The following is a 55491-nucleotide window of genomic DNA, read 5'->3' on the forward strand; positions in this document are numbered from 1 at the left end:
CGGGCCGGCGCCCTCCTCCCCACCGCGCTCGCGGTCGCCCTCGCCACCGCCGGGTGCGGCGGCGGCTCCGGCGGCACGCCGGACGGCGCGGACGGCAAGCGCGGCGGCGCGTCCGTCGGCACCCAGTCGGCACCACGCTGGGCGGCGTGCGCCGCGCCCACCGACGCGCAGGGCGGTGACGGCAAGGCGCCCGGCAAGGAGTGGGAGTGCGCCAAGCTGGCCGTCCCCCTGGACTACGCCGAGCCGGACGGCGAGAAGATCGACCTCGCCCTCATCCGCACGAAGGCCCGCGACCAGAACCACCGCATCGGCTCCCTGGTGTTCAACTTCGGCGGGCCCGGCGGCTCCGGTGTGGCGACGCTGCCGGGGCTGGCCGCCAGCTACGAGAAGCTGCGCGACCGCTACGACCTGGTGAGCTTCGACCCGCGCGGCGTGGGCGAGAGCGCGGGCGTGCGGTGCCAGAGCGACCCGGAGCTGGACGCCGCCGCGCAGATCGACGCCACCCCGGACGACGACGCGGAGCTCCGCACGACCCTGGCGGCCAACAAGGCGTACGTGGACGCCTGCGCGAAGAACTCCGCCAAGCTGCTCCCCCACGTGGGCACGGTGAACGCCGCCCGCGACATGGACCGGCTGCGCGCCGCCCTGGGCGACGACAAGCTCTCCTACTTCGGCATCTCCTACGGCACCGAACTGGGCGGCGTCTACGCCCACTTGTTCCCCAAGAACGTGGGCCGCGCGGTACTCGACGCCGTCGTGGACCCGACGCAGGACCCCGTGCAGGGCAGCCTGGGGCAGACCAAGGGCTTCCAGCTCGCCCTCGACGACTACCTCAAGGACTGCACCACCCGCACCCCGGAGGCGGGCTGCGTCACCCAGGACGGCATCACCGCCCTGCTGAAGCAGCTCGACGCGAACCCGCTGCCGACCTCCCAGGGGCGCAAGCTCACACAGGACGAGGCGGTGAACGGCATCGCCTCCGCGCTCTACTCCAAGGACACCTGGCGCTTCCTGACCGCCGGGCTCCGGGAGGCCACGGCCAAGGGCACCGGCAACACCCTGCTGGCGCTCTTCGACGCCATCAACGGCCGCAACCCGAACGGCCACTACAGCAATCTCCAGGCGGCCAACCGGGCGATCTCCTGCGTGGACGCGGAGCAGCGCTACTCGGTGGACGACGTGCGCAAGTACCTGCCGCAGTTCCAGGAGGCGTCGCCGGTCTTCGGGGAGGACGCCGCCTGGTCCCTGCTCGGCTGCACGGGCTGGCCCGTCAAGGGCGGCTGGAAGACGCCGGACGTGAGCGCCGAGGGCTCCGCGCCGATCGTCGTCGTCGGTAACACGGGGGACCCCGCGACGCCGTACGCCGGTGCGCAGCAGATGGTCCGGCAGCTCGGGCGGGGCGTGGGCGTCGAGGTGACGTACAAGGGCGAGGGGCACGGGGCGTACAACAGCGGCAACCCGTGCATGGTGAACACGGTCAACAGCTATCTGCTGGACGGCAAGGTCCCGTCCGAAGGAACGACGTGTTCGTGACGGGGAACCGCGAGACGCCGGACGGGCGGCAATCAAGCCCGTCCGGCGTTTGAGGACTCCGCCGCGAAGCGGTGGTGCAGGAACGACGGCCCGCAGACGGCCACCCGCACCAGCCGAAGACCCCCGCCTAATACACCGGTTTCTCCGGCTCGATCTGGTTTACCCAGCCGATCACGCCGCCGCCCACGTGCACCGCGTCCGAGAAGCCCGCGGACTTCAGGACGGCCAGGACCTCCGCGGAGCGGACACCCGTCTTGCAGTGCAGGACGATCTTCTTGTCCTGGGGCAGGTCCTGGAGGGCGTTGCCCATCAGGAACTCGTTCTTCGGGATCAGCCGGGCGCCCGGGATGGAGACGATCTCGTACTCGTTGGGCTCGCGGACGTCGATGATGTCGATGGTCTCGCCGCCGTCGATCCACTCCTTGAGCTGCTTGGGAGTGATCGTGGAGCCCATGGCCGCTTCCTGGGCCTCCTCGGAGACGACGCCGCAGAAGGCCTCGTAGTCGATGAGCTCGGTGACCGTCGGGTTCTCCCCGCAGACCGCGCAGCCGGGGTCCTTGCGGACCTTGACCTGGCGGTAGGTCATCTCCAGGGCGTCATAGATCATCAGCCGGCCCACCAGCGGCTCGCCTATGCCGGCCAGCAGCTTGATGGCCTCGTTGACCTGGATCGAACCGATCGAGGCGCACAGCACGCCCAGCACGCCGCCCTCGGCGCAGGAGGGCACCATGCCCGGCGGCGGGGGCTCGGGGTAGAGGCAGCGGTAGCAGGGGCCGTGCTCGGACCAGAAGACCGAGGCCTGGCCGTCGAAGCGGTAGATCGAGCCCCAGACGTACGGCTTGTTCAGCAGGACGCAGGCGTCGTTGACGAGATAGCGGGTGGCGAAGTTGTCCGTGCCGTCCACGATCAGGTCGTACTGGGAGAAGATCTCCTTGACGTTCTCCGCCTCCAGGCGCTCCTGGTGGAGGACGACGTTCACATACGGGTTGATCCCTTGCACCGAGTCCCGGGCGGACTCCGCCTTGGAGCGGCCGATGTCGGCCTGGCTGTGGATGATCTGCCGTTGGAGGTTGGACTCGTCGACCTCGTCGAACTCCACGATGCCGAGCGTGCCCACGCCCGCCGCCGCCAGATACATCAGCGCCGGCGACCCCAGACCGCCCGCACCCACGCAGAGCACCTTGGCGTTCTTCAGCCGCTTCTGCCCGTCCATCCCCACATCCGGGATGATCAGGTGGCGGGAGTACCTGCGAACCTCGTCAACGGTGAGCTCGGCAGCCGGTTCGACTAGGGGTGGCAGCGACACGGGGTCTCCGTAGGTCGGACGGAAGGGTCGTCCCCGCAGGCGCGGGGGGCTCTTCGGCGTAACACTGCCACGCCCCGCCTCATTCCGAGACACCAGGTCCGATGCGCGAGACGAGTTCGTCCCAGTAGCCGGGCATCACCTCCCAGGGGTCCGTTTCGTCCTGATCCGAGCGGTCGGTGACATAGACCGTGCCCGCGCCCTGCCCGCGGGCGATGCGCAGGGCCTCGTCCAGGTGCTGCGGGGGCACGCCGTGCACGAGGTGGCAGAAGCGCTCGGGCGGGTGGGCGGCCGTCCAGTCGGGCGCCTGCGACCGGCAGTATGCGGACCACGGCCCCCGGAAGGTCACCAACTGGTCGGCGAGACCGGCGTAGGCGGGGCAGGGGTGCGTGCCGTGCTGGAGCACGACGTAGGCGCGCTCCAGCAGCGTGCGCAGGCTCGCGACGGTGCGGCGGGTGCCGGGGAGCGCGGCCGGGTCCGTGGGGGTGGCGTCCAGCGAGAAGCCGTCCACCTTGTACCAGTTGAGATAGCGCTGCGCCTCCGACAGCAGCTCCGCGAAGGGCCGTTCGCCGAAGCCCACGTCCAGGTGGCCGAGGACCCGGACGCCCGCCTCGTGCAGCCGGGTGACGGCGGCGAGGCAGTGCGGGTCCGGCCGGGTGCCGGGGCCGCCCGACGCCTTGCCGCACTCCCCCAGCGCCCCGGCCCCGAACACCACCCAGTCCACGGGCACCTCGGGGCGCACCAGCTCGCCCCACTCGGCCGGTGCGAGCAGCGGGTGGGCGAAGCCGGGGACGCCGAAGCGCAGCGGCCGCCCGGCGGCCCGCGCGGCCCGGCGGTGGCCCGAGGGGCTCAGATGCGACACGCGGCCTCCATCCAGATGTCGGCCAGCGACTCCTCCAGGCCGATTCTGGGGCGCCAGCCGAGCCGGTCGCGGGCGGTGCGGACGTCGGCCTGCTGCCAGCTGCCGCAGCCGTCCGGGTAGGGGTACGCGGGCGGGCTGCCCAGGTGCGGGTCGTCCAGCTCGTGCAGGGCGCCGCCGAAGCCCGCGACCCTGGCCAGCAGGGACGCCGCGTCGCGCAGCCGCACGGCGCGGCCGGTGCCGATGTTGACGGCGCCCTGGGCGGCGGACAGGGAGGCGGCGTGGACGGCGCGGGCGACGTCCCGTACGTCGACGAAGTCCCGCTGCACGCCGAGTCCGCTGAGCTTCAGCTCGCTGTCGCCGCTCTGCATGGCGCGCCGCATGGCGTCGGCGAGCCGGCCGAGGGGGGACCCGGCGGGCGTGCCGGGTCCGACGGGCGAGAAGACACGCAGCACGATGGCGTCGAGGCCGGAGCCCAGCACCAGTTCGGTGGCGGCGAGCTTGCTGACGCCGTACGGGCCGCCGGGGCGCGGCACCGCGTCCTCGGCGGTGGAGGAGCCGGGCTGCGAGGGCCCGTACTCGGAGGAGCAGCCCAGCTGGACCAGGCGGGCGCCGCAGCCGCTGCGGCGCAGCGACTCGCAGACGGTGGCGACGGCGACGGTGTTGTGCCGGGTGAGGTCGCGGGCGCCGCCGCGGGTGGCGCCCGCGCAGTTGATCACGACCCCGGGGTGCACGGCGTTGAGGAACCGGGTGAGCGCGCCGGGGCTGCCGCTGGCGAGGTCGAAGCGGACGTCCGCGTCGTCGCCGCGGCCGAGGGCGGTGAGCTGGACGGCGGGGTCGGCGAGCAGCCGGTCGGCCACATAGCGGCCGAGGTAGCCGTTGGCACCGAGCAACAGGACCCTCATCGGTCGCGCCCTCGCTCTCGCCCGGCGGTGCGGGTGGGGTGAACGGTCATCTTCCTTGCTCCTCTGACGGGGTGTGCGGCTCGGGGTGCGGTGGCCGGGCCGGGGTCCCCGGTGCCTGTGGCATGGGGGGTGTGCCCGGGTCGGCGGGGTCGGTGAGGCCGTCGGGTGCGGTGGCGGGCGCCCCGCGCCGGTGGGCGGAGGCCCGGGACAGCGCGGTGAGCGCGTGGCCCAGCAGGGCGAGCGCGGGGACGGCACAGGCCACGAGGGGGATGGCGGCGGGGCCGTGGGCGGCCGCCGCGGAGGCGAGCGCGCCGAGCGGACCGCCGCCCGGCAGCCACGCGCCGAGCAGGGGCACGGCCTCTGCCGCGCAGGCGGCCAGGACGGCGAGGGCGCCCGCTCTGGCGCAGCCGCGCACGGCCGTCAGCCGGGCGAGGAAGAGCAGCCCGCCGAGTGCCGTGGTGGCGGCGAGCGGGGCCGCGGGGTACGGGAGGGGGTGCCGGTCCAGCGCCGCGTGCAGGGCCCACAGGAGCGCGAGGAACGCGCCGAGGAACAGCCCGGTCGCGGTCACCAGGGCGGGCCAGGCGCGCGTGCGGAAGGCGCCGAGGGTCCGGCTGACGGCCAGGGCGTGGCCCACGCGCAGGGCGTACCAGCGCGCGCACCAGGCGGCGAGCGCGACGGCACAGGCCAGGGCGAGGGCCGTGGGGGCGGCGGCCGACAGGGCACGGACAAGGTCCGGCCGGCCCGCCCGGCGGCCGTCGAGCAGCGCGCTGAGCAGCGCGTCGCCGAGGAGGCCGTAGGCGATCAGCCAGAGGGCCGCGAACCGCCCGGCGGTCCACCAGCCATCCGCGCCCGCGGGGTGCGCCATGGGCGCCTCCCGGGGTGCCACGTGCCGGCCCGGGACCCACGCGGTCGGCGCCGGGTCGCGGCGCACGCGCGCGTAGAGCTCCTCTGCGAGGGAGAAGACGTCGCGGTGCCGGCAGTCGGCGGCCACGTGCTCGGCGATGCCCCGGGCCTCCAGGACCGCCGCGATCTCCAGCGGGTCGACCGCACGCACGCACAGTTCGCGGTGGCGGTGCAGCAGCGCCTTCACCGGGTCGCCGGGCGCCGGGGTCCCCGGCGTGGCGGGGTCGGCGGAGGGTATGCCGGCGGACGTCGGGGCGTTGCCGTCGCACAGGGGTGCGCTCATCGGCGGCCCGCCCAGGTGGGGGCCTGGCGCGCCGACCAGGAGAGCGGGGGGCGCGCCTCGGTGGCGTGGGCGAAGGGGACCGACGGGTCGGCGGGGGCGTCCTGCCGCACCGGCGCGTGGGAGATGAGTTCGAGGTAGATGCCGCCGAAGGCCGTCACATGCCGCTCGACGGTGAAGAGTTCGAGGGCGCGGGCGCGCGCGGCCGCGCCGAGGCGGGCGCGCCGCTCGGGGTCGCGCAGGAGGGCGAGGCAGGCGTCGGCGAGCTCGCGGGGGGCGCGCGGCGGGACGACCAGGCCCGTGCCGCCGATGACCTCCCGCACGGTGCCCGCGTCCGGTGAGACCGTGGCGCGGCCGCAGAACATCGCCTCCACCAGCGGCAGCGGGAAGCCGTCCGCGGCCCCGGCGAGTACGACGCTGCCCGCCGCGTACGTCTCCGGGCTCGCGGACTCCTCGAAGCAGACCCCGTCGGGCGGCCGGTTGCCTGGCAGGGGGATGCCGACGACCCGCAGCCGGACGCCGGGCTCGGCCTCGCGCACTATGTCGAGGGCCTCCCACAGATAGGGCTCGGTGCGCCCGCCCGCCCACACGAGCGTGCGCCCGTCGTCGACGGCCGTGCCCTCGGCGCCCTCGCCGACGTCCTCATAAGGCCGCTCGTCGACGCCGGGGGGCACGGTGCGCAGCCGCTCGCGGTCGGCTCCGCAGCGCTCCTGCCAGCGCCGCACCTGGGCGTCGCCGGGGGTGATGAGGTCGGCCCGGCGGTAGACCTCGGCGGTCAGCAGCCGGTGGAAGGCGGCGAGCAGGGTCCGTACGGGCAGGGACAGGCCCGCGGCGCTGGCGGCGCTGTTGAGGTAGTACGCGCGGAGCCGGACCTCGTACTCGGTGACGAGGAGCGGGGTACCGAAGAAGCGCTTGGCCAGCAGGCCCGGGAGCGCGGCGGGTCCCGCGGAGGTGGCGTGGCAGAGGTCGACGGCGGCGAGCCCCCGGTCGCCGTCGCTTGCGCCGTACCAGTCGAGGGAGAGCGGCCGCAGCGCGCGTTCGAGCAGCGCGGAGGCGGCGAGCAGGTCGGCGACGCGGGTGCCGTAGACCGCCGGGTGTGCGCCGGGCGCGCGGCAGGCCGACTCCAGGGTGCGCAGGGCCTGTTCTGAGCGGAGGGCCGGGCCGAGTCCGCCGGCGTCGTGCGCCAGGTCGGCGAGGCCGTGGAGAGCGTCGGCGAAACGGTACGCCTGATCACTGGAGGAGCCGGTGGGACCCGGGTCGTCGGCCGGTTCCGAGGGGGGCGCACCGACCGAGCCGATGGCCGCCGCGAGCTCCGCGAAGTGCTCGCCGAACCGGCGCCGTTCGCGCTTGCCGTACGCGCCGCCCGCCGTTCCCTCCAGGGCCTCCGGCGGGTCGCCCCACAGGGGGGCGGTGCGCACCCGCCGGACCTGCTCCGGCAGGCCGTACCACCCGCAGCGCTCCTGGCGGGCGCCCCGGCTCAGGGCATAGATCTCGAACTCGTGCCCGCCGAGCCCGCGCACCAGTTGGTCGCACCACTGACCGCCCTCACCCGCGGCATACGGATACCCACCCTCCGTGAGGAGTCCCACGCGCACGCACGCACCCCCGTCTGTCCACTGTGGCCACGCCGACCGCCGCCGAACGGCAGCGGGAGCACGCTATGCGCGCCGCCACGGGGCGCGACGGACGGTTGTCCGTCGCGCCACCGGAAGGGGTGAACAGAGGTGACTTTCCCGGAGATGGGACGTTGCTCCGCGCTATGCGGCGGCTTCCTCCCGTTCGAGCTGCGGGACGGCCGCCAGCAGGCCCTGCGTATAGGGGTGCCGGGGGTTCTCGTAGACGGAGTCCGCCGGTCCCTCCTCCACGATCCGCCCGCCGCGCATCACGACCAGCCGGTCGCTGACCTGGCGCACGACGGCCAGGTCGTGCGCGATGAAGACGAGCGCGAGACCCAGGTCGCGCTGCAGCTCCCCGAGCAGCTTGACGACCTGCGCCTGGGTGGTGACGTCGAGGGCGGACACCGGCTCGTCGCAGACGATCAGCCTGGGCTCGGGCGCGAGCGCCCGCGCGATGCCGACCCGCTGCCGCTGGCCGCCGCTGAACTCGTGCGGATAGCGGTGGTACGCGCCGGGGTCGAGCCCCACCCGCTCCAGCAGTTCGCGCACCCGGGCGGTGATCTCGGCATCCGTGAGCTTCCCGGCCACGCGCAGCGGGTCGGCGATGGACTCGCCGATGCTGCGGCGGGGGTTGAGCGAGGAGACGGGGTCCTGGAAGACCATCTGGAGCTCGGTGCGGAAGGGCCGCAGCCCGCTCTCCTTCAGGCCGCCGATGTCCCGTCCCTGGTAGCGCAGTTCACCGCCGGTGGGCTCCAGGAGCCGTACGAGCATCCGTCCGAGCGTCGTCTTGCCGCTGCCGGACTCCCCCACGACGCCGACGGTCTCCCCGGCCCGCACGGTCAGCGAGACCTCGTCGACGGCGGTGACGGCCTGCTTGCCGCGGCCGAACTCCCGGGTCAGGCCGGTGGCTTCGAGCAGGACCGCGTCGTCGGCCTTCGCGGGGCGTACACCCGGACGGCGGACGTTTATCCGCGGAACGGCCGCCAATAGGGCGCGCGTGTAGTCCTCGCCCGGCGCGTCGAGCACCGTACGGACCGCTCCGCGCTCGACGGCGCGGCCGTTCTTCATCACCAGCAGCTCGTCGACGCTGTCGGCGGCCACGCCCAGGTCGTGGGTGACCAGGATCAGGCCCATGCCGGTCTCGGCGCGCAGTTCGCGCAGGAGGCCGAGGATCTGGTCCTGCACGGTGACATCGAGTGCGGTGGTGGGTTCGTCGGCGACCAGGAGGCGCGGTTCGCAGGCGAGCGCCATGGCGATGAGGGCGCGCTGGCGCATGCCGCCGCTGAACTCGTGCGGGCGGGAGCGGGCGCGCCGGGCCGCGTCCGGGATGCCCACCCGGTCGAGCACCTCGACGGCGCGGGCGCGGGCCGCGCGCCGGGCCGTACCGCGCCGGTGGACGCGGTGGACCTCGGCGATCTGGTCGCCAATGGCCTGGTAGGGATCGAGCGAGGAGAGCGGGTCCTGGAAGACCATGGCCGCCACCCCGCCGCGCACCCGGCGCAGTTCGGCCTCGTCGGCGGCGAGCACGTCGTGGCCCGCGACCCGTACCTCGCCCGTGACCTCGGCACCGGTGGAGCGGTGCAGGCCCAGGAGCCCGTACGCCACCGTGCTCTTGCCCGAGCCGGACTCGCCGACCAGGGCGAGCGCGCCGCCGGGCGCGAGCTCGAAGGAGAGCCCGTCCACGGCGCGCACGGGGCCGTCACCGGTCGGGAAGGAGACGGACAGGTCGCTGACCTGCACCAGGGGTTCGGTCATCGCAGGGCCACCCTCCGGTCGGCGGCGGCGTGGAGCACGTCGCCGATGATGTTGGCGACCACCACGGCGGCGCCGATGACCATGACGATCGCGACGACGACCGGCAGGTCGACGGTCTGCACGGAGCGCACCAGCAGCTGTCCGACGCCGGGCAGGCCGAACATCGTCTCGGTGAGCGTCGTGCCGCCCACCATCGCCCCGAAGTCGACGGCCGCCATGGCGATGACCGGCGCGACCGCGCCGCGCAGCGCGTGCTTGCCGACGATCGCGCGTTCGGAGACGCCGTAGGCGCGGAAGGTGCGGACGTGGTCCTCGGCGAGGGTCTCCAGCATGGAACTTCGCGTCATCCGGGCGTACTTGGAGGATTCGAGCAGGGCGAGCGCGACCCAGGGCAGCAGCATGTTCCAGGCCCACTGCTCGGGGTCGTCGGTCAGCGCCACGTAGGACGGGAAGGGCAGCCACTCCAGATACGCGCAGAAGATCATCAGCAGCGCGAGCCCGCTGATGAAGACCGGGGTCGCGATGCCGGCGAGGGTGAGCCAGGTGAGCGCGCGCTCGATCACGCCGCCGCGCCGGACGACGGACAGCAGGCCGGTGCCGATGCCCAGCAGCAGCGTGAGCACCATCGCGCCGGCCGCGAGGGAGACGGTGGCGGGCAGCCGCTGCGCGATCAGCTCGGTGACCTGCTGGTCGTTCTGGTACGACAGGCCGAAGCAGGGCGCGTCGCAGTGCATCACGCCGGTGCCGGTGGAGTAGTCGTGCCCGGCGAAGATGCCCTGCAGGAAGTGCCAGTACTGCAGGTACACCGGGTCGTCGAGGCTCAGCTGCTCCCGTACCTGCCGGAGCTGTTCGGGGTTGCAGCGCGGTCCGCACGCGAGCTTCGCAGGGTCGCCGGGGGCGACGTAGAAGGTCGCGTAGATGACCACGGAGATCACCAGGAGCACGAGGACGGCGCCGAGCGCGCGGCGCAGGAGGTAGAGGCTCATGCCGTCTCTCCCCCCGCGGGCGCGGCGGCCTTGCGCACCTTGGCGCGGCCGACGCGCAGCCGGGAAGCGACGCGCGGGTCGAGCGCGACGCGCACGCCGTCGCCGAGCACGGTGAAGGCGAGCGTGGTGACGAACAGCAGCAGCGCCGGGAGCACCACGTATGCCGGGTCCGCGCGGAACCACGTGGTGGCCGAGGAGAGCATCTGGCCCCAGGAGGGGGTGGGAGGCTTCACGCCGACGCCGAGGAACGACATGGACGCCTCCAGGACGATGTTGGACGGCAGCAGGTAGACCGCGTACGTGATCACGGGTGCGGCGATGCCGGGCAGCAGTTCGCGCCGGGCGACGCGCCAGGTCGAGCCGCCGGCCAGCCGTGCGGCCGACACGTAGTCGAGCTTCTTCAGGCCGAGCGCCTGGGCGCGGACGACCCGGGCCAGGCCGCCCCAGGCGATCAGGCCGATCACGACGATGAGCAGCAGCGGCCGGGGGAAGTCGGTGGGGACGACGGCCGTCAGGGCGATCGCGAAGACCAGCAGGGGCAGCGCGATCATCACCTCGGTGATCCGGCTGAGGAGACTGTCCACGAAGCGGTTGCCGAGCGCGGCGGCGAGCCCCACGACGACGGCGACGAGCACCTGCACCAGCGTCGCCCCGACGGCGACCATGAGCGAGACGCGCGCGCCGTACAGGAGGCGGACGAACAGGTCGCGTCCGGTGCCCGGTTCGACGCCGAGCCAGTGGTCGGCGCTGATGCCGCCGAAGGAGCCGGACGGCACGCCGCCGCGCGCGGAGTCGACGAGCGTGTCGTGGTAGGCGTTGACGTCCTGGCCCTCCAGCGCGGCCAGCAGGGGCGCGCCGAGGGCGAGGAGGACGAGCAGGCCCAGCACGGCGGCGGCCACGAGCGCGGACTTGCGCGCGCGCAGCCGCCGCCACACCTGCCGGGCGCCGGAGGCGGCGGCTCCGTCCGGAGTCACCACCTCCGGTTCCTTGGTGCCGATGAGGTCCGTCACTTGACCGAGACCTGCGAGATGTCGAGAACGCCGGTCCAGTCGCTGATGACGACGTTCTTGACGTCCTTGCCGAAGAGGCGCTTGTAGACGGGGTGGAACAGCGGCACGGTCAGGGCCTGCTCGCCGATCGACCGGTCGAGGGCGCCCCAGCGCTTGGCGGCCGCGGCGAGGTCCGTCACCTTGTTGATGCCGTCGATCTCGTCGTTGACCTTGGAGTCGTCGAGCTGCGCGGAGTTGTAGTTCGAACCGTCCTTGACGATCTGCCGGCCGTCGAAGATCGGGGCGAGGAAGGGGCCGCCGGAGGGCCAGTCGGCGCCCCAGTGGGCGAGGAAGAGATCCGGCTGCGTCTTGACCTGGTGGACCTTCTCGTCGTAGTCGTTGAACTCCAGGCCCTGGAGCTTGACCGTGATGCCCGCCTGCTTGAGCGCCGCCTGGATCGCCGTTGCGATCTCCGGGCTGGTCTCGAAGTCCTGCGCGGTGGAGTGGGTCAGGGTGATCTCCAGGCCGTTCTCGTAACCGGCCTCCTTCAGCAGCTCCTTGGCCTTCTCCGGGTTGCCGGTCGCGCCCGCCGGGAAGTGGTCGTAGGGCGTGTAGCCGAACGACTTCTGGTTGGGCAGGAAGGTCGTCGCCGGCTCGGCGAGCGAGGAGCCGCCCGCGGCGTTCACCACGCTGGTGCGGTTGATGGCGTACGCGATGGCCTGGCGGACCTTGGGGTTGTCGAACGGCTTCGCCTTGGGGTTGAAGGCCAGGTAATTGGTGTAGCCGAAGTGGCCGGTGCCGACCCGGTCGGCGAGCTTCTTGTCGCCGGTGACCTGGGCGAGTTCGGCCGGGCCGAGGTTGTTGTCGGTGGTGATCGCGGCCGCGTCGGCGCCCTGGCCGGACGAGAGCCGCTGGTTGATGACCGCGGAGTTCAGGCCCGCCTGCACATCGATGCTGTCGGGGTAGGCGTGGCGCTCCTTGTCGGTCTCCTCCGACCAGTTGGTGTTGCGCTCCAGCACCAGGTGCTCGCCGTCGTTGGTGTTCTTGACGACCTTGTACGGGCCGGACGAGACCGGGTGCTCGGCGTACTTCGCGCCGGTGTCCTTGGCCTTGGGCACCGGCGCGAACTGGGTCTGGGTGGCGACGAAGGGGAAGTCGCCCTCGGACTTGCGCAGGTGGAAGACGATCGTCTTCGCGTCCGGGGTCTCGATCGAGGCGAGGCCCTTGGCGTCCTTGTAGATGCCCTGGTAGTTCTCGCCGCCGACCAGCCAGTCGCGCAGATAGGGGGCGCCGCCGGAGAGTTCGGGGGCGAAGGAGCGCTCGATGCCGTACTTGATGTCGGCGGTGGTGATGGGCGAGCCGTCCTCGTACTTCAGCCCGTCCTTGAGCTTGAACGTCCACACCTTGGCGTCGTCGCTGGGCGTGCCGGTGTCGGTGGCGAGGTCGGGCACGACCTTGGTGCCCTCGGCGCCATTGGCACGGTGGCGGGTGGTGAGCGTGCGGAAGACGAGCGAGGGGACGTTGCCGCCGCCGGAGGTGTAGAGCCGGGCGGGGTCGAACTGCTTCTGCGGCTGTCTGTTGAGGACGGTCAGGGTGCCGCCCTTCTTCGGCGCGCCGTCGGCGCCGCCGCCCTTGGCATCGCCGCTCTTCTCCGGACCGCACGCCGCCGCGCCTCCGAGCAGGGCCACACTGACGGCTGCCGCGGCGACGCGGCGGGATATGGCGGGAAGTTGACGCATGACAAAGAGAGCCTTTCGCGGGACACGACAGGACGAATGCGAACGAAATGCACCCACGGAAGGCGGTTGGGAAGCGCGCGGACGAACGCGGGACCGCCCCCGGCGGACGCGACGCTAATGCGCGAGGGCGCAACGCGGAAGTACGCGGGGGAAAGTGCGGTCTCAGCGACAGAGAATGTCGGCGACTGCGTGCGCGGCCACGCCGATCAGCGCCAGCTCGAAGCCGGCGTTCTCGGAGGCGTGGTGGTGCGACATGCGCAGAACACTGGACGAATTTTCGCCCAGTGGCAAAGGTGTCTCAGGCATAGAGACGAGGCGTCCCGCGGAGCGAGACATTGGATCACGAAATGCCGGACATACCGGAGGTGGGGCCGGAATACCGGTTCATGGAACCGGCCCCTCCGGTCACTCCTTGGGGAAGGGCCAGGCGTTCGGCCGGCAGGTGACGCCCTCCGGCGACTTCAGGAACTTCGTCTGCTGCATCATCACCGGCGCCAGAGCGCCCTCCTTGGAGCAGCTCTCGTGGTCGTGCCCGAGCCGGTGACCGACCTCGTGATTGATCAGCATCTGCCGGTACATGTGCATCTGGTCGCCGTAGGTCTGCGCGCCCTGCGCCCACCGATAGGCGTTGATCATGACCCGGTCGGTGGCGGCGGAGTCGCAGGAGACGTTGTCCTCGGTGGTGTCCAGGCCCGACTTGGCGCACCAGGCCGCCGTCGTGCCGGGGGTGGCGAGGGTGACCACGAAGTCGGCGTGGCCGGAGGAGACGCGTTCGAAGGTACGGGTGCCGCCGTGGCCCCAGCTGCGGTCGTCGTTCAGCGTCCGCTGGACGGCCGTCGCGAAGAGCTCGCCGTCGAGCGGAAGCCCCTTTTCCACGTCAACGCGGTACCGCAGCACTTCACCCTTACCGGGGGCCTTGTCGTGGCCTCCCACGGTCTCGAAGTCACCCGATCCGTGGGCCTTCTCGTCCAGCGGGTACTTCTTGGCCATCTTCTCGTCGTAGGTGGCCGCGACCGCCGCACCGCCGTTGGGCGTCGGCCTGCTGTCGGAGCGGGAGGCCGCGTCAGGGCTGCCGCGCTCGACGTCCGCGGACCGGGCCTGGGCCTTGCTGTCCGTGCTGTCATCGACCTGACCTGCGACGATGACGGCGAGAACCGCGGTCACCAGGGCGGCCGCGACGCCCGTCGCGGTCCGCGCCACGCCCTGGCCGGACTTCGCGGGAGCGGCCCGGCGCCGCGAGGCCGCGGCGCTCGCCTCGGGCCGCGGCGCGGGCACGCGCGCGGGTGCGGCGGCGACAGGGGCCGCCGGGACGGTGGCGGCCGGTGCGGCGGGCGCGCCGCCCTGCCAGTAGGCCGCGGGCGCATATCCGGAGGAGTGCTGGGCAGACTCGGTTACGGGCTCGAATTCAGCGGCGTATCCCGGGCTGTAGGAAGCCCCGTAGCCGGCCGCCCGGCCCGCGCCCTGACCGCGCTGCACACCGATGACACCCCAGCCGACACCCTGCGCCCGCGGCTCGGGGTGCCCCTCGCCGACGAACTCACCCATGAACTCGCCCGCGGACGGCTCCTCGGGCGCCTGCGAGGCGCCCCCGCCCGTACTGACGCCCTCCGGGGAAGGCTCCTCGGCGGCCTCGGACCCCTCGGCGGACGGGGCCGATCGGCGTCCCGTGCCCCCCTCGGCCCCGTCGGCCGGGGGCCGGCGAGTGGCATGGGAGGCGCGTGCGCTGTGTTTACCCACGAGGCGTAGCGCTCCGTTCAGCAGTGGCGGCGGTGTCCGTGAGGAGGTCGCGGAAGGCTCGAGCCACCGCGTCCGGGTCCTCCATCATGGCGACATGTCCTGATTCCAGGAGCGTCAGCAACCGCGAGTCGCGGAAAGTCTTGCTCGCGCGGTGTGCCATGCGGAAGGAGACGAGCTGGTCGCGCTTTCCGTAGACGAGCAGCGTAGGGGCAAGCACCCGCTCCGCCTGACGCCACAGCGAATGCTGGCCACCGAGGGTGTAGGAGTCGACTATGCCGCGCGCGGCCCGCGCCATGACGTCCCAGAAGTAGGGCAGCTCCAGCCGCCGCTCGAATTCCGCGACCGCCCGTTCGAATTCCTCCGGTGTCACCCGTCCGGGGTCCCCGTAACAGAGCGCGAGCACCTCGCGCGTACGCCTCTCGGGTGTCCAGTCCTTGGTCGCGCGGGCGAAGAAGGAGGCGATCCCCGGCACGGCGAGCAGTCCGGTGGGCACCGCCGTGCGCTGCGGGCGCAGCTCGGGGAGCGCGGGCGAGATCAGAGTGAGCGTGCGGACCAAGTCGGGGCGGACGGCCGCGACGCGCGTGGCGACCGCCCCGCCCATCGAGTTGGCGAGCAGGTGCACGGGCCCGCGTCCACGGGCGTCCAGATAGCGGATGACCACGCGGGCGCAGCCGGTGATGGAGAAGTCTCTGTCGTCCGGTGGCGGTGAGTCACCGAAGCCCGGCAGGTCGAGGGCCTCGCCGTCGACGTGACCGGCGAGCCGGTCCATGAGCGCGGACCAGTTCTGCGAGGAGCCGCCGAGCCCGTGCAGATACAGCGCGGGCGGCAGCCCTTCCTGCGCGGGCTCCCGGGAGCGCACCGCCATGGTGGCGCCCGGCAGGGTCACCGTGCGGACCTCCTCGCCCCGGCTGACCCACGACGGCCGCCCGGGCGGCACCACGGGGACGGCGCGGGCATCGGGCGACTCGGTCGAAGACATGCGGGCAATGTTACGAGACGATCACGCCGGGACTCCTGTGGCGGGCGTCACAGATCACCTGGCGTCGCGGGGCCGCCTCTCCTAGGCTCGTACCACGGAGTAAGAGGGCTTCCTCCCTGAGAAGGGGTACCGCATGACCGTTGACCCGTCCGACCCGGAAACCTTCGACGAAACGACCGACATCACGGAGTTCGACGTCGAGGCCCCGGAGGCGGACGCCGCCGAGCAGCACGCCGACATCTCGCCGCGCCGGGACGATCCGCTGTCCGCCATCGACCCGGACAGCGCCAACGAGGCCGACGTCGCCGAGCAGGCCAGGGTGGTGGAGCTGGACGAGGACGACTACCGCTGAGAGCGGCCCCGGACGGCCGACACCGGGGAGCCGGGAGTGAGCTGCGCGTCAATTGTCAGGATTTTGTTGACTTCCCACAGCGTCCGGTACAGGAAATTCTCCGCTCCGACCACGCACGGCCCGGTTACCCAAAAGTACGATGGCGGGCGCGGTGCACACCGTGCAGGGAACGATCATGGGAGGCGGCGTGACAGCCATCGAGCAGACCGAGGCGCGGCCGCGAGGCACGCGTCTGCCGCGCCGAGCCCGACGCAATCAGCTGCTGGGCGCGGCCCAGGAAGTCTTTGTCGCACAGGGTTACCACGCGGCGGCGATGGACGACATCGCCGAGCGCGCCGGCGTCAGCAAGCCGGTCCTCTACCAGCACTTCCCCGGCAAGCTGGACCTCTATCTGGCCCTGCTTGACCAGCACTGCGAGGCCCTGCTGACCGCGGTCCGCACCGCGCTCGCCTCGACCAGCGACAACAAGCTGCGCGTGGCGGCCACCATGGACGCCTATTTCGCGTACGTGGAGGACGAGGGCGGCGCCTTCCGGCTGGTCTTCGAGTCGGACCTCACCAATGAGCCGGCCGTCCGCGAGCGCGTCGACAAGGTGTCGCTGGAGTGCGCGCAGGAGATCAGCGACGTGATCGCCGAGGACACCGGCCTGTCGAAGGACGAGGCGATGCTGCTGGCCGTCGGGCTCGGCGGGGTCTCCCAGGTCGTCGCCCGCTACTGGCTCTCCAGCGAGAGCACCGTGCCGCGCGACACGGCGGTGCAGTTGCTGACGTCGCTGGCCTGGCGGGGCATCGCGGGCTTCCCGAAGAACCCGGCCGACCACTAGGGCCCGACCTCCGTCCGTCCCGGGCGGGCGCTGTTCGCTGCCAGCGTGGACGCACCCGCTCGGCTCGTGCCCGTACCGGGCTAGTGTGTGGCAGGTACGGGACCCCAAACCTTCGGAGGGACATAAGCCGTGGAGGTCAAGATCGGCGTGCAGCACGCGCCCCGCGAGATCGTTCTCGAGAGCGGGCAGTCTGCCGAAGAGGTCGAGCGTGCGGTTGCCGACGCGCTCGGCGGCAAGGCGCAGCTGCTGAGCCTGGTGGACGACCACGGCCGCAAGGTCCTGGTTCCGGCCGACCGGCTGGCCTATGTGGAGATCGGCGAGCCGACCACCCGTAAGGTCGGTTTCAGCGCTCTCTGAGCGAGCGCGGACGCAGCAGCGAACGGCGGGGCCCCGGTGAGGAATTCACCGGGGCCCCGCCGTTGTCATAAGCGTCGTGGGCATCTCGCGCGGAGGGTTGCCGGGCCGCCCGGAGGGGTAGTACGGCTTCGACCGATTTGCACCTGCTCCTCGATCTCGCACGATCTCAGCACGGGAGGAAGTGACCATGATCCTCTGGGAAGCGCTCGGCTCGGTCCTCATCGGCCTCGCCGTCTCCTACGGAGCCCTGCGCTGGCTGCCCGCGCGGTACGGGCAGTTCCGCCCCCGGAGCCTGGCGCTGGCCACGGGTCCGGTCGCCGCGCTCTTCGGCGCCCTGATCGGCCACTCCGTGCTGGGCCCCGGCCATGCGCCGGCCGTCCTGGCCGTCTCGCTGGGCGTGTCCGTGGCGCTGCTGTCCCTCTTGGTGCGGCAGGGCGACCGGCCCCGCCGATCAGCCACCGCCTGACCCGGGCCCGCCCGGCTCCGGGGGCGCGTCGTGCGCCGCACGCAGCCGGACGGGCGAGGTGACTCAGGCAGCCAGGCCCAGCGCGGCCATCCGCTTGGTGTGCGCCTCGGTGATCCGGGAGAACATCTTGCCGACCTCGGCGAGGTCGAAGCCGTCGGCCACGCCGCCGACCAGCATCGTCGACAGCGCGTCACGGTCGGCGACCACGCGCTGCGCCTGCGAGAGCGCCTCGCCCATCAGCCGCCGCGCCCACAGCGCGAGCCGGCCGCCCACCCGGGGCTCCGCCTCGATCGCGGCACGGACCTTTTCGACCGCGAAGCTCGCGTGGCCGGTGTCGTCCAGGACGGCCAGCACCAGCGCGCGGGTGTCGGAGTCCAGGCGGGCGGCGACCTCGCGGTAGAAGTCACTGGCGATCGAGTCGCCGACGTACGCCTTGACCAGGCCCTCCAGCCAGTCCGACGGCGCGGTCTGGCGGTGGAACTCGTCCAGCGCCGCCGCGAAGGGCTGCATCGCGCCGGTCGGCTCCACGTCGATGGCCGCGAGGCGGTCGCGCAGCCGCTGGAAGTGCTGGAACTCCGCCGAGGCCATCTTCGCCAGCTCGGCCTTGTCGTCCAGCGTCGGCGCCAGCTTGGCGTCCTCCGCGAGCCGCTCGAAGGCGGCCAGCTCGCCGTAGGCGAGGGCGCCGAGCAGGTCCACGACCGCCGCCCGGTACTGCGGGTCGGCGGACGCCTTCGCCCAGTCCTGGGCGGCGATTCCGGTGTGTGCGGCTACGGGCTCGGTGGCGTTCTCAGCGTTGTCGGGCGTCTCCATGGAGCGCACAATAGCCCGCCTGGGATCAAGGGGAAGGCCCTGGTCAGCCAGTTCCTCCTCATCTGTCCGAAGGATTGTCCGGACACACATGCGTGTTTCCGGGGTACAGTGGTAATGCGCCTGCCGAGTATTCGGCGGGCTGTCCCATGCTGTGTCTTCCGGTGGCGTCACTCGCCCGGCCCCCGGATCCCCAGCGGATGCCCGGTCGGTGGCCCGATCGGCTTCCAAAACCGACCGCCCTCCGCGTGGCGCATGCGAGACGTATGCGCTTGGAGGGATCCGCTCGCGGCACGTGTGCAAGAGCGAAGGCAGTGGTCCCGCGCGTCACCCGGCTTCCCCAAGGCCGGACAGTACCCCGGCGCGGTACGTACGACCCCCTTCGCCGCCTCGCGCCGCGTCTCACAGAAGAGGCAAGATCCTGTCTACTCTCTCCACCTTCCGAGAAATCGGGATTCTTCCCGAGACCGCCGAAGCCCTTGAAGCCGTCGGCATCATCCATCCCTTCCCCATCCAGGAGATGACGCTCCCCGTGGCCCTGTCGGGCTCGGACGTCATCGGCCAGGCCAAGACCGGCACCGGAAAGACGCTGGGCTTCGGCCTTCCCCTGCTGGAGCGCGTCGTCGTCCCCGCGGACGTCGAGGCCGGCCGGGCCAAGCCCGAGCAGCTCACCGACGCCCCGCAGGCGCTCGTCGTCGTCCCCACCCGCGAGCTGTGCCAGCAGGTCACCAACGACCTCCTCACCGCCGGCAAGGTCCGTAACGTACGCGTGCTGGCGATCTACGGCGGCCGCGCCTACGAGCCGCAGGTCGAGGCGCTCAAGAAGGGCGTCGACGTCATCGTCGGCACCCCGGGCCGACTGCTCGACCTCGCGGGCCAGAAGAAGCTGGACCTCTCGCACATCAAGGCGCTCGTCCTGGACGAGGCCGACGAGATGCTCGACCTGGGCTTCCTGCCCGACGTCGAGCGGATCATGATGATGCTGCCCGCCAAGCGCCAGACGATGCTGTTCTCGGCCACCATGCCGGGCGCCGTCATCAACCTCGCGCGGCGCTACATGTCGCAGCCCACGCACATCCGCGCCACCGCGCCGGACGACGAGGGCCAGACCGTCGCCAACATCAAGCAGCACGTCTTCCGCGCGCACAACATGGACAAGCCGGAGATGGTCTCCCGCATCCTCCAGGCCGAGGAGCGCGCCCTCGCGATGGTCTTCTGCCGTACGAAGCGCACGGCCGCCGACATCGCCGACCAGCTGGCCCGCCGCGGCTTCGCCTCCGGCGCGGTCCACGGCGACCTCGGCCAGGGCGCCCGCGAGCAGGCGCTGCGCGCCTTCCGCAACGGCAAGGTCGACGTGCTGGTCTGCACCGACGTCGCCGCCCGGGGCATCGACGTCGACAACGTCACGCACGTCATCAACTACCAGTCCCCCGAGGACGAGAAGACCTACCTGCACCGCATCGGCCGTACGGGCCGCGCCGGCAAGTCGGGTACGGCCGTCACCCTCGTCGACTGGGACGACATCCCGCGCTGGAAGCTGATCAACAAGGCGCTGGACCTGCCGTTCGACGAGCCGGAGGAGACGTACTCCACCTCCCCGCACCTCTACGAGCTGCTGAACATCCCCGCGGGCACCAAGGGCATACTGCCGCGCTCCGAGCGGACCCGTGCCGGGCTCGCGGCGGAGGAGATCGAGGACCTCGGCGAGACGGGTGGCCGCGGCGCCCGCGGCCGCGGCCCGAAGCAGGCTCCCGTGGCGGAGGAGGAGCGCCCCGCGCGCACCCGCACCCCGCGTCAGCGCCGCCGCACCCGTGGCGGTGCGACGGCCGGCGCCGAGGCGCCCGTCACCACTGTCGCGACGCCCGTGGCGGAGCCGGTGGCCGAGCCCGCCGCCCGGCCCATGGCGGAGGGCGCTCCCGAGACCCCCTCGAAGCCGCGCCGCCGTCGCCGTACGCGTCACAGCGCGTCGTCGGCCGCACCGGCGGCTGCCGCCGTGACCGCGACGCCCGAGGCCGCCCCGGCCGCGGCCCCGGCTCCGGTCGCCGCTGCCGAGCCCGAGCAGCCGCGCCGTCGTCGTGCGCGAGTGGCGAAGCCGCTGACCACCGACACGGCCGAGGCCGGTTTCCAGACCGTCGAGACCGCGGCCGCGGCCCTGGCGGCGGCGACGGCCACGATCCCGTCGCAGGCCACGGAGTCGACCCCGGTCCAGCCAGAGGAGAAGCCGAAGCGCACCCGCAAGGCGGCGGCCCCCAAGGCCGACGCGGCGGAGGCACCGGTGAAGCGCACGCGCAAGGTCGCGGCCCCGAAGGTCGAGGCGGACGCCGAGGTCACCGAGGAGAAGCCGAAGCGCACGCGCAAGGCGGCAGCTCCCAAGGCCGAGGCGGAGACGCCGGAGGCGGAAGCCAAGCCGAAGCGCACCCGCAAGGCAGCAGCCCCCAAGGCCGAGGCCGAGACGCCGGAGGCGGAGACCAAGCCCAAGCGCACCCGCAAGACGGCGGCCCCGAAGGTCGAGGCCGAAACGGCCGAGGCGGAAGCCAAGCCGAAGCGCACCCGCAAGGCAGCAGCCCCCAAGGCGGAGGCCGAGACGCCCGAGGCAGAGGCCAAGCCCAAGCGCACCCGCAAGGTGGCAGCCCCCAAGGCCGACGCGGAGACGCCGGAGGCGGAAGCCAAGCCGAAGCGCACCCGCAAGGCAGCAGCCCCGAAGACCGACGCGGAGACGCCCGAGGCCGAGGCCAAGCCGAAGCGCACCCGCAAGGCAGCGGCCCCCAAGGCCGAGGCCACGAGCTGACGCTCACCCTCTGACGACGGCCGGTCCCCCACGACGGGGTGACCGGCCGTCGTCGTCCCACCGTCGTCGGCTGCCCGCCGCTACCGCGGCGGGACACACCCACCCGCGACCACCCGGCACTTAGAAGGTGACGGGCACCCCTCCCCATGCCACCCGCCCGCCGTCGGCGACATACGGCCGTAGCCCGGAAGGCACCCCGAACAGCCCGTGAGCCGCTCTCCGGCGGGAGGGGGTGGGGCCGCAGGGGCAGGGGTCCTGGACGCTGACGTGTATTTGCGGCGCAGGCCCCGGGCACTCAACACCTCAGAGGGCAACGCGCCGTAAATATACGGTCCAGGACCCCTGCCCCGGAGGCCACGCCCCCGGCCACCCACAACCCAGCCCGGTGGGGGCACCTCCCAGCGGTAGCTGGGGGAGCTTGAGGCCGCGCCCGCAGGGCGCCCCGCCGCAGGCGCACACAAAGCCGCACCCGGCAAAACAACCGCACCCACAAGACAACCCGCCCCCACCCCACCGCTAGCCTCACCCCCATGAGCCGCCCTCCCTTCCTCACGCCGCCTCCCCAAGCGCAGGCCCGCCCCCTCCTCACCCGCCGCGGCGAGTTCGCGACCCACGACGCCCTCCCGGCCGCGGCCGGCGTCGCGACCCGCGGCACCGTTCTGCTCGTGCCGGGGTTCACCGGGAGCAAGGAGGACTTCATCGCGCTGCTGGAGCCGCTCGCGGCGGCCGGTTATCGGGCGGTGGCCGTGGACGGGCGGGGGCAGCACGAGAGCGCGGGGCCGCGGGAGGCGTCGGCGTACGCGCAGGACGAGCTGGCCCGGGACGTCATCGCGCAGGCGGAGGCCCTCGGTGGTGGAGTGCATCTGCTGGGGCACTCGTTCGGCGGTCTGGTCTGCCGCGCGGCGGTGCTGCTGGACGCCTCGCCCTTCCGCTCGCTCACGATCATGAGCTGCGGCCCGGCGGCGATCGCGGAGGAGCAGCAGGCGCGTACCCGGCTACTGCTCGCCGCCCTGGGGCAGTTGGACAAGGAAGCGGTCTGGCGGGAGATGCAGAATCAGGAACAGGAACCGCAGGATGGGGAGGCGGCGGCCACGGAGCCCCGGGACCCCGCTCTGGAAGAGTTCCTGCACCGCCGCTGGACGCTGACGACGACGGAGCAACTCCTCGCCGCCGGGCGGCAGTTGACCGTGGAGCCGGACCGTACGGCGGAGCTGGCGGCGGTCCCGCTGCCCAAGCACGTACTCTCCGGCCGCCTGGACTACGCCTGGCCGGTGCCGTCGATCGACGCGATGGCGAAGGAGCTGTCGGCGGTCCGTACGGTCGTCGAGGGCGCGGGCCACTCCCCCAACGCGGAGCGCCCGGCGGCGACGGCCGAAGCGCTCGTACGCTTCTGGGACCTGGTGGTCTGAGGGCGGTCTAAGAGGGGTCCGGGGCGATGTCCGCCCCGCTCGCGGTCACGGTGAAGAGCCCGCCCTGGGGGTCGCGGAGCGTCGCCTCGCGGCCCACCTGGGACTGGCCCGGTTTGGCGGCGACCGTGCCGCCGGCGGCGAGGGCGGTCTCGACGGCCTTCTCGACGTCGTCGACGCAGAAGTAGACGTGCCAGCGGGGCCGGATCCTCGGGTCGGGCGCCGCTTCCACCGCGCCGCCGCGCAGGCAGGCGACGGTGTGCCCGGCGGAGCGGACCATCACGGCGTCGTCCTCGTAGCGCACCTCGCAGCGGTCGGGGCGGCCGGTGGCCCACTCGAAGACCTCGCCGTAGAACATGGCGGCGGCGAAGGCGTCGCGGGTGCGCAGCTCCAGCCAGGCGGGCGCGGCCTCCCGGCCGACGCGCCACTCGCGGAGGGTCTCGCCCTCCCAGAAGCCGAAGACGGCGCCGGCGGAGTCGGCGGCGAGGGCGGCCCGGCCGTGGCCGACGGCGAGCGGCCCGACGGCGACGGTGCCGCCGCGCTCGCGGATGCGGGAGGCCACCACGTCGGCGTCCTCGACGGCGAAGTAGGAGGTCCAGGAGACGGCGACGCCCATGGTGCGGGCGACGTTGCCGATGCCGGCGACGGGTTTGCCGTCGGCGAGCGCCACGGTGAAGTTCTCGCCCAGCCTGCCGGACCGGAAGGTCCAGCCCATCACCGGGCCGTAGAAGTCCTGGGCGGCGGTGAGGTCGTGGGTCAGCAGGGACACCCAGCACGGCGCGCCCGGCACGGCACGGTCGGAGGACGACGCCATGGCCGATCGCCTCGATTCTGTTCGGGGTCTGTTCGGGGTCGGTCTGTTCCGGGTCGCTCCCGGGTCGCTTCCGGGGATCGCCGGATTCCGGACGGTGGCAGCGCTCGGGAGCGGCCGTGCCCCGGGGGCCACGACCACCCGAAGCAAGGGTTCCACTCACCGTCCCCGCGCGCATTCCGGCACGCGCACGCGTCACGCTGGTTCCGTACGTTCAGTACTGGGTGCCCAGGTGGTCCCAGAATCCGTCGCGCAGCGCCCGGCGCAGGTCCGCGTGGCCGCGCAGCGAGAGACCGAGCAGCGCCTCGGCCTCCACCAGGAGTTCCTGGTCGACGGCGCCGGGGAGGTAGGGGTGGCCGGGCAGCAGCTCGGCGAGGGTGTCGCGGCCGCGGGAGCCCAGCCACTGGGCGGCGACCTGGGCGCCGACGAAGCGCACGTCGTCGCGGCTGGGGGCGGGCGCCTGGTGGGCGGCCTCGCCGTAGGGCTCGGGGACGGCGCGGCGGGCGACGTAGGGCTTGCAGAAGTCGAGGTCGAAGGTGCGCTGGCTGTCGACCTCCCAGAGCAGGGGTTCCGCCTGGTTGCGGCCGCCGACGGCCTCGATGCCCCAGAGGTGGACGCGGGCGCCGTAGCCCTGCGCGGCCTCGACGGCCGAGACGAGGTCCTCGTCGCCGCCGATGAGCGCGGCGTCGCTGATGGCGCGGTGCCGGGCGAGGGATTCGAGGTCGCTGCGGATGAGGGAGTCGACGCCCTTCTGCTGGTTGTTGGCGTTGAGGTTGCCGAGGCGGACCTTGACGTCGGGGAGTTCGGCGATGCTCTGCTGCTCGGCGGTGTGGATGCGACGCCGGGCGCCGTCGTACCAGTAGACCCGCAGCAGCCTGCTGTCGGGGAAGATCATGCGGGCCTTGTCGATGAACGCCTCGATCAGCCCTTCGGAGTCGAGGTCGAAGGCCCGCCGGTCCTCGGTGCCGGCGACGAGCCGGCCCGCTGCGGCGTAGACATAGCCGGCGTCCACGAAGATCGCATGGGTGGAGGGGGTGGTGGCGACCTCGGCGAGGACGCGGTTGAGCAGCTCATTGGTGCGCTCGATGCCCGCGGTGATCGCGGCCAGGTCCGGGGTCTGCGGGGGGTGTGCGGCGGGGTGATCGGTCATGTGCGAGCTCTCAGTAATTAGTCACGTTAAAAATTTCCTTAGCGTAGGGAATGTTTGAAGTGATCACCTCGTTGGACACGTATGTGAGCAGGTCGCACTGTCGCGACTTAGTTCACCTACTCATGGAGTTCTCCTCAGGAGGATCAGACGAAGGGAGAAGCCTTGCGCTTCGAAATCATGCGCCTGGACGACATCGACGGCAGCGCCGTCGACAGCACCGTCGTGGACGCCGCCTCCGTCAACAGGATCGTGCAGCAGGCCGCGTTCACAGGCCAGCGCATCTACATCCGCCCGGCCCACACCGCGGCCCGGTAGTGCGCAAGCACTCCCACGTGCACGACACCCCCGTACGGGACCGTACGGGGGTGTCGTGCGTTTGCGGGTGAGCCGCGCCGGGTGCGGCGCCCGGGCGGTCAGCGGTTGGCGATGACCTGGGTGATGCCGTTGATGATCTGCTGGACGGCCAGCGCCGAGAGCATCATGCCCGCGAGCCGCGTCACCAGCACCACGCCGCCGTCCTTGATGACCCGGATGATCAGCAGCGAATAGCGCATCACCAGCCACAGCACGACGTGCATCGCGGCGATGGCGACCCACACCGAGATCTGGGCGCTGACCGAGTCCGCGTGCTGGACGGCCAGGATCACCGAGACGATCGCACCGGGCCCGGCCAGCAGCGGCATGCCGAGCGGGACGAGCGCGACATTGACGTCCTTGGTCTGCGTGGGCTCCTCGGACTTGCCCGTCAGCAGGTCCAGCGCGATCAGCAGCAGGAGCAGACCGCCCGCGATCATCAGCGCGGGCGTGGTGATGTGCAGGTAGTCCAGGATCTGCTGGCCGCAGATGCCGAAGACGGCGATGACGCCGAAGGCGACCGCGGCCGCCTGCCAGGCCATGCGCCGCTGGACCTTGGCCGGGCGGCCGGAGGTGAGCGCGAGGAAGATCGGGGTGATCCCCGGCGGGTCCATGATCACGAAGAGCGTGAGGAAGAGGGATCCGAAGACAGCGAAGTCGAACACAGTGAGGCCTTGCGAGAGTGGTGCGAGCAGGAGCTGGGGTGAGGGAGCGGACGCGGGCGCGGGGCAGCGCACGGCGGTGGGAGGAGGAGTGCGTACGAGCGGTACGCGCCGGTCGCACGGCAGAGGTGCTCAGGGGCGTACGGAGGCACGGTCACGCACGTGCGGACGGCACGCGCGCGGCCCGGAGGGGCCGGGAAGAGGGAGGGGTCAGCCGCCGGCGCCCGGGACGGGGAACGCGCCCGTGGCCCGGCGGGTGATCTCGCCGTAGATCTCCGGGTCGGTGGTGAACTCACCGAGCCGGCAGGTCTTGCGGCTTCCGTGGTAGTCGCTGGAGCCGGTGGCCAGCAGGGAGAGGTCGGCGGCCAGGCCGCGCAGCCGGGCGCGCGTGGGCGCGTCGTGGTCCATGTGGTCCACCTCGACGCCGTCGAGACCGGCCGAGGCCAGCTCGGCTATCCCGCGCTCGGAGACGCAGTTGCCCCGCTTGATCGCGAAGGGGTGCGCGAGGACGGCGACGCCGCCCGCCGCCTTGATCAGGCGGATCGCGTCGAAGGGGTCGAGCTCGTGCTTCTCGACGTGGGCGCGGCCGCCGTCGGCCAGCCAGTCGGAGGTGAAGGCGTCGGAGACGGTGTCGACCACGCCAAGCTCGACCATGGCGCTGGCCACGTGCGGCCTGCCCACGGCGCCGCCCGCGGCGAGCTCCGTGATGCGCTCCCAGGTGACGGGCACGCCCAGCTCGTTGAGCTTGCCGACCATGGCACGGGCGCGGGGCACCCGGTCGTCGCGCACGAGCTCCCGCTCGCGGGCGAGCTCCGGCTCCAGCGGGTCGAAGAGGTAGGCAAGCATGTGGACGCCAAAGCCGTCGGGTCCCGCGAAGCGGCAGGAGAGCTCGGCGCCGGTGACCAGGGTCAGCCCGGCGGGCAGTGCCGCGATGGCCTCCGCGTGGCCGCCGACTCCGTCGTGGTCGGTCAGCGCGACGACGTCCAGCCCGGCGGCGGCCGCGTTGCGGACCAGCTCGGCGGGGGTGTCCGTACCGTCCGATGCCGTGGAGTGGGTGTGCAGATCGATGCGCACGACTCGGACTCCTGGCAGTGGTACGGACGGGACCGGTTCAGGATAACCGGCGACCGGAAGTCTCCGGCCCCCGCGGGCTTATGAGATCGCTTACGTCCGCGGGGCCGTCTCAGGGCGCCAGCAGGCGCGGGGACAGCGCCCCGCAGGGCAGCAGTTCCACCTCCGCGCCCGCTTCGCGCAGATCCGTGAGCACCAGCTCGTCGTACATCAGCAGCCCCGAGCGCTCCGGCCAGACGACCGCCCACAGCCACAGCCCGCGCGCCTCGCCCGCGAAGACCGCCCGGTCCTCGGGCGCGCCGTCGACGTGCCAGAGGGGGGTGGGGCGGCCCGCGGCGTGCACCTTGGCGTGGGGGGATCGGTCGACGGAGATATAGGGGCCGGGGTCGGGGCCGTCGATGCCGGCATAGCGGGCGCCGAGGCCGACGCCGAGCTCCTCTGCGACGAGCAACAGCTCGCCGGGGCCGCCGAGCGGGCTCGGCCCCGAGCAGGCGACGGCGGTGGCCCGGCCGCCGCTGCGGTCGTCGCCCGCGCACACCACGCCCGTGAAGAGCCAGCCGACGGGCAGCGGCCAGGGCATCCACACCGGGACCCGGGCACGGCTCACGACGACGGCGAGCGCCTCGACGCTCGGCGGAACGACCGGCTGCAAGGGGTGCACCGGGCCGTGCACGGAGCACTGCCAGGAGTCGGCGAAGAGACCGGGCGCGCGCACCCGGCCTCCGCACTTCGGGCAACTGGGTTCGCCCCTCATAAGGCCCAACGGTCCTCCGAGGCCGCCGCCGCGTCAAGGACGATCACCCGTCCGGACGCCGACACCCCGGAGCGTCACCCCAGGGGCACCCCGGGCCGCAGTGGGTCACGCAGATCGGTGCCGTGCCGCAGCCACCGCTCCTCCAGCGCGGCCGCTCCCTGGACCCGTTTCCACGCCGCCTCGTTCGGTGTCATCGGCAGCAGCGGCAGGAAGCGGACGGGGTCCATCGGGTCGTCCAGTTCGAGGTCCTCGACCAGGCCGCCGGACTCCGCGACGAGCACGGAGGTGAAGGACGCCCCCGGCCACAGCGGCTCGCCCGTGTCCAGCGAGGCGCCGGGCGCCACGACGAGCCCCTCCACCTGTGGCGATGCGGCGAGCACGGCCAGCGGGCGGAGCACCTTGTCGGTGTCCGCGCGGCCGGCGCGTACGGAGAGGACCAGCTCGGCGCGGGGGCCGCGCAGGGGGTCGGCGATGACGGCGGTGGGGTCGGCCATGGGCTGGGCGGACATGCCGAGGGTCGCGTAGCGGACGACGTCTCCGTCGAGAAAGCGGAGAACCTCGATCCGGTCCGTGCCGAGGAAGGTGATCGCGGCACGCGCGTCCGGTTCGCCCAGGGCTGTCCGCAGCCGGGCCTCGACCAGTGCGAGAACGTCTGACATGCAGTGAGCATAGAACGCGTATCGAACGGGCAAAGGAGGGTATTGACGGGTTCAGTGGCTGCTAGCCTTGGCCTCTGGTCAGGGAGTTACGTTCGTCCCCCAGCGGGGACCGGCCGGAGGAGGTGGGGCTGCGGTGGATCCTAGTCGACCGTGCAGTACCGGTAGTTCTCCCGTCCCTCCGCTCCGGACGCGCTCCTTGTGATCTGAAGACTTCCCGAACCGGCCGCTTTTGCCGGAATTCGCCGGGATTCTCCCTGGAAGTCCTTTCGCGTCCGCAGCAATTGACGGAAGAGCGCCTTCTCTCGCTTTGTTCCGTGTTCTCTGCGAAGTTCTTGCGCACTGCCGTCAGTCCACCGCACCACGCGAAGCGCCGCCCGCTTTGCGGACGTACACCCTCGTCACCGGGACTACGTCCACGTTCCGGGCAGCGTTGCGCTCGCCCCCGTGACTGGCGGCCGGCCCGTGAAGGAGCCTGCCATGTCGATGATCCGCGACCTGCGTGCCGCCGTCCGCCCCGCCCTGCGCCGGGGTGCCACTCCCTATGAGTACGACTCCACCCGGGACCCCTCCGTGAGCAGCGCCGTCGTCGACTGCGCCATCTACCGCGACGGCAGGCGGTCGGCCGACCACGTCGGCCCGGCCGAGGCCATGCGGCGCGTACGGGCCGACGGCGGCTTCGCGTGGATCGGGCTGCACGAGCCGACGGAGCGTGAGTTCTCCGGCATCGCCCAGGAGTTCGGGCTGCACCCGCTCGCCGTGGAGGACGCGGTCCACGCCCACCAGCGGCCCAAGCTGGAGCGCTACGACGACACGCTCTTCACCGTCTTCAAGACCATCCACTACGTCGAGCACGCCGAACTGACCGCCACCAGCGAGGTCGTGGAGACCGGCGAGGTGATGTGCTTCACCGGCCCGGACTTCATCATCACCGTCCGGCACGGCGGCCAGGGCTCGTTGCGCGCGCTGCGCCACCGCCTCCAGGACGACCCGGAGCTGCTCGCCAAGGGACCCTCTGCGGTGCTGCACGCCATCGCCGACCAGGTCGTCGACGGCTATATCGCGGTCGCCGACGCCGTGCAGGACGACATCGACGAGGTCGAGATCGATGTCTTCTCCGCGCCCAGCAAGGGGTCCTCGCGCGGTGGTGACGCGGGCCGGATCTACCAGCTCAAGCGGGAGGTCCTGGAGTTCAAGCGGGCGGTCTCGCCGCTGATGCGGCCGATGCAGCAGCTCAGCGAGCGGCCGATGCGGCTGGTCGACCCCGACATCCAGAAGTACTTCCGCGACGTCGCCGACCACCTCGCGCGCGTGCACGAGCAGGTCGTGTCCTTCGACGACCTGCTCAACTCCATCCTCCAGGCGAACCTGGCCCAGGCGTCGGTCGCCCAGAACGAGGACATGCGGAAGATCACGTCATGGGCGGCGATCTGTGCCGTGCCGACGATGATCGCCGGGGTGTACGGCATGAACTTCACATACATGCCGGAGCTCAAGTGGAAGTACGGCTACCCGACGGTGATGGTCGTGACGGTGGCGATCTGTGTCGCGATCCACCGGGGTTTCAAGCGGAACGGGTGGCTGTAGCGGGCTCTTCCAGGCGCGCCCGAGGCAGGCGGTCCCCCCTGATCACCAGGGCCAGGCCCGCCAGGATCACCAGGAGTGCCGGGTACGCCGCCGCCGGCGGGAGCTGGTTCAGCCACAGCGCCGCGATCAGCGCCGCTCCCGGTGTCTCCAGCAGGATCGCCGTCGAGGTGACCGACGGGCCGAGACCCTTGACGACGCGGTTGATGAGCGAGTGCCCGAGCAGCTGCGCGGTGACCGTCAGCAGGGCCAGCTTCAGCCACGTACCGCCGCTGTAGCCGCCGAGCGAGGCGCCGGACAGCAGGCAGGTGCCGAGCAGCAGGACCGTCGTCGTGACGTACAGGACGTAGGTGTACGCCACGGTGCCCACCGTCCGCCGCACCTCCGCGCCCAGCAGGACGTACCCCGCGGCCGCGATGCCGCCCGCGAGCGCGAGCGCGTCCCCGGCGAGCGCACGGGCGGATACCGCGAAGTCGACGCCCGTCAGGATCACGACACCGAGGAAGGCGAGCCCGGTGCCCGCCCAGACCAGCGCGGGCGGGCGGTGGCCGCGCAGGCGCAGCAGGAGCGTCGTCCAGATCGGGGTCGTCGTGACCAGCGCGGTCGAGGACGCGACCGAGGTCATCCGCAGGCTCGGCAGCCACACCGCGAAGTGCACGGCGAGCAGCACGCCCGCGGCCAGGGACAGCAGCACCGCCCGGCGCCCCATGCCGCGCAGCTCGCCGCGGTGGCGTACGAGCGCGAGCGGGGTGAGGGCACCGACCGCCATGGCGTTGCGCCAGAACGCGATGGCGAGGGCCGGTGCGGCGATGGTCGCGGTGAGCGGCGCGGAGAGCGAGATCCCGGCGATGGCCACGGCGAGCAGGACGACGTCCGTACGGACCGGGGGCGCGGCGCCCGGGCCGGGCGCCGTCGGCGGGGCGGCGGGGCCCCTGCGGGCGGTCCTGGCATTCCTGGCGGTCCGGGCAGTCGTCACCCGTCCAGCGTAGGCGGCATAAGGTGACCGTTATGACGCAGACGCTGGCGCTGATCGAAGAGGCCACCAAGAAGTCCGGCCTCATCTGGGTGCAGGGTCCGACGGGGCCCAGCCGTGCGCTGTGGCACGTGTGGCACGAGGGTGCCGCCCACCTCGTCGGCGGGCCCGGCGAGCAGCCGCTTGAGGACCTCGGGCTCACGGACGGCGCGCGGGCGACCGTGACGGTGCGCAGCAAGGACAAGGGCGGCCGCCTGGTGACGTGGACCGCGCTGGTGGTCGAGCCCGCGGTGCGGGGCGAGGAGTGGACGTCCGCCGTCGCCGAGCTCAAGGGCAAGCGGCTCAACGCGCCGGACGCGGAGCGGATCGAGGAGCGGTGGGCCACGGAGTGCCGGGTGCTCCGCCTGGAGCCGACGGGTTCGACGGTGGAACTGCCCTCGGGGGCGCTGACCGCGGTGCCGCTGCCGACGGCGGCCACCACGCGCCTGCCCATGCCCGCGGCCCTGCCGCGGCTGCTGCGCGGCCGGCGCCGCCGGGGCTGACCGCGCCCGGACCGGACGGCCTAGGACTTGCCCGAGGACGGGTCCGCGCCGGTGGGGATGTTCTTGCCGTAGTCGACCGTGGCGCTCTTGTCGGGGACGGAGAGGGCGAAGTCCTGGCCCCAGTCGCCCAGTTCCAGCTGGCCCGCCCCGCCGGCCCGCTGCACCCGCACGGGATACGGCGTGCCCGTCAGGGAGACGTCGAGCGTGCCGCCGCTGCCGTTGCCGCCGGTGACGCGGATCGTGCGGACCCCGGCGACCGTCCCGTGGTCGCCGCGCGTGAGCTTGCCGTGCAGGCCGAGGAGGCCGTCCAGCAGGACGTCCTTGTCGGTGAAGCCCTTGAACTGCTGGTAGGAGGGGTCGCCGGACGGGACCTTCACATACTTCTTCTCCAGCTTGCCGCCCGCCGCGCCGCCGCTGCCCTGCGACCAGAACGAGGCCGGCGCCTTGAGGTAGAGCTCGTCGCCGACCCGCAGCAGCTCGAACGCGGTGGCGCCGGTGGAGAGCTGTCCGGTCCCGCCGTTCTTCTTCAGCCGCATGTCGATCTTGTACGTACGGCCCTGGCTGACGACGTTGCCGGACAGGTGGACCGCGTCCGCGCCCCGGGCTGCCTCGCGGGCCTTGTCCTGGATCTTCGCCGCGTCGAGCTTGCCCACGCCGTTGGTGCCCGCGTCGGGGTCCGAAGCCCCGCTGCCACAGGCCGTGAGCGCGGCGGACAGGCCGACGCAGAGCGCTCCGACGAGTGCCGCCTTCCGGGTTCGCACGTCTGCTCATGCCTCCTGTGACCGATGCAGTACGGCAGCGTACCCGGGCTGTCCGGGGGCGGAAGCCCGGGATCCGTACGGCCCTCTCTCCCGCGCCGGGGAGAAGCCGGTCACGTTAGCCTGAAACCGGACATCGCCCCTTCGGGAGCCCGGAGAAGGAGGACGCGCCATGGCGGGAGGCGTCCACCGGGTGTTCGTCTCGCACCTCTCCGGCGTGGCCGTCTTCGACCCCAACGGCGACCAGGTGGGCCGGGTGCAGGACCTCGTGGCGATGCTGCGCGTCGGCGGGCGGCCGCCGCGCGTGCTGGGGCTGGTCGTGGAGGTCGTCAGCCGCCGCCGGATCTTCCTGCCGATGACCCGGGTGACGGGCGTGGAGTCCGGCCAGGTCATCACCACCGGCGTGATCAACCTGCGGCGCTTCGAGCAGCGGCCCACGGAGACGCTGGTCGTCGGCGAGCTGCTGGACCGCCGGGTGCACCTCGTCGACGGGGGCGAGGAGGTCACCGTCCTCGACGTGTCGATCACCCGGCTGCCGGCCCGCCGGGACTGGGAGATCGACAAGGTCTTCGTCCGCAAGGGCAAGGGCGGGGCCCTGCGCCGCAAGGGCGAGACGCTGACGGTGGAGTGGTCGGCGGTGACCGGCTTCTCGCTGGAGGAGCACGGGCAGGGCGCGGCGAACCTCCTGGCCACCTTCGAGCGGCTGCGCCCGGCCGACCTCGCCAATGTGCTGCACCACCTGTCGCCGAAGCGGCGCGCGGAGGTGGCGGCGGCGCTGGACGACGACCGGCTCGCGGACGTCCTGGAGGAGCTCCCGGACGACGACCAGATCGAGATCCTCGGCAAGCTCCAGGAGGAGCGCGCGGCCGACGTCCTGGAGGCCATGGACCCGGACGACGCCGCCGACCTGCTGTCGGAGCTGCCCGAGGACGACATGGAGCGGCTGCTGACGCTGATGCAGCCGGACGACGCGGCCGACGTGCGGCGGCTGCTGGCCTACGAGGACCGGACGGCGGGCGGCCTGATGACCACGGAGCCGATCGTGCTCCGCCCGGACGCCACGGTCGCCGACGCCCTCGCGCGGGTGCGCAACCCAGACCTCTCCCCCGCGCTGGCCGCGCAGGTCTATGTGTGCAGGCCGCCGGACGAGACGCCGACGGGCAAGTACCTGGGCACGGTGCACTTCCAGCGGCTGCTGCGCGACCCGCCGTTCACGCTCGTCGGGTCGATCGTGGACACCGATCTGCGGCCGCTGCCGCCGGACACCCCGCTGCCCTCCGTCACCAGCTACCTGGCGACCTACAACATGGTCGCCGCGCCCGTGGTGGACGAGAGCGGCGCGCTGCTGGGCGCCGTGACCGTCGACGACGTGCTGGACCACCTGCTGCCGGACGACTGGCGGGAGACCGAGCTGCACTCCGGTGCACTGGGCATGAGCGATCTGCCGGAGGCCGCCGATGGGCACTGAACGCAGCCGTGAGGAACGGGCCAAGGAGCGGGTGGCGCACGCGCCGCGGGTGCGGCTGGACCTGCCGCGGGTGCGGCGGCGCAGCTGGCTGCCCGCGTACGACCCGGAGGCGTTCGGGCGCACCTCGGAGCGGATCGCGCGGTTCCTGGGGACGGGCCGGTTCATCGTCTGGATGACGGTCGTCATCGTGCTGTGGGTGCTGTGGAACACCACGGTGCCGGGGCATCTGCGGTTCGACAACTATCCGTTCATCTTCCTCACCCTGGTGCTCTCGCTCCAGGCGTCGTACGCGGCGCCGCTGATCCTCCTCGCGCAGAACCGGCAGGACGACCGCGACCGGGTCAATCTGGAGCAGGACCGCAACCAGAACGAACGGTCCATCGCGGACACGGAGTACCTGACGCGGGAGATCGCGGCGCTGCGGATGGGCCTGGGCGAGGTCGCCACGAGGGACTGGATCCGCTCGGAGTTCCAGGATCTGGTGAAGGAGCTGGAGCAGCGGCGGATATTCCCGTACGAGAGTGAGGAACGCGACCGCTGAAGGGCCTTTCCGGAGGCCCCCTCGGGCGCCGTACCATCGTTCTCATGGCTACCGACACGAACGGCACGTCCGTGAGCGAGGACGCGATCCGCGCCGCGCTCGCGACGGTGAACGACCCCGAGATCCACCGTCCGATCACCGACCTGGGCATGGTCAAATCGGTGGAGATCGGTGCGGACGGCTCGGTCGCGGTAGCGGTCTATCTGACGGTCCAGGGCTGCCCGATGCGCGAGACGATCACGAGCAACGTGCGCAACGCGGTGGCGTCCGTCGAGGGCGTCACGGAGGTCTCCGTCGAGCTCGACGTGATGAGCGACGAGCAGCGCAAGGAGCTGGCGGCCTCGCTGCGCGGGGGCACGGCCGAGCGCGAGGTGCCCTTCGCCAAGCCCGGTTCGCTGACCCGGGTCTACGCGGTGGCGTCCGGCAAGGGCGGCGTGGGCAAGTCCTCGGTGACGGTCAACCTGGCGGCGGCGATGGCCGCCGACGGCCTGAAGGTCGGCGTCGTGGACGCGGACATCTACGGCCACTCGGTCCCCCGCATGCTGGGCGCGGGCGACAGCAGGCCCACCCAGGTCGAGAACATGATCATGCCGCCGTCGGCGAACGGCGTGAAGGTCATCTCGATCGGGATGTTCACCCCGGGCAACGCCCCGGTGGTGTGGCGCGGCCCGATGCTGCACCGCGCGCTCCAGCAGTTCCTGGCGGACGTCTACTGGGGCGACCTGGACGTCCTCCTGCTCGACCTCCCGCCGGGCACCGGCGACATCGCGATCTCCGTCGCGCAGCTCGTCCCGAACGCCGAGATCCTGGTGGTGACGACGCCTCAGCAGGCCGCCGCCGAGGTCGCCGAGCGCGCCGGTTCGATCGCCGTGCAGACGCACCAGAAGATCGTCGGCGTCGTGGAGAACATGTCCGGGCTGCCCTGCCCGCACTGCGACGAGATGGTCGACGTGTTCGGCACGGGCGGCGGCCAGACCGTCGCCGACGGGCTGACGAGGACGACCGGTGCGAACGTGCCCGTGCTGGGCTCGATCCCGATCGACGTCCGGCTGCGCGAGGGCGGCGACGACGGCAGGCCGGTCGTCCTGACGGACCCGGAGTCCCCGGCGGGCGCCGCGCTGCGGGCCATCGCGGGCAAGCTCGGAGGGCGCCAGCGCGGCCTCTCGGGGATGTCGCTGGGGATCACCCCGCGCAACAAGTTCTGACGGCCGTACGACGGCATGAGTAAGGGGCGCCCTCCGTGGAGGGCGCCCCTTACGCGCTACTGCTTGCCCGTCTCCAGGTCCTTGACGGGCGCGTCGGCGGCGTTGTTCTTCACGGACGCGATGCCCTTCTCGGCCGCGGCCTTGCTGTTGTACGCCTCGCCGACGGCGATGATCTCGCCGTTCCCGGCCTTGAGGCGGAACCGGTGCTGACCGGCCTTGTCCTTGTAGAGCTCGAACGAACCACCCATGTCGTCTCACCTCTCCGAGTGCTGCCCCTGCCAGGCATTCAAGCCCGGCACCGGGGCGCACGCAGCTCGGGTGGGCCCGATGGGTGGCGCCCTCAGCTCCCGTAGACGGCGAGGTCCTTGATCACCGAGAAGCCCATGCCGTACGCGCTCATGCCCCGCCCGTACGCGCCGAGGTGGACGCCCTCGGCGGAACCGGCGAGGACCCAGCCGTACTCGGACTCGCGGTAGCGGAAGTCGGTGGGCACCCCGTCGACCGGGAGCGAGAGCGTCGACCAGGCGGGCTCGTCCAGGTGGTCTGCGAGCTCCCAGGCGAGGGCCGTCTGCTGGTCCAGCCAGTCCTGCCGCAGGGCGCGCTCCATCTGCGCGGGCCAGGTGCAGGACAGCAGCCCCGAGCCGGCCAGCCAGGCGGCGGAGGAGACCGAGGTGGCCTCCAGCACGCCCGTGCCGTCGGCGCTGCGCCGGACGGGGCGGCTCGCGACGGTCACCACGACGGCGAAGCGCTGCTTCTCGGCGGCGGGGTCGACCCGCTCGCCGCGCGGCGAGGGCTCCTCGCCGTGGCCCGTGGAACCGTGCTCCACGGTCCCGTCGGCGGCGGCGCCGACCTGCATCAGCCAGCGCGGCCCGCTGTACGCCTCGTCCAGGCCGTACCACGGGAACGAGGCCAGCAGATAGCCGTCGGCGGACCGCCGGGTACCGGGGCCGCTCTGTGCCGCATCCTGTGCGGCGGCCTCACCGGTCTCGCCGGCCGGTCCCTGCGCCCCTACCCGACTCGTCGTCTCCATCTGCGCGGCGCCTCCTCGTTGCCCGACGTCCTGGGCGAGCCCGCCCCCCTAGGACGACTTCACCCCAAACACAGGGAGGATAGCCACCCCCGTCAATGGCGCACGGGATGCGCGGACTCAGGTGGCGTCGGAATCGAAGGGCGGGCGCTCGCCGGGGTGCAGCCCCTCGCGCTTTTTGAGCAGGTCAGGGCCACCGGACGGGGACGGGGAGCCGGGCGCGGCGGGGCCGGAGGACGGCTCCGGGGCACTGCTGCGCCCGTGGACGGCGTCGGCCACGTCACCCATCTCGGCCTTGAAGTCGAAGCCGTTGCGGATCTCCTTCAGGCCCAGCTCGTCCTTGTCGAGCACGTGCTTGCGCACGAAGGTCTTGGGGTTGAGGTCCTCGAACTCGAAGTCCTTGAACTCCGGGCCCAGCTCCGAGCGGATGTCCTGCTTGGCGTTCTCCGAGAACTGCCGGATCTTGCGCAACGTCCGCGACACGTCCTGGATCATCTTCGGCAGCTTGTCGGGGCCGAAGATGAGGATGGCGATCACCACGAGCGCGACCAGCTCGAGGGGTCCTATGTCGAGCACGTTGCAGCTCCTTGAGGCGTCAGTGGCCGGGGGTCGCGGCCACCTATCACGGTACCTGGCCCGGGGACCCCCGAGGGCGTCGCCCGGGCCAACATCAGGCCAAAGGTCATCGCGCGCCCGCGGAGCCCAGGGTCAGCTCCACGGTCCGCTCCTTGCCGTCGTGCTCCACGGTGAGGGCCAGCCGGTCACCCGGACGGTGACTGCGGACCTTGACGATCAGCTCCTGGCCGCTGTGCACCGGCGCCCCGTCGATCTTCCTGATCACGTCCTGGTCCCGGATGCCCGCCTTGTCGCCGGGGCCGCCCGGAGTGACGGCCGGCCCGTCGGCGCCCTTGGAGTTCACCCGGGCGCCGTCGCCCGCGTACGTCATGTCCAGGGTCACGCCGATGACCGGGTGGGTGGCCCTGCCGGTGTTGATGAGCTCCTCGGCGACGCGCTTGGCCTGGTTGATCGGTATGGCGAAGCCGAGGCCGATGCTGCCGCCCTGGCCGCCGCCGAGGTCGGAGCCGTCGCCCGCGGAGCGGATCGCGCTGTTGATGCCGATGACACGGGCCTCGGAGTCCACCAGCGGTCCGCCCGAGTTGCCCGGGTTGATCGGGGCGTCGGTCTGGAGCGCGTCCACATAGCTGACGTCGCTGCCGTCCTGCTTCTGGCCGCCCGCGGTGATCGGGCGCTCCTTGGCGCTGATGATCCCGGTGGTGACGGTGCCCGCGAGGTCGTAGGGGGCACCGATGGCGACCACGGAGTCGCCGACGCGGACGGAGTCGGAGTTGCCGAGGGCGAGCGGGGTCAGCCCGGACACCCCGGAGACCTTGATCACTGCCAGGTCGTAGCCGCTGTCCCGGCCGACGACGGTGGCCTTCGCGCTCTGCCCGCCGTTGAAGGTCACCGATATGTCGCCGCCGGAGCCCGCGGGCTCCACGACGTGGTTGTTGGTGAGGATGCGGCCTTCCTTGTCCAGGACGAAGCCGGTGCCGGTGCCCTGGTCGCTGCCGCCGCGCACATGGATGGTCACCACGCCGGGCAGGGTGCGCGCGGCGATCCCGGCGACGCTGCCCGGGGCCCGCCCGGACCGGTCGACGGGCGCCTGCGGCAGCCGCACGTGGTGCCCCACGACGCCGTCCCGCTCCAGATACGACCCGACGGCTCCGCCGACGCCTCCGGCGACGAGCGCCACGATCAGCGCCCCGACGACGATGCGCCCCCGCCGCCGCCCGGCGGCCGGCCCGGCCGGGGCGTCGGGGCGGGACACGGGTGACACGGCCCAGGGGTCGTACTGCCAGGGCGCGGGCGGCCCGTACGGAAGGGGTGGCGTGAACTGCGGGCCGTGACCGGGCGGCACGGGTGGCAGGCCCGCCGGCGGGAGATGGGTGCCGTGCGCCGGGGTGACCGGGCGCTGGACGGGCGGCGCGGGCGCCCACGGGCCGGGACGGCCGTACGGCGGCGTGCTGTACGGGTCGGGCGCGTGCAGGGGCGCCGGGGCCCGGCCGGCCTGCGCGTCGTACGAAGGCGGGGGCGTGGCGTCCGCGGGGGCCGCGCCACCGGGCTCGCCCTCAGGGGCGGGTGACGCGGCGTCAGGCAGTGTCGTACGCCGGGGACGGCTCCACCACTGCGGCTTGGGGCCCATGGGCCGCGCCTTCCCCTCGTCCATCTTCTCCCCACCGTTCGCCGGAGGGCGCACGGCATCGCCCGAGGGATCCGCGGCCCACCAGGAATTCAACCAGGTCCGCGCGGACCTGCGCAGAGGGCCCGGGCCGCCGACCGGATCCGCCGGGCGCGGCCGGCGGGACGGTCAGTGACGGATCGGCGCGCTGTCCGCCGTCGAGAGGCCCGGGGCGGGGAGCGCGGCCCGGATCAGGGGCGGGAACAGCACCGCACCGGAGGGCCGCAGCAGCGACACCTCCGTGGCCGGAGCCGCGGGGGCGGCCGGGGCGCCCGGCACACCGGGGCCGTCCCGCCCGGCGAGCGTGAGGGCCAGTGCGCGGCGGTCCTCGGCGGTGGCACCGGGGGTCATGGCGAGCGGCGCCGTGGCGACGCGTGGGTCCTCCGAGCGCGCGCTGGTGGTCTCACCGACCGAGGCGAGCGGCTGGGCGCTGCCCAGCGCGAACGCGGCGAGCGAGACCGCGCCCGCCGCCGCGAAGGCGAAGCGGCGCCCTCGCGAGGCGCCACGGGACGCGTCGGGGAAGTCGTGGATGCGGAAGCCGCGGTCGCGCTGCCAGGGGGCGACGGCGGGGAAGAGGGCAAAGGTTTCAGCCCGGGTGCCGGCGCCGCCTTTTCCCTGACCTCCGGGGCGCCCGCGGCCCTCCGGGCCGGGCTCCGCGCCCTCACGGCGCAGTCTCTCGGCGCCATCGCCGCCGGGGCCGGTGCCGGGCAGATTCTGCAGGCGGGCGAGCAGCGCGTCGGAGAGCGGCGGGGCGGCCGCTTCGGCGAACACGCTCTTGAGCCGACGCTGGGCGTCGGCTTCGGCTTTGCATTTCCAACAGGTCGCCAGGTGCGCGAGCACCCGCTCCCGAGAGTCGTGTCCCAACTCCCCGTCGACCAGGGCCGCGAGGCGGTCGCCGAGATGGTGCTCGGCGGGGGACTGACCGCCTGAACCGGTCACGCGATCCCTACCTCCCCACTCAGCGGAACGCCTGCCACGGCCACAGCACGCTGCTCGGCCCGGGCGGCGGGCGAGCGGTGCTGAAGCGCCTTGCGGAGGTGGGAGCGGCCGCGGTGGATGCGGCTGCGCACGGTGCCGAGCTTCACGCCGAGCGTCGCGGCGATCTCCTCGTACGAAAGGCCCTCGATGTCGCACAGCACGACGGCGGCACGGAACTCCGGGGCGAGGGTGTCCAGCGCCTGCTGGACGTCCGCGTCGAAGTGGGTGTCGTTGAAGTGCTGCTGGGGGGAGGGCTCGCGGCTGGGCAGCCGCTCCGCGGCGTCCTCGCCGAGTGCGTCGAAGCGGATGCGCTGTCGGCGCCGGACCATGTCCAGGAAGAGGTTGGTGGTGATGCGGTGCAGCCACCCCTCGAACGTGCCCGGGGTGTACGTGGACAGCGAGCGGAAGACGCGCACGAACACCTCCTGCGTGAGGTCCTCGGCGTCGTGCTGGTTGCCGGTGAGGCGGTAGGCCAGGCGGTAGACCCGTGCACTGTGCGTGCTGACGATCTCCTCCCAGGAGGGAGGGGCCCACGCCTGCGAATCCGCATCGGTGGCGAAGGTCGCGGTGGGTGCGGAGTCGGTGGTGCGCGAACGGTCAGCGGTCTTGGTCACGGATTTCGGCTCGCCGAGGGACCTGCGAAAGCGCTTCAGCACGCCCCGACGGTCTCCGGCCGCAGCCGCACCTCCCCTGTCGGCTCTGGTGGTGTCCAGTGGAGCCCCTACCATATCCATCCCGCCCGTTAGCTCAGGATAAGGAATTTTGACCTTCATTTGGTCTTGATCCCCCGTCTCCGGCGTCTCCTCCCGGCTTCTCCCGCCGTAGCCCTCCGATTCTTCCCAACGCGCGGTCCCATCTGCGGGTTCCCGTGGTCAGCGGATACAGTCACGGTTGCGTCGACTACGGGGACAGGAGAGGGCCATTACCGGCAACCAGCAGACGAGCTGGGCGTTCGCCGATGCGTTCGTCGCCGAGGGAGAGGCACTGCGCTGGGCCCGGGACCGGGCTCACGAGGCAGGTCTCCGCTCGGTGTCGTCCGGCACCGGCGCCGCGCTGCGCCTGCTCGCCGCGGCGGTGGACGCCAAGGCGGTGGCCGAGATCGGCACCGGCACCGGCGTCTCCGGCATCCACCTCCTGCACGGCATGCGGCCCGACGGCGTGCTGACGACCGTGGACAGCGACCCCGAGTGCCAGCAGTTCGCCCGGCAGGCGTTCCGCGCCGCGGGCTTCGCGGGCAACCGCGCGCGCTTCATCCCCGGCCGCGCGCTGGAGGTGCTGCCGCGCCTCGCCGACGGCGGATACGACCTGGTGTTCTGCGACGGCGACCGGCTGGAGTGCCTCGACTATCTAGCCGAATCGTTGCGCCTGCTGCGGCCGGGCGGACTCGTCTGCTTCGAGGGCGTCTTCGCCGACGGCCGCACGGTCGACTCGGCCGCCCAGCCCGCCGAGGTGCAGCGGCTGCGCGAGCTGCTGCGCGCGGTGCGCGAGTCCACCGTGCTGCTGCCCTCGCTGCTGCCGGTCGGCGACGGGCTGCTGTGCGCGGCCCGGCGCGGCTGACCCGCGGCACGGGACGCGTACGCCCACCGGGGCGCACCACGGACCGACGCGCGCCGGGGGCGTGCGCCCGGGTGTGGATACACCGCTGCCCCGGAGCCGGGAACGGGCCGGCGGCCGGGGCAGCGTGACATTCGCAGGCCGTGCGTCAGACGGTGACCTTCTCCAGGGCCTCGCCGAGAGCCTTGGCCTCGTCCGGGGTCAGCTCGACGACGAGACGACCGCCGCCCTCGAGCGGAACCCGCATGACGATGCCCCGCCCCTCCTTGGTCACCTCGAGCGGGCCATCGCCCGTCCGCGGCTTCATGGCCGCCATGCTCGTTCCCCTTCCTGAAACCAGCTCGCCGCAGCCGACAACCCAGGTGTCACCGGCATCGAACACATTGCTTCCAGGCCATTATCCCGCATCGCGTGACCCGATGACCAACATCGGTCCGCATCCGGTCGGCAACGCGCTCTCGCAAAACCACCCAATTCGGCGATCGGACTGCGATACTGCGCGGCCGTCGCACCGCATCGATGGCCGGTTTCTTTGACGCAGGTCACATATCGGCCGCCGGTGATCTCCGGCATGCTGAGCCCTGACGGCTGTCGACGCAGCCGCGACGAGGGAGGGAGCGGCTCCATGGCCGACACCGTGCTGTACGACGTGACGGACGGGCTCGCGACGGTCACACTCAACCGTCCCGACGCCATGAACGCGCTCGACATCGAGACGAAGATCGCCCTCCGCGACGTGCTGGGCGAGGCCGGCGCGGATCCGGCGGTGCGCGCCGTCCTGCTGACCGCCACCGGGCGCGCCTTCTGCGTCGGGCAGGACCTCAAGGAACACGTCGAGCTGCTGGCGCGGGCCGAGTCCGTGATGAGCACGGTCAAGGAGCACTACAACCCCATCGTCACCGCGATCACCGGGATGCGGAAGCCGGTCGTGGCCGGGGTCAACGGGGTCGCGGCGGGCGCGGGCGCGGGCTTCGCCTTCGCGGCGGACTACCGCGTGGTCGCGGACACCGCCGCCTTCAACACGTCCTTCGCCGGGGTCGCGCTCACCGCGGACTCGGGCGTCTCCTGGACCCTCCCCCGCCTCGTCGGCCACAGCCGCGCCTCCGACCTGCTGCTGTTCCCGCGCAACGTGCCCGCCCAGGAGGCGTACGAGCTGGGCATCGCGAACAAGGTCGTGCCCGCCGCGGAGCTCGCCGCCGAGGCGGCCGCGGTGGCCCGCCGCCTCGCGGAGGGCCCGACCGCGGCCTACGCGGCACTCAAGGAGTCGCTGGCCTACGGCGCGGACCACTCGCTGGCCCAGTCGCTGGCCAAGGAGGACGAGCTCCAGGCGCGCGCCGGGGCCTCGGAGGACCACCGCATCGCGGTGGACGCCTTCCTCAAGAAGCAGAAGCCGGAGTTCGTGGGGCGCTGACCGGCCCGGCCGCCGCTACGCGCCCCCGCGCGCGTGGCAGTTGGCCAAGTGGTCGTTCACCAGGCCGCACGCCTGCATCATCGCGTACGCCGTCGTGGGCCCGACGAAGCGGAAGCCCCGCTTCTTGAGCTCCTTCGCGAGGGCCGTGGACTCGGGGGTCGTCGGGGGCACGTCCGCCATCGTGCGCGGCGCCCTGCGGGCTCCGTCCGGTGCGTACGACCAGATGAAGGCGTCCAGCTCGCCGGGCGCCCACTCCGCCGCCACCCGGGCGTTGCCGATCGCCGCGCTGATCTTCGCGCGGTTGCGGATGATGCCCGGGTCGGCGAGCAGCCGCTCGGCGTCCGCCTCGGTGAAGGCCGCCACCTTGGCGATGGAGAAGTCGGCGAAGGCCGCGCGGAAACCCTCGCGGCGGCGCAGGATCGTCAGCCACGACAGCCCGGACTGGAACGCCTCCAGGCACATCCGTTCGTAGAGGGCGTCGTCGCCGTGCACCGGGTGGCCCCACTCGGTGTCGTGATAGCGGCGGTAGTCCTCCATGGACTCCGCTTCCAGGCCCCAAGGACAGCGCGCCAGCCCGTCCGGGCCGACGACCACTCCTGCGCTCATGCTTCCGTTCCCCCGTTCCACTCGCCCGGCGCGGCGTCGTTCGGCGCCTGCCCGGGGCTCTCCTCGTCCTTGTTCGCGTCCTTCTTCGCCGCGCCGCGCGCCGCCTCGGCCTCCGCCCGAGCGACCGCGAGGGCCCGCTCCAGCTCGGCGATCCGGGCGTCGCGCTCGGCCAGTTCGGCGCCGAGCCGGTCCAGGACGTCGTCGGTCTCGGTCATGCGATAGCCGCGCACCGCGAGCGGCAGCCGCACCGCGTCGACGTCGGCCCGGCTCGTGGGCCGGTCGGCGGGCAGCGGCCAGGCGATCCGGTCCGGCTCGGCCTCGGGCAGCGAGACACCGCTCCCGCCGCCCACGACGAAGAGCGTGACCGCGGCCACCACCACGACCAGCGCGATGAGCAAGAACCAGAACACGACCATCTCCCAGGTGCGCCCGCCACACGAATCCGTCCTCCACGATCGTGCCATGCCCCACTGACGGTTAAGGTCGCTGGCGGACCACGCGAAGAGGAGTACGGAAATGCTGCGGCTGGGACGACGCGAGTTCGATGCGCACGAGCCGGTGATCATGGCGATCGTCAACCGGACCCCCGACTCCTTCTACGACCAGGGAGCGACGTTCCGTGACGAGGCCGCGCTGGCCCGCGTGGAGCAGGCGGTGTCGGAGGGCGCCGCCATCATCGACATCGGCGGTGTGAAGGCGGGCCCGGGCGAGGAGGTCACCGCCGAGGAGGAGGCGCGGCGCACCGTCGGCTTCGTGGCCGAGGTCCGCCGGCGTCACCCGGACGTGGTCATCAGCGTGGACACCTGGCGGCACGACGTCGGCGAGGCGGTCTGCGAGGCGGGCGCGGACGTGCTCAACGACGCGTGGGGCGGCTTCGATCCCAAGCTGGCGGAGGTCGCGGCGCGTTACGGAGTGGGCCTGGTGTGCACGCACGCGGGCGGCGTCGATCCCCGGACGCGGCCGCACCGCATCGCGTACGACGACGTGATGGCGGACATCCTGCGGGTGACGCTCGGGCTGGCCGAGCGGGCCGTCGCGCTCGGCGTCCGGCGCGACGCGATCATGATCGACCCGGGGCACGACTTCGGCAAGAACACCCGGCACTCGCTGGAGGCGACCCGGCGGCTGGGCGAGATGGCGGAGACGGGCTGGCCCGTCCTCGTCTCCCTGTCCAACAAGGACTTCGTCGGGGAGACGCTCGACCGGCCGGTGAAGGAACGGGTGCTGGGCACGCTGGCGACGACGGCCGTGTCGGCGTGGCTGGGTGCGCAGGTCTATCGCGTGCACGAGGTCGCGGAGACGAAGCAGGTCCTCGACATGGTGGCGTCCATCGCGGGGCACCGCGCGCCCGCGGTGGCCCGCCGCGGTCTGGCCTAGCCCCCACGAAGCTGCGCCCCGAACGCCGGACGGGCTGATTTCAGCCCGTCCGGCGTTCGCTTACGCCCCCGCTTCCTTCGTCACCAGGGCGACCGCCTCGTCCACGTCGTCCGTCACATGGAAGAGATGCAGGTCGTGGAGGCCCGCCTTGCCCTCCGCGATCAGGGTGTCGCGGAACCACTCGACCAGCCCGCGCCAGTACGCCGTCCCGAAGAGGACGATCGGGAAGCGCGTGACCTTCTTCGTCTGCACCAGCGTCAGTGCCTCGAACAGCTCGTCCAGCGTGCCGAGTCCGCCCGGCAGCACGACGAACCCGCTCGCGTACTTCACGAACATCGTCTTGCGGACGAAGAAGTAGCGGAAGTCCACGCCGAGGTTGACGTAAGGGTTGAGCCCCTGCTCGAAGGGCAGCTCGATGCCGAGGCCGACGGAGACGCCGCCCGCCTCCATCGCGCCCTTGTTGGCGGCCTCCATCGCGCCGGGTCCGCCGCCGGTGATGACCGCGAAGCCCGCCTCGACCAGGCCGCGGCCGATGGCCACCCCCGCCTCGTACTCCGCCGAGTCCACCGGCGTGCGGGCCGAGCCGAACACGCTGATGGCGGGTGGCAGTTCGGCGAGCGCGCCGAAGCCCTCGACGAACTCGGACTGGATGCGCATCACCCGGAAGGGATCCTCGTGCACCCAGTCCGCGGTACCTCTGGTGTCCAGCAGATGCTGGTCGGTGGTGCCCTGTTGCATCTGGCCGTGCCTGCGCACGACCGGCCCGCGGCGCTGCTCCCGCTGGGCGCGGGCTCCTTCGGGATGTGCCATTCCGCTCTCCCTCCGCTGATCGTTGCTGTTCAGCGTAGGCCCCCGCGGCGCCGCGGGCGGGCTCGTCAGGAGGTCAGCCAGGCGCGCAGCCGCTCCTCGCACTCCGGGATCAGCGCCATGCGGACCCGTTCGTCCCGCTTGTGCGCGACCATCGGGTCGCCGGGGCCGTAGTTGACGGCGGGCACGCCGAGCGCGCTGAAGCGCGAGACGTCCGTCCAGCCGAACTTGGGCTTCGGCGTCGCCCCGACGGCCTCGATGAAGGCGGCGGCGGCCGGGTGGGACAGGCCGGGCAGCGCGCCGGGCGAGTGGTCGTCGACGACGAACTCGGCGACACCGCAGTCCGCGAAGACCTCGAGGACGTGCACCATCGCCTCGTGCTCGCTCCGGTCGGGGGCGTAGCGGAAGTTGACGGTGACCGTGCAGGCGTCGGGGATCACATTGCCCGCGACGCCGCCCTCGATCCGTACGGCGTTGAGCCCCTCGTGGTACTCCAGGCCGTCGATGACGGGCCTGCGCGGCTCGTACGCGGCCAGCCGGGCCAGGATCGGGGCCGCCGCGTGGATGGCGTTGCTGCCCATCCAGCCGCGCGCCGAGTGGGCGCGCTCGCCCGCCGTGCGCAGCAGCACCCGCAGGGTGCCCTGGCAGCCGCCCTCGACCTGGGCGACGGTCGGCTCCAGCAGGATGGCGAAGTCGGCGGCGAGCCAGTCGGGGTGGGCGGCCGCGACGTGGCCGAGGCCGTTGAGGTGGGCGGCGACCTCCTCGTTGTCGTAGAAGACGAACGTCAGGTCGCGGTTGGGCTCGGGCACGGTCGCCGCGATGCGCAGCTGCACCGCGACGCCGGACTTCATGTCGCTGGTGCCGCAGCCCCACAGATAGCCGTCGTCGTCCACGTGGGAGGGGACGTTGTCGGCGATGGGCACGGTGTCGATGTGCCCGGCGAGCACCACGCGCTCGGCGCGGCCCAGGTTCGTGCGGGCGACGACGTTGTTGCCGTACCGGTCGACGGTCAGGTGCGGCAGCGCGCGCAGCGCGCGCTCCACGGCGTCGGCGAGCGTCTTCTCGTTCCCGCTCTCGGAAGGGACGTCGACGAGCCGGGCGGTGAGGGCGGCGGCGTCGAGGGACAGGTCGAGTACGGCGTCATCCATGCCCGCGACTCTAACCGGCCCGCAGGGCGCGGCCGCGGCCGGAAGGGCCCGCGGGAGCCCGCGCGGGGCGGGCGGGACACCGGTCGGAGATCCGGCCCTCATGATTCTCATATCTCTCCAGTAACGTTTGCCGCATGTCCCGGATCTTCGTCACCCGCCGTGGTCGCCTGCTGCGCGTCGTGGCCGCCTGCGCCGTGCTGCTGGCGCTGATCGGCTACGGCGTGGCCCAGTTGGTGACGGGCGGCCCCGGCGCCCCCCGCTGCACCGTGCGGGCCAACGGCGAGTCGTACGCCATGGCCCCCGAGCAGGCGGTGAACGCCGCCACCATCTCGGCCGTGGGCACCGCCCGCGGGCTGCCTGAGCGCGCGGTGACGATCGCGCTGGCGACGGCCATGCAGGAGTCGGGGCTGCGCAACATCCACCACGGCGACCGCGATTCGCTTGGCCTGTTCCAGCAGCGGCCGACGCAGGGCTGGGGCACGGCGGACCAGATCACCGACCCGGTGTACGCGGCGGGCAAGTTCTACGACCACCTCGTGCAGGTGCCGGGCTATTCGCGGCTGCCCCTGACGGTGGCCGCGCAGAAGGTGCAGCGCAGCGGCTTCCCGCAGGCGTACGCCAAGCACGAGCCGGACGCCTCGCTGCTGGCGTCGGGGCTGACGGGCCGGGCGGAGGCCTCCTTCAGCTGCACGACGAGCCCGCCGGACGGCAAGCACGGGGACCCCTCGGCGGTACGGACGAAGCTGCGGCGCGAGTTCGGCGCGACGGTGCTGCCGGCCACGGACGGCACCGGGGGCGCGGGCACCAACGGCTCGGCGGGCGCGGCCGCCCGCACGGTGACGGTGCCCGCGCGGTCCACGGCGGACGCGCCGGACGACGCACCCGCGCGGCGGGGCTGGCAGGTGGCCTCCTGGGCGATGGCCCACGCTTCGGAGCTGCGGATCGAGCGCATCACCTTCAGCGGCCTGGAGTGGACGGCGGAGGACTCCCGCGACGGCTGGCGCAAGACGTCGGACGCCTCGGCAGCCTCCACGTCCGAGGTCCGGATCACCACCGTTCAGTAGTACGAGGCGCCCCTCCTACGGGGTATCCGCCCGGGGTGCGGGCGGAAATTCGGCATGCCCCGCCGTTTCCGCTCGACTTCCCTCAAGTCCCTTGCGACTAAAGGCTTGTACGCCTTTAGGACAACGTCGCGCCCGGTGCGGTTTGCCCGGGATTTCCCGAAACCGATAATGCGACGCATTACCAAGGCTTTACCTTCGGGCACCGCAACCTTCGAGGCTCTCACGCGGTAGTCACTGCGTCCGCTCGCCGGACAGCTAACGTCCTCAACTCCGCCAAAAGGAGCATCATGTCCCTCCCCCTTTCGCGTCGGATCGCCCGGGCCGCCCTGCTGGTCGCCGCCAGCGCGGCACCCGTCATCGGCGTGGCCGGAGCTGCCAACGCCGCGGACCTCAAGGCCCCCGACCTGGGCGGTCTGAGCGCGGTGGACGGCGCGAACCTGGGCAACAACATCGCCGCGACCTCGCACAAGGCCGGTGTCACCACGGCCGAGGTCGGCCACAAGGCCGTCGACACCGCCGCGCCGGGCGCCACGGACACGCTCGGCAAGACCGCTCAGTCCACCACCCCGGCCGCGCAGAAGGTCGCGGGCGACCTCGGCGGGTCCGCGGCGGGTGTCGTGAGCAGCACGGCGGAGACCGCGACGAAGGGCGGCCTCCCGACCAAGGGACTGCCCACCGGTGGGCTCCCGATCGGCGGCTGACCCCGGTCATCCGGATCGTTCAGCTGAGAGGGCCCGGGAGATGTCTCCCGGGCCCTCTCTGCGTGCGTGCCGGGGTTCAGGCGGACAGGCGGCGGACCGCCGCCTCCACCCGCTCGTCCGTGGCCGTGAAGGCGACGCGGACGTACCGCTCGCCCGCCACGCCGTAGAAGTCGCCCGGCGCGACCAGGATGCCCCGCTTCGAGAGGTCCGCCACCGTGTCCCAGCACGGCTCGTCGCGCGTGGCCCACAGATACAGCGACGCCTCGCTGTGCTCGATCCGGAAGCCCGCGCGCTCGAGCGCCGCGCGCAGCGCTTCGCGCCGGCGCGCATAGCGCTCGCGCTGCTCGGCGACGTGCGCCGAGTCGCCCAGGGCGGCGACAGTGGCCGCCTGGACGGGAGCGGCGACCATCATGCCGCCGTGCTTGCGGATCTGGAGCAGTTCGCCCAGGACCGCCGCGTCACCTGCGAGGAACGCCGCGCGGTAGCCGGCCAGGTTGGAGCGCTTGGACAGCGAGTGGACGGCGACGATCCCCTCGTACGAGCCGCCGCACACGTCCGGGTGCAGCACCGAGACCGGGTCAGCCTCCCAGCCCAGCTCCAGATAGCACTCGTCGCTGAAGACCAGCACGCCGTGCTCGCGCGCCCAGGCGACCGCCCGGCGCAGCTCGTCGGCGGTGAGGACCCGGCCGGTGGGGTTGGACGGGGAGTTCAGCCACAGCAGCTTCACCCCTGCCGGGTCGAGCTCCCAGGGGTCGTCGTAGACGACGGGCTCGGCGCCCGCGAGGCGTGCGCCGACCTCGTAGGTCGGGTAGGCGAGCCGCGGGTAGGCGACCTTGTCGCCCGCGGTGAGCCCGAGCTGGGTCGGCAGCCAGGCCACCAGCTCCTTGGAGCCGACGACGGGCAGGACGTTGGCGTGCGCCAGGCCCCGGGCGCCCAGGCGGCGCTCCGCCCAGCCGGTGAGCGCGTCGCGCAGCGCGGCCGTGCCCCACACCGTCGGATAGCCGGGGCTGTCGGCGGCGTCGGCGAGGGCCCGCTGGATCAGCGCGGGCACGGGGTCGACCGGGGTGCCGACCGACAGGTCCACGATGCCGTCCGGGTGGGCGGCGGCCGTCGCCTTGTACGGGTCGAGCCGGTCCCAGGGGAACGCGGGAAGACGGGAAGAGACTGCGCCCACGGTGCTCGCTCGCTCTCTTGCAGATAGGTGCTCGGTGTCAATGCCGCGGCCCCGCACGGCACGAGGGCCGTACGGGGCCGTTGGTGGCTGCCGCGAAATCAGTGTGCGGGGTTGATGTCCGCCGGCAGCGCGGCGATGAAGGGGTGGTCGCGCTCGATCAGGCCGAGCTTGGAGGCACCACCGGGCGAGCCGAGCTCGTCGAAGAACTCGACGTTCGCCTTGTAGTAGTCCTTCCACTCCTCAGGAGTGTCGTCCTCGTAGAAAATCGCTTCGACCGGGCAGACCGGTTCACAGGCACCACAGTCGACGCATTCGTCCGGGTGGATGTACAAGGACCGGGAGCCCTCGTAGATGCAGTCGACGGGGCACTCCTCGATGCACGCCTTGTCCTTCACGTCGACACAAGGCTGCGCGATGACGTAGGTCACGCTGTCGTTCCTCCTCGGTAGGGCGTATCTCGCGCGGGAGCGCGGCGTCGTCGATGCCCACACCTAGTATCTCCGTTCCCGGGCACTTGACGAACAAGAGGGGCGAGGAGAGCTGTGGAATTCACCACGGGCGGACGGCTGGAAGTCAGGATCAGTACCGCCGATGTGGGAAAAAGGGTATCTGTCCGTCGGCTGAACGAGCCGGGACGGTCCCCCGAGCGGTTCACGGACACGGTCGGGGTGCTCGACTCCTGGGACGCCGGTGTGCTGCGGATCACACGCCGGACCGGTGAGACGGTGGTGATCGAGGAGTCCTCGCTCGTCGCGGGCAAGGTGGTACCGGCCGCCCCGGCCCGCCGGCGCGGGCCCGCCACGACGGTGCGGGAGCTCCAGGAGATCGCGACGCGCGGCTGGCCCGCGCGGGAGACCGCGGCGCTGGGCGGCTGGACGCTGCGGGCCGCGGGCGGGTTCACCTCCCGGGCCAACTCGGTGCTGCCCCTGGGCGATTGCGGGCTGCCGCTGCCGGAGGCGCTGGAGCGCGTCGGCGCCTGGTACGGGGAGCGCGGGCTGCCCGCGGTCGTACAGGTCACCACCGGCGACCCGGCCGAGGACGAGCGGCTGGACGCGGAGCTGGCGCGGCACGGCTGGACGGAGGAGCGGCATGCCGTGATACGCACGGCCGCGCTGGCCCCCCTCGCCGACACGGGAGCCGACACCGGCCGCGTGCTGCTCTCCCGGCAACCCGACGAGGCGTGGCTGCGGGCATACGGGCGTACGTCCGCGTCCGCCGAGGACGCGATGGCGGTGCTGACGGGCGGGCCCTCGGTGTGGTTCGCGACGGTGCCGGGCGAGGAGCGGCCCGCGGCCATCGGGCGCTGTGTCGTCGACGGCCGCTGGGCGGGGTTCTCGGCCCTGGACGTGGATCCGGCCCGGCGCCGGGAGGGCCTGGGCACCCTGGTCATGGCCGCGCTGGCCGAGCGGGCGCTTGCCGAGGGCGCCTCGGCGGCGTACCTCCAGGTGATGACGGACAACGGCGGCGCCGACGCGCTCTACGACGGCCTCGGCTTCACCACCCACCACGCGTACCACTACCGCCGCGCGCCACAGGGGTAGACGGGCGGGGCGGGCACGGGCGCACCATGGACACCGGCGGTGGGTCTTTCCCCCACCGCCCCGAGCGGGTACGAGGACCTGATGGACGACGACACCACCGGCCGGCGGCGGCGGTTCGCGGAGGCGGCGCGGGAGGAGCGACCCGACCTCGCGCTGCTCTGCCTCCTGATCGGCACCGAGGCGGACCCCACGGCGGGCGAGGCCGCGATCGACGCGGCGCAGATAGAACTGGACCGGCTCGCGGGGCTGCTCCCCGCGCTGGGGCGCGGCGCCGCGCCCCGGCAGTGGGCCGCGGCCCTCGCGGACCTGCTCGGGGAGCGCTGCGGGTTCCGCGGCTCCCCCGCCGACTACCGGCGGCTGGAGTCCTCGCTGCTCGGCGAGGTGCTGCAGCGGCGGCGCGGGCTGCCGATCCTGCTGTCCGTGGTGTGGATGGAGGTGGCCCGGCGGGCGGGCGCCCCGGTGTACGGGGTGGCGCTGCCCGGCCACTTCGTCATCGGCTTCGGCGAGCCGTACGGGTCGCACGTGCTGGCCGACCCCTTCGACGGCGGGCGGCAGCTGTCCGAGGACGAGGCCGGGCTGCTGGTCGCGGGCGCGACGGGGGCGCCGCTGGAACCGTCGATGTTCTCCCCGGCCGAGCCGCTGGAGATCGTGCTGCGCGTCCTCAACAACATCCGCGCCTGGGCCGCGGCCCGCCCCGAGCGGAGCGAGGTGCAGCTGTGGGCGGTCGACCTCTCGCTCCTGCTGCCGAGCCATCCGGCGCGGCTGCGCTACGAGCGGGCGGAGCTGCTGGTGGAACGGGGGGATTTCGTGGGCGGGGCGCGGGAGATGGAGGAGTACGCGGAGGTCATCGACGCGCTGGAGCCGACGGTGGCGCAGTCGGTCCGCCGCGAGGCGCGGGCGGCGCGGGCGATGCTGAACTGACGGGGCGCCCGGCGGCACTCCGGGGCATCGACTCGCCGCACGCCAGTGCGTCCCTGACGATCAGGACCGCCGCGTCGTCCTTGAGCTCGCCCTCCGTGAAGGCCTCCAGATCCGCGCGGAGCGCACGCGCGAGCTCCGCCGGCGGCAGCCGCACCCAGCGGGTCAGCCGCTCGCGCAGGGGGTAGAAGCGGCCCTCGGGGTCGCGGGCCTCGGTGACCCCGTCCGTGCACAGCACCAGCCACTCCGGCGAGGCCGGACCCGTACGGCAGGCCGCCGAGTCCACGGCCCGGCGTGGTGCGCCGGTGAGCCCGCCGAGCCCCAGCGGCAGCCCGTGGTGTTCCGGCAGCCGCTCCTCGACCCGGTCGCCGCTGATGACGTAGTACGGGATGTGGCCGCAGGACAGCACCCGGGTCGTGGTGCCCGGCGGGCCGACCTCGAGCAGCAGCGCGGTGACGAAGCGTTCGTCCGTGCCGGTCAGCGACAGCGCGCTGTTGTGGCGCAGCAGCGCGCCCTCCATGTGGTCGGCGACGGCCTCCAGCGCGGCCTCGTGATAGGCCGCCTCCCGGAACGACGTGAGCACCGCGTGCCCCGCGCCGATCGCCAGCATGCCCTTGCCCTGGACGTCGCCGATGAGGATGCGCTGTCCGTACGGGCTCTCCACCACCTCGTAGATGTCGCCGCCGACCCGGGCGCCCTCCTGCGCGGAGATGTAGAACCCGGCGATCCGCAGCAGCCCCGCGGTGATGGGCAGTTCCCGCAGCATCGTGCGCTGCACGGCGTCCGCGACCATCCGGGTCCGGTCGTACGCCGCCTCGCGCTCCAGCAGCGCCGCGCACAGGGCCACGGCGAAGCCCCCGACGAGGAGCGCGCCGAGTACGGCGACGAGCACGCTCGCGACGTCCCAGCGCGGCACGATCACGCAGTGGATCACCGTCTGGGCCACCGCGAAGACCGCCGCGACGACGACCGTGCGGCGGAAGGAGCACAGCCGGGCGGCGATCAGCGGCATGACGCTCGCGATCAGGGCGAGCCGCAGCCGGGTGCCGGTCATGCAGTCGAGCACGGCCAGCGCGGCGATCCCGGCGATCAGCGCGACGGTCAGGACGCGCCCGCCGTCGGGAACGCGCTTGATGTGCACGGCGGCGTTCCCCTTCCCCCTCGCGTCTTCGTGGTCGTAGGGACCCTACGACGGCCATATGACGGCCTTGCGACAGAGTGCCCGGTGCCCATGATCCCCTGCCGCTACAGCCAGCCCTTGTCCCGGGCGATCCGGACGGCCTCGGCGCGGTTGCGGGCCCCGCTCTTCTGGATGGCCGTGGAGAGGTAGTTGCGGACCGTGCCGGGAGACAGGTGCAGGGCCTTCGCCAGCTCCGCGTTGGTCGAGCCGTCGGCGGAGGCGCGGAGCACGGCGCGTTCGCGGTCGGTCAGCGGGTTCGCGCCCTCCGCGAGCGCGGCGGCGGCGAGGGTCGGGTCGATCACCCGCTCCCCGCGCAGCACCCTGCGCAGGGCGTCGGCGAGCTGTGCCGCGGGCGCGTCCTTGACGAGGAACGCCTCCGCGCCGGACTCCATCGCCCGGCGCAGATAGCCGGGGCGGCCGAAGGTCGTGAGGATCACCACCTTGAGCGCGGGCAGTTCGCGCCGCAACAGCGCGGCGGCGTCGAGACCGGTCATCCCGGGCATCTCGATGTCGAGCAGGGCGACGTCCGGGGCGTGGGCACGCGCGGCGTCGAGCACTTCGTCGCCCCGTGCGACCTGCGAGACGACCTCGATGTCACCCTCCAGCCCGAGCAGCGCGGCGAGGGCTTCGCGGACCATGGACTGATCCTCGGCGAGCAGGACTTTGATCGTAGGGCGGGGTGGAACGGGGCTGGGCTGGTCGGTCACAGCGTCAGGGTAGGCGGTCGGGGCGGGGCCCCTCGCCCGGGCGCTACGCGCTCAGCGGCTCACCGTCCTTCGGGACGCTCCGCGAGAGCGGTACGCAGGCCCGCAGGCGGAAGCCGCCCTTGGGACCCGGGCCCGTCTCCAGGCGGCCGTCCGCGAGGGCGAGCCGTTCCGTCAGGCCGGTCAGGCCGTTGCCGTGCGCGCCCCGCGGGCCGCGGCCGTCGTCCGTGACGGTCAGGCACAGCTCGTCGTCCGCCTCCACCAGCGAGACCTCGCAGCGGCGCGCCCCGCTGTGCCGCACCACATTGGTCACGGCCTCCCGGAGCGCCCAGGCGAGCGCCCCCTCCTCGTCGGGCGGCAGGTCGGCGTGGGCGGTCTCGACCCGGTCGAGGTCCGCGGCGATGCCGGCGGCGGCGAGGGCGGTACGGGCTCCGGCGATCTCCGCGTCGAGGGTGGGGCGGCGAAAGCCGCTCACCGCCTCCCGCACGTCGACCAGCGCCTGCCGGCTGACCCGCTCGATGTCCGCGACCTGCTGCGCGGCCTGGTCCGGCTTGTCCGGCAGCATCCGCCCCGCCAGCTCGCTCTTGAGCGTGATGAGCGACAGCGAGTGGCCGAGGAGGTCGTGCAGGTCGCGGGCGAGCCGCAGCCGCTCCTCGTTGGCGGCGAGGTGGGCGACGGTGGCCCGGGCCTCGCGCAGCGCCCTGGTCGTACGGGCCATCTGCCGCACCCCGACCATCGCGAAGCCGCCCAGCAGCGCCGGGAGGACGAGCGCGGGCATGTAGTCGCCCGCCTTCGGTGTTTTCATCCCGATGACGATCAGCAGACCCGTGGTCAGCAGGATCGGGTAGCGCGACACCGTCGTCGGCAGGACGGCCCCGCAGGCGACGCAGACATAGACGAAGAGGACGAGCCAGGGGGCGCCGAGCGCCAGTGACAGCACGAGCGCCATCGCCAGCAGCAGGACGAGCATGGGGAACACCCGGATCCGCTCCAGCGGCCGCGAGGTCTGCCGGAAGACGAGGGCGAGGTAGCCGGTCACGAAGACCACCAGGCCCAGCCCGCCGAGGACGTCGGCGGCCACCGTGTGGTGGTCGCCGACGATGTCCGCGGCCGGTGCCGCGAGATAGGCGAACCAGATGCCGATCCAGGCCAGCTTCACCAGCACCTGACGGCGGTTGTCGGGCGTGGAGCCGATGCCGACGAACTCCGCCTGCTCGTTCTCGGCCGCGAGGGCACCCCGCCACAGTTCCCGGCAGCGCGTGAGCACGCTCATCGGTTCTCCCTCCTCGCGGCCGTACGGCACCGGGTTGTCAGGCCTTCCGGGTGTCCTTGCGGTACAGCCAGGCGGCCGCACCGGCGAACAGCACAAGATAGGCGACCAGGATGGACACGTCCTTCATGTGCGGGGCGCCGCCCTGCTCGATGGCCTGGCCGAGCCCGGCGTAGGCGTGGGTGGGCACCCACTCCGCGATGTTCTGGAGCCACTTCGGGAACGTCGAGGTCGGCATCCACAGGCCGCCCAGGATGGACAGGCCGAAGTAGATGATCATCGTGATGGGGCGCACGGCGTCGCCGGTGGCGAGATAGCCGACCGCCACACCGAGGGCCGCGAAGACGATGCTGCCCGCCCAGATCGCGCCCGTCAGCGCGAACCACTGCCAGGCCGAGTCCATCCGGACGTTCTTGACGGCGGCGGCGACGGCGAAGACGACCAGGATCGACGGGAGCGACACCACGGCGGCGGAGGCGACCTTGGCCGTCACATAGCCGCGGCCGGGCAGCGCGGTGAGCCGCAGCTGGCGCACCCAGCCCTTCTCGCGCTCCTTGGCTATGCGCTCGCTGTTGCCCATGAGCACGGCGGTGATCGCGCCGAAGGAGGCCATGGAGACCATCATCAGCAGCGGCAGCGTCAGGTGCGTGCCCTTGACGATCTCCGTGGTGCTCGCGCCG

At 72.6% G+C, this 55491-nt stretch carries 58 protein-coding genes (2 of these 58 cut by a window edge); 20 read left to right on the forward strand and 38 right to left on the reverse strand.

From position 1 onward, the window contains the following. On the forward strand, positions 1-1533 hold the 3' portion of the coding sequence (locus ABD269_RS31070; RefSeq protein WP_344123327.1) for an alpha/beta hydrolase. Its footprint begins 18 nt before the window's first position; the window shows 1533 of its 1551 coding nt (coding positions 19-1551); the start codon falls outside the window, past its left edge; it ends in the stop codon at positions 1531-1533. A 127-nt stretch (positions 1534-1660) separates the two neighbouring features. Here ABD269_RS31070 and moeZ read toward each other — a convergent pair whose 3' ends face one another. The 12 genes from moeZ to ABD269_RS31130 all read right to left on the reverse strand — a co-directional run bounded on the left by moeZ (position 1661) and on the right by ABD269_RS31130 (position 15584). Beyond that, positions 1661-2839, reverse strand: coding sequence for an adenylyltransferase/sulfurtransferase MoeZ (gene moeZ, locus ABD269_RS31075; protein ID WP_116213758.1), 1179 nt, complete (start codon positions 2837-2839; stop codon positions 1661-1663). A 79-nt stretch (positions 2840-2918) separates the two neighbouring features. Next, positions 2919-3698, reverse strand: coding sequence for a spherulation-specific family 4 protein (locus ABD269_RS31080; protein WP_425573021.1), 780 nt, complete (start codon positions 3696-3698; stop codon positions 2919-2921). Then, positions 3686-4600, reverse strand: a complete 915-nt coding sequence (locus ABD269_RS31085; RefSeq protein WP_116213756.1) for an NAD-dependent epimerase/dehydratase family protein — start codon at positions 4598-4600, stop codon at positions 3686-3688. The genes ABD269_RS31080 and ABD269_RS31085 overlap by 13 nt, the downstream gene beginning before the upstream one ends. 46 nt (positions 4601-4646) lie before the next feature. Next, positions 4647-5786 (reverse strand): hypothetical protein, encoded by a 1140-nt coding sequence (locus ABD269_RS31090; RefSeq protein ID WP_344123331.1) that lies wholly within the window; start codon positions 5784-5786, stop codon positions 4647-4649. Then, positions 5783-7378 carry a DUF3492 domain-containing protein gene (locus tag ABD269_RS31095; protein ID WP_344123333.1) on the reverse strand — a complete coding sequence of 532 codons (1596 nt, stop codon included), beginning with the start codon at positions 7376-7378 and terminating at the stop codon, positions 5783-5785. Before ABD269_RS31095 ends, ABD269_RS31090 begins: the two co-directional genes overlap by 4 nt. Positions 7379-7540: 162 nt before the next feature. Beyond that, the gene (locus tag ABD269_RS31100) at positions 7541-9154 is read right to left on the reverse strand and encodes an ABC transporter ATP-binding protein (RefSeq protein ID WP_344123335.1); all 1614 of its coding nucleotides are present in this window, start codon (positions 9152-9154) and stop codon (positions 7541-7543) included. Next, the gene (locus tag ABD269_RS31105) at positions 9151-10140 is read right to left on the reverse strand and encodes an ABC transporter permease (protein WP_301892579.1); all 990 of its coding nucleotides are present in this window, start codon (positions 10138-10140) and stop codon (positions 9151-9153) included. Before ABD269_RS31105 ends, ABD269_RS31100 begins: the two co-directional genes overlap by 4 nt. After that, on the reverse strand, positions 10137-11150 hold the full coding sequence (locus ABD269_RS31110; RefSeq protein ID WP_344123338.1) for an ABC transporter permease: 1014 nt from the start codon (positions 11148-11150) through the stop codon (positions 10137-10139). The genes ABD269_RS31105 and ABD269_RS31110 overlap by 4 nt, the downstream gene beginning before the upstream one ends. After that, entirely contained in the window at positions 11147-12868 is a 1722-nt protein-coding gene (locus ABD269_RS31115; protein ID WP_344123340.1) for an ABC transporter substrate-binding protein, read from the reverse strand. Before ABD269_RS31115 ends, ABD269_RS31110 begins: the two co-directional genes overlap by 4 nt. 162 nt (positions 12869-13030) lie before the next feature. Then, a complete protein-coding gene (locus tag ABD269_RS31120; protein WP_311775550.1) occupies positions 13031-13123 on the reverse strand; it encodes an Ms4533A family Cys-rich leader peptide in 93 nt (30 codons plus the stop codon). Positions 13124-13273: 150 nt separating this feature from the next. Then, entirely contained in the window at positions 13274-14605 is a 1332-nt protein-coding gene (locus ABD269_RS31125; protein ID WP_344123344.1) for a DUF3152 domain-containing protein, read from the reverse strand. Beyond that, complete coding sequence (locus ABD269_RS31130) at positions 14598-15584, reverse strand: alpha/beta fold hydrolase (RefSeq protein WP_344123346.1); 987 nt, start codon at positions 15582-15584, stop codon at positions 14598-14600. The genes ABD269_RS31125 and ABD269_RS31130 overlap by 8 nt, the downstream gene beginning before the upstream one ends. 133 nt (positions 15585-15717) lie before the next feature. Between ABD269_RS31130 and ABD269_RS31135 the strand changes: the two genes are divergently transcribed. The 4 genes from ABD269_RS31135 to ABD269_RS31150 all read left to right on the forward strand — a co-directional run bounded on the left by ABD269_RS31135 (position 15718) and on the right by ABD269_RS31150 (position 17582). Further along, complete coding sequence (locus ABD269_RS31135; protein ID WP_344123348.1) at positions 15718-15936, forward strand: hypothetical protein; 219 nt, start codon at positions 15718-15720, stop codon at positions 15934-15936. A 187-nt stretch (positions 15937-16123) separates the two neighbouring features. Continuing rightward, on the forward strand, positions 16124-16759 hold the full coding sequence (locus ABD269_RS31140) for a TetR/AcrR family transcriptional regulator (RefSeq protein ID WP_301892589.1): 636 nt from the start codon (positions 16124-16126) through the stop codon (positions 16757-16759). A 129-nt stretch (positions 16760-16888) separates the two neighbouring features. Beyond that, positions 16889-17116 carry a DUF3107 domain-containing protein gene (locus ABD269_RS31145; protein ID WP_116213748.1) on the forward strand — a complete coding sequence of 76 codons (228 nt, stop codon included), beginning with the start codon at positions 16889-16891 and terminating at the stop codon, positions 17114-17116. A 187-nt stretch (positions 17117-17303) separates the two neighbouring features. Continuing rightward, complete coding sequence (locus tag ABD269_RS31150) at positions 17304-17582, forward strand: hypothetical protein (RefSeq protein WP_205519241.1); 279 nt, start codon at positions 17304-17306, stop codon at positions 17580-17582. A 63-nt stretch (positions 17583-17645) separates the two neighbouring features. Here the strand turns inward: ABD269_RS31150 and ABD269_RS31155 are convergent, their stop codons facing one another. Continuing rightward, the gene (locus ABD269_RS31155; protein WP_301892591.1) at positions 17646-18392 is read right to left on the reverse strand and encodes a ferritin-like fold-containing protein; all 747 of its coding nucleotides are present in this window, start codon (positions 18390-18392) and stop codon (positions 17646-17648) included. Between the two features lie 517 nt (positions 18393-18909). Between ABD269_RS31155 and ABD269_RS31160 the strand changes: the two genes are divergently transcribed. Together ABD269_RS31160 and ABD269_RS31165 are read left to right on the forward strand one after the other, a co-directional pair. Further along, positions 18910-21177 (forward strand): DEAD/DEAH box helicase, encoded by a 2268-nt coding sequence (locus ABD269_RS31160; protein ID WP_344123352.1) that lies wholly within the window; start codon positions 18910-18912, stop codon positions 21175-21177. 530 nt (positions 21178-21707) lie between these two features. Next, the gene (locus ABD269_RS31165; RefSeq protein ID WP_344123354.1) at positions 21708-22586 is read left to right on the forward strand and encodes an alpha/beta fold hydrolase; all 879 of its coding nucleotides are present in this window, start codon (positions 21708-21710) and stop codon (positions 22584-22586) included. Between the two features lie 7 nt (positions 22587-22593). Here ABD269_RS31165 and ABD269_RS31170 read toward each other — a convergent pair whose 3' ends face one another. Beyond that, a complete protein-coding gene (locus tag ABD269_RS31170) occupies positions 22594-23397 on the reverse strand; it encodes a VOC family protein (RefSeq protein WP_344123356.1) in 804 nt (267 codons plus the stop codon). 211 nt (positions 23398-23608) lie between these two features. Continuing rightward, positions 23609-24544, reverse strand: a complete 936-nt coding sequence (locus tag ABD269_RS31175; protein ID WP_301892599.1) for an NYN domain-containing protein — start codon at positions 24542-24544, stop codon at positions 23609-23611. Positions 24545-24706: 162 nt separating this feature from the next. Between ABD269_RS31175 and ABD269_RS31180 the strand changes: the two genes are divergently transcribed. Next, complete coding sequence (locus ABD269_RS31180) at positions 24707-24859, forward strand: hypothetical protein (RefSeq protein ID WP_301892601.1); 153 nt, start codon at positions 24707-24709, stop codon at positions 24857-24859. Between the two features lie 98 nt (positions 24860-24957). Here ABD269_RS31180 and ABD269_RS31185 read toward each other — a convergent pair whose 3' ends face one another. The 4 genes from ABD269_RS31185 to ABD269_RS31200 all read right to left on the reverse strand — a co-directional run bounded on the left by ABD269_RS31185 (position 24958) and on the right by ABD269_RS31200 (position 28044). Beyond that, on the reverse strand, positions 24958-25563 hold the full coding sequence (locus ABD269_RS31185) for a MarC family protein (protein ID WP_301892603.1): 606 nt from the start codon (positions 25561-25563) through the stop codon (positions 24958-24960). Positions 25564-25770: 207 nt separating this feature from the next. Next, positions 25771-26634, reverse strand: coding sequence for a PHP domain-containing protein (locus tag ABD269_RS31190; protein WP_301892604.1), 864 nt, complete (start codon positions 26632-26634; stop codon positions 25771-25773). Between the two features lie 109 nt (positions 26635-26743). Further along, the gene (locus ABD269_RS31195; RefSeq protein ID WP_301892605.1) at positions 26744-27385 is read right to left on the reverse strand and encodes a DUF6758 family protein; all 642 of its coding nucleotides are present in this window, start codon (positions 27383-27385) and stop codon (positions 26744-26746) included. A gap of 74 nt (positions 27386-27459) precedes the next feature. Further along, positions 27460-28044 carry a suppressor of fused domain protein gene (locus ABD269_RS31200; protein ID WP_301892606.1) on the reverse strand — a complete coding sequence of 195 codons (585 nt, stop codon included), beginning with the start codon at positions 28042-28044 and terminating at the stop codon, positions 27460-27462. Between the two features lie 477 nt (positions 28045-28521). Between ABD269_RS31200 and ABD269_RS31205 the strand changes: the two genes are divergently transcribed. Next, positions 28522-29628: a magnesium and cobalt transport protein CorA gene (locus tag ABD269_RS31205; RefSeq protein WP_344123363.1), complete on the forward strand. Its 1107-nt coding sequence runs from the start codon at positions 28522-28524 to the stop codon at positions 29626-29628. On the opposite strand, the gene ABD269_RS31210 is transcribed toward ABD269_RS31205, so the two are convergent. After that, positions 29606-30601 (reverse strand): DMT family transporter, encoded by a 996-nt coding sequence (locus ABD269_RS31210; RefSeq protein ID WP_344123365.1) that lies wholly within the window; start codon positions 30599-30601, stop codon positions 29606-29608. The genes ABD269_RS31205 and ABD269_RS31210 overlap by 23 nt on opposite strands. 32 nt (positions 30602-30633) lie before the next feature. Between ABD269_RS31210 and ABD269_RS31215 the strand changes: the two genes are divergently transcribed. Continuing rightward, positions 30634-31140, forward strand: coding sequence for a hypothetical protein (locus ABD269_RS31215; RefSeq protein ID WP_344123367.1), 507 nt, complete (start codon positions 30634-30636; stop codon positions 31138-31140). A gap of 20 nt (positions 31141-31160) precedes the next feature. Here ABD269_RS31215 and ABD269_RS31220 read toward each other — a convergent pair whose 3' ends face one another. After that, on the reverse strand, positions 31161-31901 hold the full coding sequence (locus ABD269_RS31220; RefSeq protein WP_344123369.1) for a hypothetical protein: 741 nt from the start codon (positions 31899-31901) through the stop codon (positions 31161-31163). Between the two features lie 169 nt (positions 31902-32070). On the opposite strand from ABD269_RS31220, the gene ABD269_RS31225 reads away from it, so the two are divergent. The 3 genes from ABD269_RS31225 to ABD269_RS31235 are packed head-to-tail and all read left to right on the forward strand — an operon-like array spanning position 32071 to position 35112. After that, complete coding sequence (locus tag ABD269_RS31225) at positions 32071-33366, forward strand: magnesium transporter MgtE N-terminal domain-containing protein (RefSeq protein ID WP_344123371.1); 1296 nt, start codon at positions 32071-32073, stop codon at positions 33364-33366. Further along, positions 33356-33907 carry a DUF1003 domain-containing protein gene (locus tag ABD269_RS31230; RefSeq protein WP_344123373.1) on the forward strand — a complete coding sequence of 184 codons (552 nt, stop codon included), beginning with the start codon at positions 33356-33358 and terminating at the stop codon, positions 33905-33907. Before ABD269_RS31225 ends, ABD269_RS31230 begins: the two co-directional genes overlap by 11 nt. 44 nt (positions 33908-33951) lie before the next feature. Continuing rightward, complete coding sequence (locus ABD269_RS31235) at positions 33952-35112, forward strand: Mrp/NBP35 family ATP-binding protein (RefSeq protein WP_301892615.1); 1161 nt, start codon at positions 33952-33954, stop codon at positions 35110-35112. 56 nt (positions 35113-35168) lie between these two features. Here the strand turns inward: ABD269_RS31235 and ABD269_RS31240 are convergent, their stop codons facing one another. The 6 genes from ABD269_RS31240 to sigE form a co-directional block, all read right to left on the reverse strand. Further along, positions 35169-35360 carry a YegP family protein gene (locus ABD269_RS31240; RefSeq protein ID WP_116213731.1) on the reverse strand — a complete coding sequence of 64 codons (192 nt, stop codon included), beginning with the start codon at positions 35358-35360 and terminating at the stop codon, positions 35169-35171. Between the two features lie 92 nt (positions 35361-35452). Then, positions 35453-36142 carry a hypothetical protein gene (locus ABD269_RS31245; protein ID WP_301892616.1) on the reverse strand — a complete coding sequence of 230 codons (690 nt, stop codon included), beginning with the start codon at positions 36140-36142 and terminating at the stop codon, positions 35453-35455. Between the two features lie 117 nt (positions 36143-36259). Continuing rightward, on the reverse strand, positions 36260-36715 hold the full coding sequence (locus ABD269_RS31250; protein WP_301892617.1) for a sec-independent translocase: 456 nt from the start codon (positions 36713-36715) through the stop codon (positions 36260-36262). Between the two features lie 106 nt (positions 36716-36821). Then, complete coding sequence (locus ABD269_RS31255) at positions 36822-38366, reverse strand: S1C family serine protease (RefSeq protein WP_344123377.1); 1545 nt, start codon at positions 38364-38366, stop codon at positions 36822-36824. Between the two features lie 141 nt (positions 38367-38507). After that, positions 38508-39317: an anti-sigma factor family protein gene (locus ABD269_RS31260; protein WP_344123379.1), complete on the reverse strand. Its 810-nt coding sequence runs from the start codon at positions 39315-39317 to the stop codon at positions 38508-38510. Continuing rightward, positions 39314-40084 (reverse strand): RNA polymerase sigma factor SigE, encoded by a 771-nt coding sequence (sigE, locus tag ABD269_RS31265; RefSeq protein ID WP_301894338.1) that lies wholly within the window; start codon positions 40082-40084, stop codon positions 39314-39316. The genes ABD269_RS31260 and sigE overlap by 4 nt, the downstream gene beginning before the upstream one ends. A gap of 163 nt (positions 40085-40247) precedes the next feature. Here sigE and ABD269_RS31270 point away from each other — a divergent pair, with 163 nt between their 5' ends. Further along, positions 40248-40913 (forward strand): O-methyltransferase, encoded by a 666-nt coding sequence (locus ABD269_RS31270; protein ID WP_116213725.1) that lies wholly within the window; start codon positions 40248-40250, stop codon positions 40911-40913. Positions 40914-41058: 145 nt separating this feature from the next. Here ABD269_RS31270 and ABD269_RS31275 read toward each other — a convergent pair whose 3' ends face one another. Next, positions 41059-41226, reverse strand: a complete 168-nt coding sequence (locus ABD269_RS31275; protein WP_003985072.1) for a DUF3117 domain-containing protein — start codon at positions 41224-41226, stop codon at positions 41059-41061. Between the two features lie 309 nt (positions 41227-41535). Here ABD269_RS31275 and chcB point away from each other — a divergent pair, with 309 nt between their 5' ends. Further along, positions 41536-42321, forward strand: a complete 786-nt coding sequence (chcB, locus tag ABD269_RS31280) for a 2-cyclohexenylcarbonyl CoA isomerase (protein ID WP_344123382.1) — start codon at positions 41536-41538, stop codon at positions 42319-42321. A 15-nt stretch (positions 42322-42336) separates the two neighbouring features. Here chcB and ABD269_RS31285 read toward each other — a convergent pair whose 3' ends face one another. Together ABD269_RS31285 and ABD269_RS31290 are read right to left on the reverse strand one after the other, a co-directional pair. Beyond that, on the reverse strand, positions 42337-42927 hold the full coding sequence (locus ABD269_RS31285) for a DNA-3-methyladenine glycosylase I (protein ID WP_301892634.1): 591 nt from the start codon (positions 42925-42927) through the stop codon (positions 42337-42339). Next, the gene (locus ABD269_RS31290) at positions 42924-43337 is read right to left on the reverse strand and encodes a DivIVA domain-containing protein (protein WP_344123384.1); all 414 of its coding nucleotides are present in this window, start codon (positions 43335-43337) and stop codon (positions 42924-42926) included. The genes ABD269_RS31285 and ABD269_RS31290 overlap by 4 nt, the downstream gene beginning before the upstream one ends. Positions 43338-43443: 106 nt before the next feature. Between ABD269_RS31290 and folP the strand changes: the two genes are divergently transcribed. Next, positions 43444-44304, forward strand: coding sequence for a dihydropteroate synthase (folP, locus tag ABD269_RS31295; RefSeq protein WP_344123386.1), 861 nt, complete (start codon positions 43444-43446; stop codon positions 44302-44304). Positions 44305-44364: 60 nt separating this feature from the next. Here folP and ABD269_RS31300 read toward each other — a convergent pair whose 3' ends face one another. Next, the gene (locus ABD269_RS31300; RefSeq protein ID WP_116213721.1) at positions 44365-45114 is read right to left on the reverse strand and encodes an LOG family protein; all 750 of its coding nucleotides are present in this window, start codon (positions 45112-45114) and stop codon (positions 44365-44367) included. Positions 45115-45179: 65 nt separating this feature from the next. Next, positions 45180-46259, reverse strand: a complete 1080-nt coding sequence (gene dapE, locus ABD269_RS31305; protein WP_344123389.1) for a succinyl-diaminopimelate desuccinylase — start codon at positions 46257-46259, stop codon at positions 45180-45182. A gap of 134 nt (positions 46260-46393) precedes the next feature. On the opposite strand from dapE, the gene ABD269_RS31310 reads away from it, so the two are divergent. Together ABD269_RS31310 and ABD269_RS31315 are read left to right on the forward strand one after the other, a co-directional pair. After that, positions 46394-47323: a VldE C-terminal domain-containing protein gene (locus ABD269_RS31310; protein WP_344123391.1), complete on the forward strand. Its 930-nt coding sequence runs from the start codon at positions 46394-46396 to the stop codon at positions 47321-47323. Between the two features lie 287 nt (positions 47324-47610). Then, positions 47611-48024, forward strand: coding sequence for an ATP-binding protein (locus ABD269_RS31315; RefSeq protein ID WP_116213718.1), 414 nt, complete (start codon positions 47611-47613; stop codon positions 48022-48024). 76 nt (positions 48025-48100) lie between these two features. On the opposite strand, the gene dapC is transcribed toward ABD269_RS31315, so the two are convergent. Continuing rightward, on the reverse strand, positions 48101-49198 hold the full coding sequence (gene dapC / locus ABD269_RS31320; protein WP_344123394.1) for a succinyldiaminopimelate transaminase: 1098 nt from the start codon (positions 49196-49198) through the stop codon (positions 48101-48103). Between the two features lie 98 nt (positions 49199-49296). Next, on the reverse strand, positions 49297-49626 hold the full coding sequence (gene fdxA / locus ABD269_RS31325; protein ID WP_301892645.1) for a ferredoxin: 330 nt from the start codon (positions 49624-49626) through the stop codon (positions 49297-49299). A gap of 114 nt (positions 49627-49740) precedes the next feature. Here fdxA and ABD269_RS31330 point away from each other — a divergent pair, with 114 nt between their 5' ends. Both ABD269_RS31330 and ABD269_RS31335 read left to right on the forward strand, forming a co-directional pair. Further along, positions 49741-50739, forward strand: a complete 999-nt coding sequence (locus ABD269_RS31330) for a GNAT family N-acetyltransferase (RefSeq protein WP_344123397.1) — start codon at positions 49741-49743, stop codon at positions 50737-50739. 81 nt (positions 50740-50820) lie between these two features. Next, positions 50821-51660 (forward strand): transglutaminase family protein, encoded by an 840-nt coding sequence (locus ABD269_RS31335; RefSeq protein ID WP_344123475.1) that lies wholly within the window; start codon positions 50821-50823, stop codon positions 51658-51660. On the opposite strand, the gene ABD269_RS31340 is transcribed toward ABD269_RS31335, so the two are convergent. The 4 genes from ABD269_RS31340 to ABD269_RS31355 all read right to left on the reverse strand — a co-directional run. Further along, positions 51584-52798, reverse strand: coding sequence for a PP2C family protein-serine/threonine phosphatase (locus ABD269_RS31340; protein WP_344123399.1), 1215 nt, complete (start codon positions 52796-52798; stop codon positions 51584-51586). The two genes, ABD269_RS31335 and ABD269_RS31340, sit on opposite strands and share 77 nt — an antisense overlap. Before the next feature lie 104 nt (positions 52799-52902). Further along, positions 52903-53544, reverse strand: coding sequence for a response regulator transcription factor (locus ABD269_RS31345; RefSeq protein ID WP_301892649.1), 642 nt, complete (start codon positions 53542-53544; stop codon positions 52903-52905). Positions 53545-53587: 43 nt separating this feature from the next. Then, complete coding sequence (locus ABD269_RS31350) at positions 53588-54814, reverse strand: sensor histidine kinase (RefSeq protein WP_344123402.1); 1227 nt, start codon at positions 54812-54814, stop codon at positions 53588-53590. A 37-nt stretch (positions 54815-54851) separates the two neighbouring features. Continuing rightward, positions 54852-55491, reverse strand: the 3' portion of a protein-coding gene (locus ABD269_RS31355; RefSeq protein WP_344123404.1) for an ABC transporter permease. 104 nt of this gene lie beyond the right edge of the window; only the last 640 of its 744 coding nucleotides appear in the window; its start codon lies off the right edge, out of view — the gene reads right to left on this strand; the stop codon is at positions 54852-54854.

This window comes from Streptomyces blastmyceticus (assembly GCF_039521185.1).
Taxonomy (GTDB): domain Bacteria; phylum Actinomycetota; class Actinomycetes; order Streptomycetales; family Streptomycetaceae; genus Streptomyces; species Streptomyces blastmyceticus.

Coding starts and splice junctions, on each gene's coding strand:
- ABD269_RS31120 (WP_311775550.1), bottom strand. CDS start 13,123: ATGTCGCACCACCACGCCTCCGAGAACGCCGGCTTCGAGCTGGCGCTG.
- ABD269_RS31215 (WP_344123367.1), top strand. CDS start 30,634: ATGACGCAGACGCTGGCGCTGATCGAAGAGGCCACCAAGAAGTCCGGC.
- ABD269_RS31235 (WP_301892615.1), top strand. CDS start 33,952: ATGGCTACCGACACGAACGGCACGTCCGTGAGCGAGGACGCGATCCGC.
- chcB (WP_344123382.1), top strand. CDS start 41,536: ATGGCCGACACCGTGCTGTACGACGTGACGGACGGGCTCGCGACGGTC.
- ABD269_RS31310 (WP_344123391.1), top strand. CDS start 46,394: ATGTCCCGGATCTTCGTCACCCGCCGTGGTCGCCTGCTGCGCGTCGTG.
- ABD269_RS31240 (WP_116213731.1), bottom strand. CDS start 35,360: ATGGGTGGTTCGTTCGAGCTCTACAAGGACAAGGCCGGTCAGCACCGG.
- dapE (WP_344123389.1), bottom strand. CDS start 46,259: ATGGATGACGCCGTACTCGACCTGTCCCTCGACGCCGCCGCCCTCACC.
- ABD269_RS31170 (WP_344123356.1), bottom strand. CDS start 23,397: ATGGCGTCGTCCTCCGACCGTGCCGTGCCGGGCGCGCCGTGCTGGGTG.
- ABD269_RS31090 (WP_344123331.1), bottom strand. CDS start 5,786: ATGAGCGCACCCCTGTGCGACGGCAACGCCCCGACGTCCGCCGGCATA.
- folP (WP_344123386.1), top strand. CDS start 43,444: ATGCTGCGGCTGGGACGACGCGAGTTCGATGCGCACGAGCCGGTGATC.
- ABD269_RS31100 (WP_344123335.1), bottom strand. CDS start 9,154: ATGACCGAACCCCTGGTGCAGGTCAGCGACCTGTCCGTCTCCTTCCCG.
- ABD269_RS31195 (WP_301892605.1), bottom strand. CDS start 27,385: ATGAGGGGCGAACCCAGTTGCCCGAAGTGCGGAGGCCGGGTGCGCGCG.
- ABD269_RS31285 (WP_301892634.1), bottom strand. CDS start 42,927: ATGAGCGCAGGAGTGGTCGTCGGCCCGGACGGGCTGGCGCGCTGTCCT.
- ABD269_RS31200 (WP_301892606.1), bottom strand. CDS start 28,044: ATGTCAGACGTTCTCGCACTGGTCGAGGCCCGGCTGCGGACAGCCCTG.
- ABD269_RS31130 (WP_344123346.1), bottom strand. CDS start 15,584: ATGTCTTCGACCGAGTCGCCCGATGCCCGCGCCGTCCCCGTGGTGCCG.
- ABD269_RS31175 (WP_301892599.1), bottom strand. CDS start 24,544: ATGACCGATCACCCCGCCGCACACCCCCCGCAGACCCCGGACCTGGCC.
- ABD269_RS31275 (WP_003985072.1), bottom strand. CDS start 41,226: ATGGCGGCCATGAAGCCGCGGACGGGCGATGGCCCGCTCGAGGTGACC.
- ABD269_RS31155 (WP_301892591.1), bottom strand. CDS start 18,392: ATGGAGACGCCCGACAACGCTGAGAACGCCACCGAGCCCGTAGCCGCA.
- ABD269_RS31085 (WP_116213756.1), bottom strand. CDS start 4,600: ATGAGGGTCCTGTTGCTCGGTGCCAACGGCTACCTCGGCCGCTATGTG.
- ABD269_RS31255 (WP_344123377.1), bottom strand. CDS start 38,366: ATGGACGAGGGGAAGGCGCGGCCCATGGGCCCCAAGCCGCAGTGGTGG.
- ABD269_RS31115 (WP_344123340.1), bottom strand. CDS start 12,868: ATGCGTCAACTTCCCGCCATATCCCGCCGCGTCGCCGCGGCAGCCGTC.
- ABD269_RS31335 (WP_344123475.1), top strand. CDS start 50,821: ATGGACGACGACACCACCGGCCGGCGGCGGCGGTTCGCGGAGGCGGCG.
- ABD269_RS31165 (WP_344123354.1), top strand. CDS start 21,708: ATGAGCCGCCCTCCCTTCCTCACGCCGCCTCCCCAAGCGCAGGCCCGC.
- ABD269_RS31230 (WP_344123373.1), top strand. CDS start 33,356: ATGGGCACTGAACGCAGCCGTGAGGAACGGGCCAAGGAGCGGGTGGCG.
- ABD269_RS31160 (WP_344123352.1), top strand. CDS start 18,910: ATGACGCTCCCCGTGGCCCTGTCGGGCTCGGACGTCATCGGCCAGGCC.
- ABD269_RS31245 (WP_301892616.1), bottom strand. CDS start 36,142: ATGGAGACGACGAGTCGGGTAGGGGCGCAGGGACCGGCCGGCGAGACC.
- ABD269_RS31135 (WP_344123348.1), top strand. CDS start 15,718: ATGACCGTTGACCCGTCCGACCCGGAAACCTTCGACGAAACGACCGAC.
- ABD269_RS31300 (WP_116213721.1), bottom strand. CDS start 45,114: ATGGCACATCCCGAAGGAGCCCGCGCCCAGCGGGAGCAGCGCCGCGGG.
- ABD269_RS31105 (WP_301892579.1), bottom strand. CDS start 10,140: ATGAGCCTCTACCTCCTGCGCCGCGCGCTCGGCGCCGTCCTCGTGCTC.
- ABD269_RS31205 (WP_344123363.1), top strand. CDS start 28,522: ATGTCGATGATCCGCGACCTGCGTGCCGCCGTCCGCCCCGCCCTGCGC.
- ABD269_RS31150 (WP_205519241.1), top strand. CDS start 17,304: ATGATCCTCTGGGAAGCGCTCGGCTCGGTCCTCATCGGCCTCGCCGTC.
- ABD269_RS31350 (WP_344123402.1), bottom strand. CDS start 54,814: ATGAGCGTGCTCACGCGCTGCCGGGAACTGTGGCGGGGTGCCCTCGCG.
- sigE (WP_301894338.1), bottom strand. CDS start 40,084: ATGGTAGGGGCTCCACTGGACACCACCAGAGCCGACAGGGGAGGTGCG.
- ABD269_RS31225 (WP_344123371.1), top strand. CDS start 32,071: ATGGCGGGAGGCGTCCACCGGGTGTTCGTCTCGCACCTCTCCGGCGTG.
- ABD269_RS31315 (WP_116213718.1), top strand. CDS start 47,611: ATGTCCCTCCCCCTTTCGCGTCGGATCGCCCGGGCCGCCCTGCTGGTC.